Below are 56,748 nucleotides of genomic sequence, written 5' to 3'. Positions count from 1 at the left end.
TTCATCTTCGCAGATCCCGATTCTTGTGGAATGGCGGTTGCTATGAGCGGCTGGCCATCCGGAATTATGACGATCGGCCGCAGCATGTTCGTATCGAAATCGTATTGGCGGCCGATTTCGCCGACCTGTTCGAGGTCCGCGGGACTGTGAGAGCACGCAAAGGTCGCCATCTTACCCCCGTTGTGGAGCAGGCTTCGATCCTGCTTTCCTATATCGGGCTTGATGAGCGAAAGCGGTCGACCCGCGTTTGGTTTGATCCAAGGCCGAAGCACATTCGCAGCGATCATGTTGTTTATGACCTCCAACTTGAGCCGCATGAGACACGATCGCTCTTCGTCGAGATAGGCTGCGATCAAGTCGCTGACCACAGGCCGAGCCACCGTTCCTTTTTCCTTGCGCTCAGGGATGCACGCCGAGCACTGCGTTCGTCTTCCTCGCGCGCGGCATCGATCGTTACGTCCAACGAGATCTTCAATGAGGTGGTCCGCCGCAGCGTCTCCGATCTCTACATGCTGATGACCGACAAGCCGGAAGGACCTTATCCCTATGCCGGCATTCCCTGGTTCAGCACCGTCTTCGGCCGCGACGCCCTGATCACCGCGCTGGAAACGCTCTGGCTCGATCCGCAAATCGCCCGTGGGGTGCTCGGCCATCTGGCAGCCAACCAGGCGACGGAGATCGATCCCATCGCGGATGCGGAGCCGGGCAAGATTTTGCACGAGGTCCGCTATGGAGAGATGGCCGAACTCGGCGAGGTGCCTTTCCGCCGCTATTATGGCAGTATCGATTCCACGCTCCTCTTCGTGCTGCTGGCTGGCGAATATCTCAAACGTACGGCTGATTTTGCCACGATCCAGTCGCTGCTCCCTGCTATCGAGGCGGCCCTTGCCTGGATCGACGAACATGGCGATCGAGACGGCGACGGTTTCGTCGAATATGGACGACGGACAGAAGAAGGCCTGATCAATCAGGCCTGGAAAGACAGCCACGATTCCATCTTCCACATTGACGGCACGCTTGCGAGGGGACCGATCGCCATCGCCGAGGTTCAGGCCTATCTCTACGGCGCCTGGCAGGGGGCCGCCGAGATCTTTCGCCGGCTCGGCAAAGCGGAAAGGGCCACGAAATTCCTCGCGAGGTCGGAGGGCTTGCGCCGCGCTTTCGACACGAGCTTTTTCGATGAGGAACTCGGCACCTATGTACTTGCGTTGGACGGAGATAAACGCCCCTGCCGGGTTCGATCCTCCAACGCCGGACATGCCCTCTTCACCGGCATCGCCTATCCCGAAAGGGCACGCGTCATTGCCCGAACGCTGATGGGTGCTTCGTCCTTCTGCGGCTGGGGTATCCGCACCATTGCCTCGACCGAGGCGCGTTACAATCCCATGAGCTATCACAACGGCTCGATCTGGCCGCACGACAATGCCCTGATTGCCGCCGGCCTTGCCCGCTACGGCCATCGCGCCGAAGCTGCGCGGATTTTCGAAGGCCTGTTTGCGGCATCGACCTATATCGACCTGCGCCGGCTTCCAGAGCTCTTCTGCGGGCTGCCGCGCCAGCAGGCGCAAGGGCCGACCTTCTATCCGGTCGCCTGCTCCCCACAGGCATGGGCGGCCGCCGCGCCGCTCTTCCTGCTGCAGTCGTGCCTGGGCCTTGACTTTGATCCGAACGCGCAGCACGTCAGCTTCAACGAGCCACAGCTGCCTTCTTTCCTCGATGAGGTGCTCCTGCGACACCTGCGGATCGGCGACGGTTCGGCTGACATCGCCATCCGCCGATCCCGCCGCCAATTCGTGGTCGACGTCGTCGATCGTCAAGGCGATGTTCGGGTGATCACGACGACTTGATGAATGGCGATCCCTCGGCCCGCCGGCTTCGTCGGGCTGATCGTCCTCGCCGGCCGTCAGCAAATCACACCCCCTGTCTGCCGGCAGATGTCCACCTTCGCCTATCAACGCTTCATCATTGCCGGCTCACGCAAATTGCCTGGGCGAGCGCAGATCACGTCGCGCCGGCCGCGATAATCTCTGCCCAGCGCTTCACCGACAGGTCCAAGGACGACGACCACGCCGTCAAAAGTCATGGTCATGGCCAATTGCTCCTTCATTTTCCTCAACAGGAGCTTGGTGAGACCAATGAGAGATCAAATTTTCAAGCGGATGATTCACCTGTTCTTGAAACCGGCAAGCCCCGGAATTATATGAATATTGTTCGATTGCCCAATGGGAATCGACGAAGTCCAGGAGGCGCCATGTGCTCTTGGCGCCTCCTTGTATCCATGTTGCTTATAAGGAGGATATGGCTATGAGGACAAACCTCGATTTTTCTCCCCTGTTCCGGTCGAGCATCGGTTTCGACCGAATGTTGAATGCGCTCGAAGCTGCGAGCCGCGTCGATACGATCGACAACTGGCCGCCCTACGACATCGTCAAAACCGGTGAGGACGATTACCGCATTGCCATGGCAGTGGCGGGTTTCTCCGAGGACGAACTGACGATCACACAGGAACAAAACCTTCTCGTCGTTTCGGGCCAGAAGGCAAACGGCGAAGACGTCCACTATCTGCATCGCGGCATCGCAAACCGCGCGTTCCAGCGCCGGTTCGAGCTCGCCGATCATGTCAAGGTCGTGGGCGCCGGTCTCGTGAACGGTCTGCTGACCGTCGATCTCAAGCGCGAAATCCCCGAAGAGATGAAGCCGCGCCGGATCGAGATTTCGACGGATATGGCTCTACCGAAAGCCGAGACGAAGCAGATCGAGACTGAGAAGCACGCGGCTTAGGCCTTCCACCAGTTCGACACGCGCAAAGGCGCCGGGCGAGGCTCGGCGCCAGCGGGCAAACTTTGCCAACAGACCAACAGAAAGGAGAAATACGATGAGTGTTCGTGATCTCATTCCCTGGAGCCGCAACAACGGTAACCAGGTTCCAAGTCTCCTGCGCGATGACGACCGTGATCCTTTCCTGTCGCTGCATCGCGAGGTGAACCGCCTCTTCGACGATGTCTTCCGCGGCTTCGGCTCGGGCCTGCCGTCTTTCGGCAAGGGCTCCGCGTTCAACGCCGGTTGGCCAAGCGTTGAGATTTCCGATACCGACAAGGAGATCAAGGTGACGGCAGAGGTGCCCGGCCTTGAGGAGAAGGACATCGAGGTCCTGCTCAATGACGGCGTCCTGACGCTGAAGGGTGAAAAGCGTTCCGAGACCGAAGACAAGGATCGCCAGTTCTCCGAGCGCTATTACGGCCGGTTCGAGCGCCGCATACCGCTCGGTGTCGAGGTCAAGGAAGACCAGGTGGATGCCCGCTTCCGAAATGGCGTGCTGAGCGTGACCTTGCCGAAGAGCGAGAAGGCGCAATCGCAGGTCAAGCGCATCGCCATCAAGAACTGATCGTTCCAATCAGCCGGCGGCAGGCCCAATGGCGGCCGCCGGCTGCTTGCGCCAGCATCTCCCGGCGGTCACTGCTGCACGAACGATCTGCTGCCGCAGCAATCATCACTCCTTCACTGCACCAGTCATCGACGAAACATAATAATCGACGAAGAAAGAGTAGAGGATGACGACCGGCAATGAACCGAATAATGCGCCAGCCATGAGCGAACCCCACTCGAAGACATCACCACGAACCAATTCCGTCAGAACACCCACAGGGATCGTTTTGTTTTCCGACGATTGAATGAAGGTGAGCGCATAGATGAACTCGTTCCAGGACAGCGTAAAGGCGAAGATACCGGCCGATATCAGTCCGGGCACCGCCAGCGGCAGGATAATTTTGACAAGGATCTGCCAGCGGCTGGCGCCATCGACCAGCGCGCTTTCTTCCAGCTCGAAGGGTATCGATCTGAAATAACCCATCAGCAGCCATGTGCAGAATGGGATGAGGAAGGTGGGATAGGTGAAGATGAGCGCAAGTCTGGAATCGTAAATTCCAAGCTTGAAGACGATGAAAGCCAAGGGAATGAACAGGATCGAAGGCGGAACGAGATAGGCCAGAAAAATCAGCAGCCCGATCGAACGAGAGCCGGTAAAGCGCACGCGCTCGATTGCATAGGCACCAAAAATCGACGCCAGCAGCGACAGCGCGGTCGACCCCACCGCCACCAATATCGTGTTCCAGAGCCAGCCTGGATAGGAGGTCTCAAAGAACAGGTACTTGATGTGATCGAGCGTCGGTCCCACGACCCAGAAGGGGCTGTAATTATTGTAGTCGGTCAACTGTGCGTTCGGCTTGATGGCCGTTATGGCCATCCAGTAGAAGGGAAACAGAAGCACGAAGACAAAGACCGCCATCGGCAGATAGAGCATGACGATACGGCGAGGCAGGCGGTTCAGATAACCCATGCCTTGGATGTCGTCGGTCAGAACGGGATTGGCTGTCTCGGTTTTAATGGTCATGGCGTTCTCCCGATCTCAGTCCTGTCCGCCCTGCTGCCATTTGCGGCGCTGCAGACCGAAGAAGCTGAACATGATGGCACCGAGCAGGAACGGGATCATCGCCACCGCGATTGCCGCACCTTCGCCAAGCTGCCCTCCGGGGATACCGCGCTGAAAGGAAAGCGTCGCCATCAGATGCGTCGCATTGACCGGTCCGCCCTTGGTCAGCACATAGATCAACTGGAAATCCGTGAATGTGAACAGCACGGAGAACGTCATCACGACGGCGATGATCGGGGTCAACATCGGCAGCGTTACATAACGGAAACGCTGCCAGCTTGTGGCGCCATCAAGCGATGCCGCCTCCTGCAGCGAAGCAGGAATGGTCTGCAGGCCGGCGAGCAGCGAAATCGCCACGAAGGGAATGCCGCGCCAGACATTGGCGATGATGACCGAAATCCGCGCATTGGTCGGATCGCCGAGGAAATTGATCGGACCATGGATCAGGCCGATCTTCATCAGGGACCACGAGATGATGGAAAATTGGGAATCATAAATCCACCAGAATGCCAATCCCGAAAGCACCGTCGGAACGACCCAGGGCAGAAGCACGATCGCCCGAAAGAACGACTTGAACGGCAAATGCTGATTGAGAAGCAGTGCCAACCAAAGGCCGAGCACGAATTTCAGGACGGAGGCGATGAAGGTGTAGAGCAGCGTATTGAAGACCGATAGCCAGAACACGGAATCATTGGCCAGGAATTGATAATTCTCCAAACCGATAAAGCTGCCGGCACGCCCGATCCGCGTGTCCGTGAAACCGAGCCAGACCCCAAGTCCCAGCGGATAGGTGAGAAAGCAAACCAGAAAGATGGCCGCCGGCAACATGAAGAGGAAGCCGAGCATATTATTGTTCTGCATGAGCGATCGGATCGGACTGCGCGTCGTATCGCCGGATGTCACGGTCGACATGGCATTATCTCCTGATGGACAGTCGCAGCATGCCGGTGCCGGCATGCTGCAGATCTTCGCGGGGGATCAAACCTTGTAGTAGCGGTTTGCGCGGCGCTCAGCCTCTTTCATCGCATCCTCCGGCGTCATCTGGCCGGTCACGGCGGCGGCGAACATGTCGACGAGCACGTAATCGGCCATCACACCTGCCGAAGCATAGCCCAGCGGACCGGCATAGCCGTTCGGGCGCAGCGTTTCCGATGCGCGTGCATAGGGTGCATGGACGGGATCGGCGGTCCAGACAGGATTGTTGGCAAAGGCCTTCAAGGGTTGGCAGCAATAGGCGCTCGATCCTTGGATCCAGGCGTTCATCTGGTCGCCTTCCATCATGAACTTGATATAGGCCTTGGCTGCTTCCGGATATTTGGTATGGCTGAAGAGAACCAGCGAGCTCGTCTGGTGCAGTTCGACACTCTTGCCGACCGGACCGATCGGGAAGTTGGTGGTTCTGATATCGGCCGCGATTTCGGCAAGCTTCGGATCTTTTTTAGCTGCGTAATAGACGGAAACGCCGTTTGCGATCAGCGATACCTGTCCGGCAAGGAAGGCCCGGTTGTTGTTGATGTCCTGCCAGCTTTCCGTGCCGGGGATGAAGGTCGCATAAAGGGCTTGCGCATAGTGGATTGCCGCCAGCGTTTCAGGGCTGTTGATGGTCACCTTGCCGCTTTCGTCCACCATCTTGCCGCCATGACTCCAAAGCAGCCAATGAGCGTAATTATTGCCATCGCCAACAGCCTTGCCATGTGGAAAACCGGCGGGCGTGCCTTTGGCCTTCATGGCCTTGCAAAGCTCAAGGAATCCCGCGGTGTCCTTGGGGAATTCACTGAAACCGGCAGCCTTTACGTGACTGTCGCGATAAACGACGGCGTTCCCGATCGCGGTCAGCGGCATGGCGATGAACTTGTCGCCGCGGGTTGCATAACCGCGCACGCCGTCATACCAGCCGCCGTATTTGTTGCCGAGGTAGTTGCCAAGTTCGGTCAGGTCGACGAGTTTGTCCGGATACTGATGTGCATCGTCGAACCAGCACATCACCATGTCGGGGCCGGAACCGACATTGGCAGCGACGGCGGCCTTCGGTCGGATGTCTTCCCAGCTTTCCTTGTCGATACGAACTTCGACGCCCGTGGCCTCGGTGAATTTCTTGGTATTGGCAAGCCAGGCATCCTCATCTCCCTTGACGAAGGGTGTCCAGCGAAGAAGCCTGAGACTTGCGCCCTTTTCAGGCGTGTAGCCGGGTTCGGCCTGGGCGAATGATGGGCGTATACCGAGTGGCGCGAGGCCGGCAATGCCGGCCGCTGCCGCCGATGCGGCGAGAAAGTCACGTCTCTTGAATGCCATGATACTCCTCCTTTGAAAAACGGGAGCAAATTCCCCCGGCGCCCACCTTCCCGTTTGGTGAACGACGACTATCGCATCCGAACCGGTCGGATGCTTCCGCATCGATGGGTGAGCAGGGAGACTCCTCTTCTTCCGGCTCCCCACCGAAGCGACATCAGATCGTCAATCTCTGACCGCTTTCGGCGTCGAAGAGATGGACATGCGGCACATCGATGGAAATGCGCAGCGTATCGCCGGGTTTGGCATTGATCCTCTCCCGGAAGATGCAGTTGACATCGCTGCCGCCGAACCGAACCGTCATCTGCGTCTCATAGCCTGTCGGCTCGATCACGATGATTTCCGCGGGCAGCCCATTGGCATCGAGCATGATGTATTCCGGACGCAACCCATAGACGAGATTCCGACCCTTTGCGCCGGCGGGCGGATTTGCAACGGGCAAGACAGTTCCGTCCGACGCGATGAACCGGCTATCGCTCTGCGTATCGAGGTGGCCTTTGATCATGTTCATCGCCGGCGAACCGATGAAACCCGCGACGAAAAGATTGGCAGGCGTGTCGTAGAGATCCAGCGGCTTTCCCACCTGCTCCACGACGCCGTCATGCATGACGACGATCTTGTCGGCCATCGTCATGGCCTCGATCTGGTCATGCGTGACGTAAACGGTCGTGGTGCCAAGACGTTGGTGAAGCTCCTTGATTTCCGCGCGCATGGCGACCCGGAGCTTGGCATCAAGATTGGAAAGCGGTTCGTCGAAGAGGAAGACCTGGGGATCGCGCACGATCGCCCGGCCCATGGCGACACGCTGGCGCTGACCGCCGGAAAGCTGGCGGGGATAGCGATCGAGAAGTTTGGTCAGACCCAGGATTTCCGCCGCTTTCTTGACACGCTGATCCATGTCCGCTTTCGGCGCGCGTTTGAGCATCAGCGAGAAAGCCATGTTCTGGGCCACCGACATATGCGGATAAAGCGCATAATTCTGAAAGACCATGGCTATGTCGCGGTCGCCGGGGGCCACTCCATTGACGACCTGATTGCCGATACGGATCTCGCCGGCGGAAATGTTCTCCAGCCCGGCAAGCATTCGCAGAAGCGTGGATTTTCCGCATCCGGACGGCCCGACCAGGATCACGAATTCCCCGTCGGCGATCTCGATGTTCACACCTTTGATAACAGGGAACGCCCCGAATGATTTCCTGACATCGACAAACTCGACACCTGCCATAAAAGTCCCTCCCAGAACCTTTCACTTGCTTGACTTACGGTCGTCCCTCCTCCGAGGCACTAACCGCCAGAATGGATCGATTCGACTTCGACATTCTATCCCCGGCCGACGACCGGTATCCCTGTCTCCCTCACGTGCATCTCAGACAGATCTCCTCATACTGGTCAGATCAGACCGGATTGCCAATCGCCAGTTGAACCTTGGTCGTATCGTAAATACGTGTCAGATGATGCTCGAAGGCCGCAATGACGGCATCGCGATCATGGCGAGCGAGCGCTTCAAAGATCGCCAGATGATCGCTGTAGCTCGCCTCGATGGCGCCCGGCTTGGCCATGGCGTAGCGGCGGTAATTCATCATGTAGGTGTACAGATCGGTGACGAAGGCCGCGAGCAGCGGGTTTCCGCAGGCCCGATAGATGGCGACGTGGAATTCGCGGTCGCAGATCAGGAAACGCATCGCGTCATTGCCCCCGAGACGCTGCGCCTCCAGCAGGACCTGCAGCTTTGCCAGCGTGACGTCATCGATGCGCTCGGCGGCGTCGCCGACAACCTTGAGTTCGATATGAAGACGGGCAGCGTGGACGGATTCCAGATCGTAGCCGTCAATTGCATTGGAAGAGGCGATCGTCACGGTAATGTGGCTGAGATCGACTTCACAGACCCGACTTCGGCTGCCATGGGAAACCTCGATAATGCCCTGTGCGGCAAGCGCCTGAATAGCACCACGCACCGTTTCGCGACTGACATGAAGAACATTGGCCAATTCGCGCTCGCCCGGTAGCTCGTCGCCCGGCCGCAGCATGTTGGTGGCGATCAGGACCATCAGCTTCTCGGCGATGACGTCACGCGCCGTCCGGCGGGCGAGGCTCCGCGCGATATTCGGTACCTCGGTCAAGATCGGACTTCCGTCCATCGCGCCCCCCGGTCTACTGGTTGGTCCAGCAGATCAGTTAATTAAAGATCGTTGCGGAAATCCGTCAAGACAATTTCATTGTCACAACCAACTTGATACCAACCATAAAGGGAAGGAGGAACAGGCCTATGCCCTTCACGGCAGAAACGGCTGGCAGCCGTCGAGAGATCCCTGCCGCAATGATTTTTCGGCGTGCCCCTTACCGACGATAAAGCCCGGCGGCTAGGCCGGGCTTGGAATCGTTCGATTGCGGCGGAAGCTGCTGCACCCAACCTGGCTGCGTTCAACTTCAATAAACCCGCAAATCCGCGCGGGGTCAGCGATTACAATCGCGTTTCACTTCGGCGTCACATCAAAGCCGAACCACTTCTGGGACAGTTTGGCGATCGTGCCGTCCGCCTTGGCTGCGGCGATCGCATCGTTGAACATGGTTTTCAACTCCGTATCGTCCTTGCGCAGACCGACGGAACTGCCTCTTCCGAGCATGCCCCCCTGGAAACGCGGGCCGGCGACGATCATGTCCTCGTTGCCCGGCTTTGCCGCCGCGGTCGAAAGATAAGCCATGGATGCCATGACGAGGTCGACGCGGCCGGCCTTCAGATCGAGATCGTGCTGTTCGGTCGTCTTGTATTCACGGATATCGGCGACGCCCTTCAGGTATTTATCGAGGAAGGTCGCAGCGATCGATGCGGTCTGCACGCCGATCGTCTTGCCCTTGAGCAAGGGTTCAAGCTCTTTCACCGCCTTGGCGGCGCCGGCCTCATCCGTTGCCAGCGAAAAGACTTCGCCCTTCAAAGGCAGGTTGGCAAGCGGAGAGTCTTTCAATGCCGCAAAAGTCTGCCCCGTCGTGCCGTAGGAATCGCTGAAGGCAATGACTTCCTCGCGCTTGGCAGTCGCCGACATGCCGGAAATGATCGCATCGAACTTGCCGGCATTCAGCGCCGGGATCATGCCGTCAAATGGCTGGATCACGGTCGTGCATTCGACCTTCATATGGGCGCAGAAATATTTGATCAGCTCGATTTCGTAGCCGTCGAGGCTGCCATCGGCCTTGGTAAAGTTCCATGGACGAAACGCGCCTTCGGTCGCGATCGTCACATGTGTCCATTTCTTCTCGTCGGCGCGTACGGCGGTCGAAACGGCCAAGGTGGCGATCATCATGAACGCCGTCAGAATTGCAGTCAGGTATTTCATGCTCGAGTTCCCCTTCTTGATTGAGCGTGGTGCGTTATTGGCTGATGAACTGGCGGAAGCGCTCCGATCGCGAGTTCGAAAAGACGTCCTGGGGCTTGCCGTCTTCTTCGACGACGCCCTTGTGCAGGAAGATGACGCGGCTGGAGACATCGCGCGCAAAACCCATCTCATGTGTGACGACCAGCATCGTGCGCCCCTCCTCGGCAAGCGAGCGCATGACGCGCAGCACTTCGCCGACAAGCTCGGGGTCGAGCGCGGACGTCGGCTCGTCGAACAACATCACCTTCGGATGCATGGCGAGAGCGCGCGCAATGGCGGCACGCTGCTGCTGGCCTCCGGAAAGGTGGGCGGGATAGAAATTGCGCTTGTCGGCAATGCCGACCTTGGCGAGCAGCGCCTCGGCCTCCTCGATGCATTCGGCGCGCGAGCGGCGCTGAACATGGATCGGCGCCTCGATCAGGTTTTCGAGGATCGTCTTGTGAGACCAGAGATTGAAGCTCTGGAACACCATTCCGAGCTGCGAGCGGATTCGGTCGACCTGCTTTCCATCCGCCGCACGGTGCGCGCCGCGGGCATTGCGCTGCATACGGATCGTTTCGCCGGCAACTGTCACCTCACCGGAATCCGGCGTCTCCAGCAGATTGATGCAGCGCAGGAAGGTCGACTTTCCTGAACCGGACGAGCCGAGAATGGAAACGACATCGCCTTCCATTGCATCCAGGGAAATGCCCTTGAGAACCTCGACAGGCCCGAAGCTCTTGTGCATGTCGCGCACGCTGAGTGCGATGGGCGTGGCCGTCATTGTGGTTCTCCTGCAGGGGTCGCCGTTGCGGCACTCTCTTGGGTGACGGCAAGAGGAGCGCGCGAATGCGGGCTCAGCCTGTATTCGGCAAATTGAATGAGACGCGTCAGCACGAAATTGATGGCAAGATAGATCGCCCCGGACACCACGAAGACCTCGATTGCCCTATAGGTCTCCGAGATGATCTTGGCGGCAACGCCCGTCACCTCCATCAGCGTGATGATCGAGGCAAGCGACGTCGCCTTGACCATCGATATCATTTCGTTGCCATAGCCGGGCAAGGCCTGGCGGATCGCCAAGGGCAGCACGATGCGGCGAAACATCAGGAAGCGATGCATGCCGCAAGCGCGGGCAGCCTCGATCTGACCATACGGTACGGAGAGCAGGCCGCCGCGAATGATTTCGCTGGCATAGGCCGCGGTATTCAAGGTCAGCGCCAGAACCGCGCACCAGTAGGGATCACGCAGGAACGGCCAGAAAATGCTGTGCCGTATGGCCGGAAACTGGCCGAGGCCGTAATAGATGAGAAATATCTGCACCAACAACGGCGTGCCGCGGAAGATAAAGACATAAAGCCGCGCGAACCAATCCAGCACGGCGACGCCAGAGAGACGGGCAAGCGCCAGCAGCAGCGCCAGAATGGCGCCGAGGCAGATCGACGTCACGGCAAGTTCGATCGTCAGCGGGATTGCAGCGATCAGGCTCAGGAATGTTTCTGCGAGAAACTGCCAATCCATCAACGCCTCCTCACGCCGCGCGACAGGCGCCGCTCGGCCTGCCGGATGATGAGGCTCGAAAGGGTCGAGATCATCAGATAGATCGCGCCGGCGATCAGGTAGAAATCGAATGGAAGCCCGGTGGATCCAGCTCCGACCTGGGCCTGACGCAGGAGTTCGGCGACGCCGGTGATCGACACCAGCGCCGACTCCTTCAAGACGACCTGCCAGACATTGCCGAGACCGGGAAGCGCATGACGCAGGGTCAACGGCGCAATGATCCGCCGCAGGCGAAGCCAGCGCGGCATGCCGCAAGCAATGGCAGCCTCGATCTCGCCTGGGTGTACCGCCTTGAACCCGCCTCGCAGCACTTCCGTAAACTGGGCACCGGATGTGACGCCCACGGCCAGCGAACCGGCAAGAAAGCCCGGAAAGCCGAGGAAGCCTTCCGCGCCGAAAAGCTTGCCGATCGCCGTGACCGCGGCACTGCCACCGAAATAGAAGAGATAGATGACCAGCAGATCGGGAATGCCACGCAGCACCGTCGTATAGGCATCGGCCGTGGCGCGAGCGAAACCGTTGCCGGCGATCTTGGCCCATGCCCCGATCGTGCCGATGCAGGCCCCAACGGCATAACCGGCTATGGCAACCAGAATGGTCATCCACGCTCCGGCCAGAAGAGCATGCCCCCAGCCTTCCTGACCGAAGCCAGCAAGCTCAAATAAACTTGGCTGGTTCATGATACAGCCCCGGGAGAGCGGACTTTTGCGGCAAGTAACATTGTCTAGCCTCGACTAAGGGTGACGCGGACAAAGAGCGCTCAATTGGTGTCGAAGGTCGGCGTCAGGTCGATCTTGCTCCATTTCTCGGAGAGCTGTTTGATCGTGCCATCCTTGGCCGCCTGCTTGATGGCATCATCGAATTTAGCCTTCAGATCGATCTCGCCCTTGCGCATGCCGAGCGCGACTTCGGTTGCCAGCATCGCGCCCTTCACCAATGGGCCGGACATCATCAGGTCGTCATTGCCAGGCTTGCCGAGTACGGAGGTTTCGTAAACACCGCTGTCGAAACCGGCATCGATTCGCCCGGCCTTCAGATCGAGGTCACGTTCTCCGGAATTCTTGTAGGCGCGCACGCTGACATCGGATCCGAAATAAGCGTTGATCAATTGCTCCTGGCTGGTCGACTGGACCACACCGACGGTCTTTCCCTTGAGAGCCTTGCCGATTTCACCCATCACCGGGTCGGCCTTGGCCTTATCGTTCAGATTCAGCCGTTCGCCGGTCATCGGCAGGGAAGCGACCGGCCCATCCTTCACAAGCAGGAAGCTCGCAACGCCGCTTGCATAGGGCACGGTGAAATCGACCACCTGCTTGCGCTTCTCGTTGATGCCGAGCGTCATCACCAGATCGAACTTGCCGGCATTGAGGCTCGGGATCATCGCATTCCATTCGCCGGCAATCAGTTCGCAATCGACCTTGGCGCGCTTGCAGAGGTCATTGATGAGATCGACGTCGAAGCCGGCCAGCTTGCCGCTGGAATCCATGAGGTTCCAGGGCGGAAAAGCGCCTTCGATGCCGACCTTGACATGTGTCCAGTCCTTGGCGCCGGCGGCAGGCGGAGCCAGGAAGGCAATGGCGCCGAACACGGCAGCAAACAGGTTTCTATTCTTCATTTTCAGTTCCCTCTTTTCGGCCTCGAGGTGCCGTTTGTTTAGTTTGAGATATGACTGCGTCAGCCCTCCAGGCCCGCACGCAATGCTGCATTGGCTTGCCTCAACGCATGGGCGACGCGATTCCTCACCTGACGGGCATGGACGGCGTAGAAAGCTGTCTCCGGCGATGCCGCGGGTAGGGCTGCCAGCGCTCGCAGCCCCTCCAGCGACGGCCAGGCGGGGTGCGGTAGGGCGGAATCATGATGGAAGCGCTCGCCGCTCGTATAGTTGAGCGGCACGAGATGGCGGCTTGCGCGCATGAGCGCGGCATTGATGCGAGCTGCGTTGGCGGCGGACAGGTCCTTCGCCTCCAATATGGCTTTCGCGTTGGTGCGTAACTCGTCGATTGCGTTTGCAAGAACCGAAATATCGATGCGGCCGGCGAGCTCCGTCTGCAACTGGGCGACCTGCTTGCCAAGGGCATCCGCATAAACGGTATAGTCCAACGGCAGGATCGGCGAGGTCAGCAGGCGCCAAAGTATCTGAAGCACGATCTGTGTATCCCGCCGGAGATTGTCGGGATCGATATGTTCCGCCGTGTCATGCGGGGTGTGCCACCACCAGCCGAGCGCCGTCAGCATTTTGACGGGACCGGGCGGCTGATGGCTGAGGCTTCCGAACATCGAGGGGATGCCGATACCCCAAAAGGATTGATCCGCGGCTCTGCCGTGACGTCTGCCGGCATGCTTTTGCCCGGTCAGCCGCTCGATCACCTCCGCGGCCAGTGGCTTCAACTCATCGATGACACCGGAATTGGTGAGAACGGTCGCCCCCTCGCCGCCGGTGGAATCGACATTGACGTGCGCCGCGCACCGGCGATCGAGCTCATCGAAATATTCGTCGGCATACCAGGCAGAACCGGAGTAGCGTCCGTGCGAATGACCGGACCAAAAGCAGATGCGCAGGCCGCGTTGGCAATCACTTGCCTGAAGGGCAAGCAGGCGGGCCGCCTCCAGCATGGTCGCGTTGGCGCCGCCATTGTCCATGACACCGAAATGCCAGGTGTCGTGATGGCCTGAAAACAGCACGAATGGCTCGTCCTCACCCGCCGGCTGAAGCTCGGCAACAAGGAGCGGCGTCGTGCGCCATCCGGTGTCGACCTCTGCCATGAGCGTTGCCTGCACCTGCTCGCCGCGCGCAAGCCGTTCGCGCAGGCGCATGCCATCGTCCCTGGCAACAGTGCAGATGACAGTCTTCGGGAGTTGGGCCTGCGTATGTTGCGACGGGCTGCCCCAGACCGGCGACACGCACATTTCGTAAAGGTGTTCGTTTGGACTTAGATGAAGCTGGCCGAGCGCGCCGGCCGCACTTGCGAGCGCGGCGACTTCTTCGGTGGCAATTCCATCGACCAGAACGATCTTGCCGGCGACGTCCTTGCCGATGAAATCGGCTTCCGTCCCTTCGCCGACATAGGCGAGCTCACCGCTTATACCTCCTGCCCCGCTCGAAACCGACATCGAATGAGTGATGCAACGAAGACTTTCGCCGTCGATCTCGACCTTTGCCGTGCCGGGCAGACTGATGAAAGCATCGTGCGACAGCAGCCGTGTGCGATACCCGTAGCTGTCCATCTGCGCCTGAAGGTAATGGAAGCTCTCCAGTTCCTCCGGCGTTCCCGACAACTTCACCCGGCGGGCAAATTCGCGGATATGCGCCATCAGCTGTTCACGATCCGGCTGCAGGGCCACGTCAGGCATGGGCCTTCTCCGGCAGCGGCGGCTCGACATCATCGGGGATCGGGTTGACGAAAGGCGTTCCTGCAAGGCGTGCCTTGTGATCCGCCTTGGCGGCTTCGATCAACTGAGGATTACGGATGAGATCTGCGGCCGTGCTGGCCATTACCTTGGCGGCATGCTCGGTTCCCTTATGAGCAGCCGGCAGCTTGCCTTGGGCGACCAGTTGCCAGGAATGGCCGGGCGTGCCGATGGCATAGGTCGCGCCGCGCATCTGCACTGTTGGCACCACCCAGCTGACGGTTCCGACATCGGTGGAGCCAACCAGCGTGCCATCGCCGGCGTTCAGCGGGAAAATCTCCTCGCAAAGCGGCTGATCCCTCCTCGGTCTCAGCGCGAAACGGCCATAGGAGGCTGCGATATCCTCTGCATTGAAGGTCTGCTGGAACTTGCGGGCCATTTCCCGGTCCGCATCATCGAACCGTGGGGGCCCAAGCCGCTGCAGATGGGAGAACATGCATTCTTCGAGCGGCGTGTTGCCGACGAGATTGGCATCGCCGCTGATGATCTCGCTGCGCACGGTCGTCTCGGTCATCAGGGCTGCACCTTCGGCGACCTTCTTGACGCGGGCGACCAGGGACAGGAGTTCCGGCAAGGTTCTCGCGCGGACGAGATAGCGCACCGTGGCGCGCGCCTGCACGACGTTGGGCGCCGCACCACCCGCATCGGTGATGGCATAATGGATGCGCGCGGTCGAAGGCATGTGCTCGCGCATGTAGTTGACGCCGACATTCATCAACTCCACCGCATCGAGGGCGCTGCGGCCGAGATGAGGCGTGGCGGAGGCATGCGAGGCGCGGCCTGAAAAATGGAAGTTGATTTCGTTGCAGGCGAGCGAGATGGGATTGTTGACGCCGGCAAAAGCTGCCGGATGCCAGGAGATCGCGATATCGACATCGTCGAAAACGCCGGCCCGAACCATGAAGCCTTTCGAAGAACCGCCCTCCTCGGCGGGACATCCATAATAGCGCACCCGTCCCTTCAGGCCGTTCTCCGCAAGAAAATCCTTGACGGCAGCGGCAGCGAGCATCGATCCGGCACCGAGCATATTGTGACCGCAGCCATGACCATTGCCGCCGTCGACCAGCGGCCGCTCCTCGGCAATCCCCGCCTCCTGGCTAAGCCCCGGCAGGGCATCGAACTCGCCAAGGATCGCGATCACCGGACCGCCTTCGCCCGCTTCTCCCATGACCGCCGTCGGCAAGCCGGCAATGCCGCGCTCGACGCGAAAACCTTCAGTTTCCAGCAGGCGTGCCTGCTCTTCGGCGGATTGGTACTCCAGGTAGTTCGTCTCCGGAATGTCCCAGATCCGGTCGCTCAGCTCGAGGAAGGCCGCTCGTTTTTTTTCGACAATGTCCCAGATCGCATCGGAGTTTTGCATCGATTTACAAGCCGCCTCATATAATGGTATCAAAATTGGCGCCAATTTATGCGCCAATTGAAATGACTGCGCAAGAGATAAGCATGAATATTTTTTCAGCACCGATAATCGGGCTCGTTGTGAGCCAAGGGAGAGCTATGATACTCGTCGCCGAAAACGGAAGGCTGGGGAGAACTGCATGAATTCGCTGGAAGCCGGAGCGGCAGCGCAAGCACAAGAGCCGCAAACGCCCGATGTGACTGAACTCATTCTCCAGGATATTCTTGCCGGCCGCCTCCCGCCCGGAACCTGGCTGAAGCAGATCGACCTCGAACGGCGATACAGCTGTACGCGACCCGAGGTCCGCCGGGCGCTAGACCGGCTGGTGCAGAAGCGACTGGTGGAGCATATTCCCAATCGTGGCTATCACGTTCATGAGCAGGATGGACGCCGCGCTCAGGAGGTCAGCGACATTCGTGTCATTCTCGAAGTCGCCGTCAGCGACCGTATCGTTGCGAAGGCGAGCGCGGCAGATATCGCGAATTTGCGGGTTCTTGCTTCACGCTTCGACGATCTGGTGCTGAACGGTACCATGCTTGAACTTTACGAAGCCAATCTCGCCTTTCATCGCGATTTGCTTGCAATCGCCGGCAATCAGGAGCTCGTGGAGCTGATCACGGAAATTCGGCAGCGAACGTCGTCGGCCCCTGTGTCGCAATGGCGAACGCGCGCGCGCATCGAACAGTCCGGCCACGAACATCAGCAGATGGTTGATGCGATAGAGAAAGGTGATGTCGGTCATCTGATGGAACTGACGCGCAGGCACATTCTTCAGGCCTGATCGGCTGTCAACTAAGGCTGCAATTCGGTCTCAAGGCGGTGGACCGATGGAATCGCGTATAACCAATTGGCATTCCATCTTCAGGCGCACCGGCGACTTCTTCGGCTGCGCCACCTTTTCCAGGAGCTCAGTCACCGCCCATCGCCCCATGTCCATGTGCGGTAGCTTCAACGTCGTGAGCGGGGGCAGGATTTTTCGGGCAAGGCTTTCATCGTCGAATCCGACGACGGAAATATCGTCGGGGATTTTCAAGCCGCGCATCCTGATCGCGTCATAGGCACCCATTGCCACCCTGTCTGAAAAGCAGAACACCGCGGTCGGCGGCGACGGCAGGTCGAGCAATTGCAGCATCTTCTCCCGACCGAGATCGAGTGACCAGGCCTCCGAGAGGATCAACTCCGGATCGACGGCGATGTCGTAAGTCGTCAGTGCCTGGCGATAGCCGCTGAGGCGATCCCGCGCCGCTTCCAACCGCTGCCTGCCTGCATCGATCATGGCTATGCGGCGATGCCCGACCTTGATCAACGCCTCCGTGGCCGCGAAACCGCCGGCATGATCGCCCGGAATGATGGACGAGAATTCAGCTCGCTGCTGGTGACAGTTTAAAAGCACGGTCGGATAGTTGCCGAGCTTGGACGGCAGCACGGGGGCGAGCTGAGTAATCAACGTGGCATAGATCACGCCGACGATCTGGCGCCGCCCGAGATAGTCAAGAATGGATTCCGCGAATTCGACCTGTCCGCCGGTGACGACGGTGAGTGCCGCCAGACCCTGCTCCTCCGCTGCGACCCGCACGCCTTCTATCAGCGGCGCGGCATGCTGCGAGGCCATGAGATCGTCGATCAGTAGAACGATGATTCCGCCGATCGGGTCATTGGCCGGCACGGTCTTCTGGTAGCCAAGTTCCCCGGCAACCGCCAGCACACGCTCGCGTACCTTCTCCGACACCCGCCTGCCGGGCACCTCGTTCAGCACCAGCGAAACCGTCGCATGGGAAACGCCGACCCGCGAGGCGATATCGGACATGGTCGGTCGTTTCGTCGTTTGGTCGTTCACTCAGTTTCTTTCTCGGATTCAGGGCGGCTCCATGCACGTTAGAAAATCTGACGGGCGATGTGAAGCTGCGGCTCTTGCGGAAGTTAAGCATATAAGTTACGAAACTTTTATGTAACTTATTTTGTGACTTAATCCAACCGGAAAGCTCGCGGCTATGACCATCGCCTCCCGCCGTTTCGCCGACACACGTTCCGGGCCGCGTGCGCGCCTGTCTCTCGACGGAAGCTGGGACTTTCATCTGGAAGGGACAACGCCGACGACGATTGCCGTGCCCGCGCCCTGGCAGGCACATTTTCCGGATCTGCGAGCCGCGGCTGGCGTGGCACTCTATTCACGTGCGTTCACCGTGCCGAAGGAATGGCGCGATCGTCAGGTCATCGTGCATTTCGGCGCCGTGAACTATTTCGCCGAAGTCTCGGTCAACGGCCACACGCTCGGTTCTCACGAAGGCGGCTATCTGCCGTTCGAATTCGTCATTCCCGGCGATCTCCTTGACGACGAAATGCGCCTGGAGGTGAAGGTTACGTTGCCGAGTGCCGACGCCCAGGCTTTTCCCGACTTTCCGTTTGACGAGATCCCGCACGGCAAGCAGAGCTGGTACGGCATGCTGGGTGGAATTTGGCAGTCCGTCTGGCTCGAATGCCGCTGTAAGGCTCACATCACCCACCAGGCCATTCGCGCCGATCTCGCCACGGGCGACGTCACCATTGATGTCGAGCTGGCGGCAGGCTTTACCGGCGCCTTGACGATCACGCTTCTCGACCGCAATGGTGCGGTCGCATCAGCCACCGAGCGCGCACTTAACGGTGAGGCAAAAGCCTCCGCTACCCTCAAAGTCGCCAACGTGGAGGCATGGTCGCTCGACGATCCCGCGCTCTATCGCACCGTTGCGGAGCTGTCAGAGGGGAGCGTCGTAATCGACGCAGCCGAGGAGAATTTCGGCTTTCGCACCTTCGAAGCGAAGGATGGCAAGTTCTTCCTGAACGGACAGCCCTTCTACATGCGTGGCGCATTGGATCAGGACTATTATCCCGAGGGCATCTACACGCCGCCATCGATCGAGTTCCTGGAAGATCAGGCGCGCAAGGCGAAGGAACTCGGGCTTAACCTGCTGCGCTGCCACATCAAGGTGCCCGATCCACGATACTACGATGTGGCGGATCGGTTCGGCCTGCTGGTCTGGACGGAAATCCCGAACATTCAGACCTTCACCGAGAAGTCGGCGAAGCGCCTGCTCGATACGATGGAAGGAATTCTGCGCCGTGATGGCAATCATCCCTCCATCGTGATCTGGACCATCATCAACGAGGACTGGGGAACACGTCTCGTCGAAAGCGCCGATCAGCGATCCTGGTTGGAAAAGGCCTATCACTGGCTGAAAGAGAAGGACCCGACGCGGCTCGTCGTCGACAATTCCGCCTGCATTCCCAACTTTCATGTCGTTTCCGACATCGACGACTACCATTACTATGCCTCCGTCCCGGAAATGGCACGTGAATGGGCCGATTGGGTTTCAGCCTTCGCCGGAAGGCCGAGCTGGTCCTATTCGCCGAACGGCGATGCCAAACGGCGTGGCGACGAGCCGCTCGTCGTTTCCGAGTTCGGCGTCTGGGGCCTGCCCCATCCCGACAAGCTCAAGCAGGACGGCAAGGAGCCGTTCTGGTTCATCAACGGTCTGGAATGGGATAGCGACGGCGCGACCTATCCGCACGGCGTCGAGCAACGCTTCCGTACCTATCAGTTCGACAAGGTCTTTCCGACCTTCGGGTCCTTCATCGAGGACACGCAGTGGCATCAGTTCAATGCGCTCAAATTCGAGATCGAGGAAATGCGCCGCCATGCCTCGATCCAGGGTTACGTCATTACCGAGCTGACCGACTTGCATTGGGAAGCCAATGGCCTGATGGACATGCAGCGCAACAGGCGTGCCTATCACAACCGCTTCCACGAGATTAATACCGATATCGTCATCGTGGCGCGCATGCAGCATTACGCGGTTTGGGCGGGCGATGCGGTGAGCATCGAACTCGAAATCTCGACCGGCGGCAAGGCGCTCCCACCAACCGAACTGCGCTGGAGCGTCAATGGCGCGAATACCGGAAGAATCGCAATTCCGGCGCTGAACGCGACGTCGGTGCATCATTTGCCAGCCCTTTCCCTGCCCTTCACGACGGATATGGCCGGCAAACAGATCACTATCCAGTTCGCGCTTACGGCCGGCGACCGGGAGATCGCGCGCAACAGCCTCGAGGTCAGCGTCTATGGTCGCCGGTCAAAGCCTGCAATCTCCGTCTTCTCCGCGGAACCCGAGATCGCACAATATCTGCGCGCGCTTGGCTACGAGCTTGCCGATGCCGACAGGGCGGAGGTGCGGGTCGCATCCTCCCTCAGCCAAACCGATATCGATGCCATGGAGCACGGCGCCCATTATGTGTCGCTGGCCGATGCGGCACCCCTTCCTTTCGGCAATCTGCGCAATGACCAGCCAAACTGGAATTATCCGACCGGCGGCGATCGCGGGCAGTCCATGCCGCAGATGCGTGTCACCGAACGCAACGGCACCATCTGGAAAGGCAATTGGGTTACAGGTTTCAGCTGGGTGAAACGCTCGGGGCCTTTCGAGCGGCTGCCAGGCGGCCCGCTGACAGACCTTTCCTTCGTCGGCGTCAATCCCAACCGCGTCATCACTGGCTTCCGTCCGATCCATTTCGACGGATTGGTCCATGCCGGCACGATGGTGGGCTGGATTCACAAACCCTGTGCGACCATTGCCGAACGACATGTCGGTGCTGGCCGCGTTGTCGCCACCACCTTCGGTCTGATGCGCGAGTCCGCCGGCGCCGATCCCGTCGCAGCAACCTTGCTTGATTGCATCATCGAAACAGCGGCTGCCGGATAGCTCTGCGGCAGAAGCGGATCACCGCACGTCAACGAGAGGAGATGCAGGAGGTCATCGGCATCGACGTATCAGATGGACAGGTGGCGGCTGGCTGCATTTGCCGCCGGCGAAACGAAAGGGTGCCATTTGAACGATCATCACGCAGCTCATTGGCGGCGTTACAGGGCATAAGGCCACCCTTGAAGGGAGGCTTGGGAGGAAAATAGAACAGTCTGGAGGAGAGAAATGCGTAATCTGTTGAGAACATCGATCGCTGCGCTAGCCCTGGTTACCGCCTTTCCGGCATTCGCAGTCGAGAATGTCGTCTGGTGGGACTTCTTGTCCGGAGGCGACGGCGTGCGAATGAAGGCATTGATCCAGCGCTTCAACGATGAGCACAAGTACAAGATTCAGATCACGGGCACGACCCTCGAATGGGGTATTCCTTACTATACCAAACTGCAGACATCCGCTGCCGTCGGCCAAGGACCTGATATCGCGACCTATCACCTGTCGCGGCTGGCTGCCGCGGTTTCGGCCAAGACGGTCTCACCGATCGATCCGAAGGAGCTCGAGGCCGTCGGGCTGAAGGACAGCGACTATCCGCCGAACGCGATTGCCGCCTCGACGGTCGACAATGTCCGTTATGCCGTTCCTTTTGATGTCCATGGCGAGGTGCTCTATTACAACAAGAATGTGCTGAAGGACCTCGGAGCGCTCGGCAACGACGGCAAGCCCGCCGGCATCGACACGCTGGAGGGTTGGCGCGCGCTCTTGGCCAAGGCCAAGGAGGCAGGAAAAGATGGTGTCGTCATTGCCTCGTCAACCGGCGATTTGCGCGACATTTATACGCTGTTCGGCCAACTGGGAGGTACGCTGACAGACAATGGCAAGTTCCTGCAAGGCGACAATCTCGACAAGATGGAAAAGGCCTATAGCGAGGTTGCCGATTGGGTGAAGCAAGGTTGGGCTCAGCCCTATATCGACTCGGAAACCATCACGCCGACCTTCCTCGCCGGGCAATCCGCCTTTTTCCTGAACGGCAACTGGGAGCTGCCGACCATGGAAACCGAAGTCGCCAAGGGCAACGGTTTCGATTACGGCATGATCAACATTCCGGCCTGGATGGGCAAGCCGGCCAATTGGGCTGACTCGCACTCCTTCGTCATTCCCAACAATGTCGGTGTCACCATGACGCCGGAAAAGCGCGCCGCGGTTCTCGAAGTCATCCGGTGGATGAACGTGAACTCGCTGGAATGGGCCGCCGCCGGCCATATCCCGGCCTATCTGCCCGTCAGCACCTCCGCGGCCTACAAGGCGCTCAAACCGCAGTCGGATTATGCCGCCATGGCGTTGAATGCGTTCTACATGCCGAAGACGCCGCTCACCGGTGCCGCGTCCAAGTTCGATGACGACTGGCAGAACATGGTGTCCGGCCCGCTGAACGGCGAAGGCGACGTGAAGGAGACGCTTGAGAAGTTTCGTGACCACATGAATTCTCAATGAGGTTCTCCGTCAACGATCCCCAGGGGCCATACCCTCCCCTGGGGCTGGGCAACCAAGACAGGTGACAGATGGCGGCAGTCAGCAACAGGAAGCAGGACAATGTGATTGCGGCACTGCTGGTGGCGCCGGCCGTCATCACCTTTCTGCTCATCTTTGCCTATCCGACCTTTCGCATGGTGGCCATGAGCCTGACCAATGCGCCGCTGATCGGCCCCGGCGAATGGGTGGGCCTCGACAATTACATGCGCCAGCTTGCCTCACCCCAGTTGCAAAAGGCGCTTGTGAATACGCTGTACTTCATCGTTCTGACCGTCGTTCCCGGCACGTTTCTCGCACTGTTCATCGCCATGGGCATCAACCGCTTGAGCGGGCGCACACAGATGCTGGTCCTCGCGTGCTTTTTCCTGCCCTCCATTCTGCCGGTTTCCGTCGTGACCCAGATCTGGAGCTGGATTGCAAACATGCAATACGGCGTCATCCAGAACGTCATCGGCCTGTTTACCGGCGGCAGGCCGCTGCCGGTGCTGCGTTCGCCGACCTATTTCATGCCTTCCGTCGCCGTCGTCACGATCTGGTGGACGATCGGCTTCAATATTCTTCTGTTCCTGGCTGCCCTGCGCAGCATTTCGCCCGACGTCTACGAGGCAGCCGCACTCGACAATGCCAATCGCTGGCGCGTGTTTTCGAGGATAACCTGGCCGCTGATCTGGCCGGTCACGGCACTGGTGCTGACGCTGCAGCTGATCGCGCAGTTCAAGATTTTTGCGCAGCCCTACCTGCTGGGCTATTTCGCCCGCACGCCAGCTGACGCTCAATCCGTCGTCATGAGCGTCATCTACGATCTCGCCTTCAAGCAGAACAAGGGCGGTGAAGGTGCGGCCGTCGCCACTATTCTGTTCGTCATCATCCTGATTGCCTCAGTCCTGCAATACCAGTTCCTGCGTGCACGAGGCGAAAGATGAGCGGCCGGATAAGTGATCCGGGAGCAGGCCTTGCGCCGGCAAGCCACCATGTCGCTGCCGGACGCTGGAGCGGCCGCGCGCTAACCGTGTTGACCGCGCTCGGAGCGCTGATCTGGTTCTTTCCGCTTTACTGGGCCATCGCGACATCGCTGAAATCGGACACCGAGGTGGTGAGCAAAACGCCCGGGCTTTTCCCGAAAGCGCCGACGTTGGAGCCCTATCTCTATGTGATCGAACGCTCCAGCATCATCCAATGGTATGTCAACTCCGTCGCGACATCGGCGATTGTCGCGGTTCTGGTGCTTGCGATGAGCCTTTGCTGCGCCTATGCGCTCAGCCAAATCCAGTTTCCCGGCCGCCGCCTGATTTACGGCGCGCTGATCGCCTCGGTGATGGTCCCGACTGAAGCGCTCATCATCAACCATTTCGTGCTGATGAACTCGTTCGGATTGATCAACACCTGGGGCGGCATCGTTCTGCCGCAACTGGTCGTGCCGTCGGTCATCATCATCCTGAAGCAGTTCTTCGACCAGATCCCGAAGGAATTCCGCGAAGCGGCAATGCTCGACAATGCCGGTCACTTGAGAACGCTTTGGAAGATTTATGTGCCGATGAACTGGGGTGTCATTACCGCGCTTGGCATCACCACATTCATAGCGGCATGGAACAATTTCCTGTGGCCCTTCCTGGTCGCGACGTCGGATGCGACAATCACCATCCCCGTTGGTATCACGCAGGTGAAAGATGTCTTCGGCGTCCGTTTCGCCAAAGACATGGCCGCCGCGGTATTGGCGGGCCTCCCGGTCGCCATTCTCTACCTCCTCTTCCAACGGCAGATCACGCGCGCCATCATGCTTTCCGCCGGAATAAAGGGATAATCGCCGGGCGCGGGGTCTCCGATCAAGCTATCTGACCGTGCCTTCCAATCGTGATACTTCCTGCTGTCCGAAGCGATGCGCGTGAATCAACTCGGCCGAAAGCGCGTTCAGAGAATTTCGAAAACGTCATACTCGACGCCGCCGGGACAGCGCCCTCCCTGGGCAACCGCGACGATTTGGTTGAGCCACGCGTGCCGCGACGCGGCAGTCTCGAAATATGGCGTTGTGCGGAGATAATATTCGGAGGCGTCGACCTTCTCGCCACGAGCGAGACGCTCGTCAACGACAGGGCTGGAGCGCCTGACGCCGCGATAGGTCATCAGGATTAGGCCGCCATCGTCTGCGACGAGCAGAAGCCTTACATCCTGTTGAAACGTCCCATCCGCGCGTGCCAGCAGGAGATCGGAGCCGATAAGCGGTGAGACCTCCCCCTTCAGGCGCTCCCCCCGGAAATGCCCGCCCGAGACGGGAAACACCCGACGGCTACCCGCCGGCGTTTTGCCAAGTTCCAACGCGGGATGAAGCGTCATGAAAAGAGTGAATAAGTGCCGAGATTGCAGGGTCATGTCGGATCTCCTATTGTTGAACCGAACCCTAGCCGAAGGCATTTCACGCCCAAAACGCGCTTTGCTTGAGATCGTCACAAGAAAAGCTAGTCAAAGAGAAAAGAACATGCGGCCGCCGTTGGAATCCTTGCGGATATTGGAAGCCTGCGTTGCGGCCGGCAGCTTCGCCCGCGCTGCGGATCGGTTATGCCTCACCCCTGCGGCCGTTAGCCTTCGCATCCGCACATTGGAGACCGAACTTGGTCAGCCCCTCTTCGAGCGGTTCGGCCGGCGTGTCGTCCCAACAGCCGCGGCTGCCGTTCTGGCAAGCCGAATCCGCGAGGCATTGGATGGAATTGCGGGAGCCCTTGATGAATTTCAGGCGACCACGCCACCGTTGCGGTTGACGGCACCTCCGACATTCGCATCGCGCTGGCTCGCGCCGCGGCTGTCACGCTATCCCTCGGCGGGTACGCCGCCCATCGAAGTCGACGTTTCCGCCGATATCCGTGATCCCAGCGCGTTTGACGTTGCCATTCGCACAGGCCGCGGTGGCTGGGAAGGGCTCGATGAATACCGGCTTATGCCGGTTGAAGCGACGCCGATGCTGGCGCCTTCCCTCCTTCGAACGAGGCGCCTGAACGAGCCGAATGCATTGGCCGATTTCAAGCTTTTACCGCATCCGGATTGGGAAGCGTGGTTTTGGAACGCTCGATCTGAGCTGCCGCAAACTCTGCAGTTTGTCACGGTCGATTACCCCACGCACGATCTGGACGCCAACGCGGCGATCGCAGGTGTCGGTGTCGCTCTGCTATCGCCCTCCTTATATCGGCCGCTTCTGGAACAGGGACTTCTGATCGCACCATTCCCATATGTGCTCAGCGGCCCGGCCTGGCATTTTGCGCTGATGCGAACTGACGACTCCCGCCTCGCGCCCAGACAGCTTTGCGCTTGGCTTTGTGAGCAAGCGCAAGAGCTCGCCTAACACGCCCTCGGTGCCTTCACCGAAGCCGATGTCACGCCCAAAGGGCCTCCCCGCGGGGGAGGCCCTCGCTGCGATCAATCGAGGATTTTGACAACCTTGCGCGTCTTCGGCTGAACGATAACGCGCTCATGATTGACGACCGCATAGGCATAAGCCGGATTTTCAGGAACCGGCGTGACGACAACGGTCTCCGGAAGCGGCTGGCCTACGACAATTCGATCCTGCACGACGGCCTCGGAAGGAGGCATCGGCTGTTCCTGTACGTAGGTGATGACCTTCTGCGGCGGCGGATCGATTGCCGTGCCGACAATGGCACCCGTCACACCGCCGACGGCGGCGCCCACGGGGCCGCCGACAACAGCGCCGGTAACCGCGCCGCCCGCAGCCCCGGTAACCGTCGACGACTGCGCGAAGGCTGAACCAGCGAGAAGACCAAAGGCGGCGGCCGCTGTCACGATAAGTTTCGTACGCATAGCATTCTCCTTTGCTTATCGGCTCCGAAGAGCTGAAAGGGGAATACGATTGGACACCGGAATGTTCCGCTTTCAGGGCTGATTGCCGCCATCACAAGTTGGAACCGCATTGACAGAATTCGTGAGTGACGAGTGCGAGAAGCGCCCTGACTTGGCTTCCGCAACGGCGGTCCCCGGCTTTATCAAACCAGGTTCCAAGCCTGGCAATAGGCGATCCAATGCAGCTTGCTAAAGGACCGCTCTCAGTCGCTGCATGACATGATCGAAGGTCCCGATGGGTGTCGGGCCCGACGGCTGCGATCGATCGGGCGACCGCTGCCACGTCACAGTTGACAACGTGTTGCGGCATCGTTGGCCAAGACCGTCAGCGAGTCAGACAAATCCAATTTCCGATGAATCGAGTGTCGCGGGCCGATGATCTGAAACTGATGCGAAAATGATCCAGAAATGATGCGAAAATGAATTGGAAGCGTTGACATGTGAAATCTTCGAACTAGTTCCCGCTGAGACGCCGGGGCGTCCTTTGCTTACAGCGACCATATGGCTCTCCCGCGCTGTTCCGATCCGCAAGGATCGGTACGGCATGGTTTATTCGTGCGGATCGCGCCTCCAGTCACCTGATTGCGTAGCGGAAACTTGGATATCGTATGACCAGTATCACTGGACGCCTCGTCAAGGGAAGCATGTGGTTGAGCCTGTCTCGGACGATCGTGAACGGGCTTGCGACACTCAGCACTTTCGTCTTGGCGCGCTATCTGGCGCCCGCCGACTTCGGCGTGGTCGCCCTGGGCATGACGATACTGATGATCGTCACGACCGTTACCGAACTTTCCCTTTCCGAAGCGCTGATCCGGCATGCGGCGCCGGACGAATCCCATTTCAGCGCTGCCTGGACCCTCAACGCCGCGCGCGGACTGGCAATCTGCATCCTGTTTGCGATCTTTGCCTATCCGGCCGCCGCCCTCTTCAACGAGCCCAGACTGACGGGCGTCATGCTGGCACTTGGCATCAGCATGCTGATGGGCGGCCTCACAAATCCACGCCGTATCATGCTCCAGCGCGATCTGATCTTCTGGCAGGAGTTCGTGCTTGCGGTTTCGCAGAAATTCGCCGGTTTCGTCGCCTCCGTTGCGATTGCGGTGATCTATCAAAGCTATTGGGCGCTGGTCATCGGAACCCTCATAAGCCAGGCGACGAATGTCATCGTCTCCTATCTCGTGCTGCCGTTCCGGCCCAGGATCACCTTCAAGCATATGCGGGAGTTCTTTTCCTTTTCCGCCTGGCTTACAGCCGGACAGATCGTCAGCACGCTCAATTGGCGCTTCGATTATCTGCTTGTCGGTAAGATGCTCGGCGGGATTCAGCTCGGTTACTATTCCGTCGGCAGCAACCTCGCCATGATGCCGACGCGGGAAGCGACCGCACCCCTCACGCAGACGATCTATCCGGCTTTTGCCGGCATTCATAACGACCCCGGCAGGCTCGCCGCCGCGTATCAGCGCGTGCAGGCGCTGGTTGCCGCCGTAGCACTTCCCGCCGGCATCGGGGTGGCGGTGACCGCCGATCCGCTGGTCAGGCTCGCGCTGGGCGACAAATGGGCACCTGTCATCTTCATCATCCAGTCGCTTGCCTCGGTCTTTGCGCTGCAGACGCTCGGCTCGCTGGTGCAGCCGCTCGGCATGGCCAAGGGCGAGACCCGGGTGCTCTTCGTCCGCGATACCCAGATGTTCTGCCTGCGGGTGCCGATCATGATTGGCGGCCTGATGCTCTATGGCCTGTCGGGCGTCATTGCCGGCCGGGTCTTCACCGGCCTCTTCAGCACCGCCGTCAACATGATGCTCGTGCGGCGCTTCACCGGCATCACCGTTGCGAAACAATTGTCGGTGAACCTTCGGGCGCTCGCAAGCGTCGCCGTGATGGCGGCCGGCGTATCGCTGGCATCGAGCCATCTGGCGCCGACGGACGACAAGCTCTTGCTCGTGACGCATCTCGCCATGCTGATCGTGCTCGGCGGCTTGCTCTATTGCGGTTCGACTTTCCTCCTCTGGAGGTTGATGAAGCGTCCGACCGGTCCCGAAACAGAGGTCCAAACCATACTCGGCAAAGTGCTGCCGAAATTGCGCCTTGCCTGAGAACGTTCGGCCAGGCCGGCCGAGCTGCCTTGTCATCTAAAGGGGAATGGGGAAATGACATTGCAATCAAATCGAGTCCTGATCGCAAAATTGGACGACATGATCCACGATTGCCTGAAAGACTACATCAGCCATGATGAGCCTTTGGCGATCCTCGACTTTCCCGATATCCGCAATTGTGGCGACTCCGCCATCTGGCTCGGCGAAATGGCCTATCTCAAGCGGAGATACGGCAAGCGGCCGACCTATGTCTCGCGGATCGACGATTTTTCACCCGAGCAACTCGAGCGGACCATGCCGACCGGTCCGATCTTCATTCATGGCGGCGGCAATTTCGGCGATATATGGGATGCGCATCAGGATTTCCGCGAACGGGTCCTGGAGCGGTTTCCCGATCGCCAGGTGATTCAGTTCCCGCAATCCATCCACTACAAGTCCGAGGCCCGCCTCGCCGAAAGCGCCCGCGTCATCGGACGGCACAAAAACTTCGTCTTGCTGGTGCGCGACGAGGAGTCGAAGGAGTTCGCCCTCAAGCATTTCGATTGCGAAGTGCGTCTTTGCCCGGATATGGCCTTTTCCATCGGAGCAATCCAGCCGCAGGAGCCGGAATTTCCCGTCCTTGCCATGCTGAGATCCGACCTCGAAAAAGTCGGAGATGCCAATCTCTCGGCCTATCCCGATATTCCGAAAGAGGACTGGACCACCGAATCCGCCAGACGGGTGCGCATCTCCAAGGCGCTTGGTGCGGCGACGGCCTTGCTCGCTCTCAAGCCGGCCGAAATACGGCTGCGCAAGCTCGATGCGGCGGCCCACAACAGGCTGGGTCGCGGCATCAGGCAGATCTCCCGCGGTCGGGCGCTCGTCACTGACCGGCTTCACGTCCATATCTGCTCGATCCTGCTCGGCCGGCCGCATGCGGTGCTGGACAACAGCTACGGCAAGATACGCAGGTTCATGGCCGCATTTTCCGGCGGCACCGATCTGGCATACCGGGCGACATCGCTCGAGGACGGGATCGCCTGGGCGCGCCACCAGGCCGATCAGACGCTCGTACCGGCCGCTTGAAACGCGGCCATCGGTGAATGCTCAGCCTCGTGGTTCTCGATCGCATGGATTCATGTCACCGTCGGCTGCTGGTGGCCGCGATTTGATTTCGCGGCATTTGCGGGATAAAGGGCTCCAGCGGATTGGCCATCCACGCTGAGAGCGCGGCGCCAAACGGCATAGCTGAACAAGACGACACGGCAGGACAGACATGGGCGACCAGAACGACGATTACATATATGACGAGGTGAGCGGCGAATGGCGGCCTGCTTCGGAGATTGCGGCGGAGGCCGCAAAAGCCGCGGAGGTCCGCGACGCATCAGGCAATGTTCTGGCGGACGGAGACTCCGTTGTCCTGGTAAAGGACCTCAAGGTGAAGGGCGCCGGGCAAACGCTCAAGCAGGGAACCGTCATCAGGTCGATCCGGCTCACCGACAATCCCGAGGAGATCGACTGCCGGCATGACACGATCAAGGGGCTGGTGCTGCGCACCGAATTCGTCCGCAAGCGCTGAACGGCGGGATCGGGGTTCCGCCCCCCTCGCCTCACGCGCGAATGCGATTTGATCTCCACCCTTACCGATCCAAAGGCAGCCGCGCAGCGTCTCGGCGCGGCTGCGGCGCGCAGCCCTACGTCTGCTGATGTCACCAGCGCAGCGTCGCAGCCAAACAGTGAGCGCTGTTTTTTCCAGCACATTGACCCCGAGGAACATTGGCCCGTTTCGGACGCCGTGGGTATCCCATCTGCGTCAAGATGACTGATGTCGTATGCAGCAGTTTTGGGGTAGTGCTCCCTCACGATAGAGTGTCAAGTAATAGCCTGGAAATATCCGAAATGTGGGATTGGTTCCCTATAGTCTTCTTTCCGCTCAAGCTTCTCGTGTTAGGCACGGGCATGTTCTTCGCCGTCAAATGGCATCGCGATCAAGAGAAGAAGAAGTAACTAAACCAGCGGACCGTAAGCGTCCGCTGAAGTCGCAATCGCATTCTTCAGCTTGGCGACGCGATTCCGACAAAAGCGTCTTTATGATCTACCACAGCTCGTCCTCCTGTGAGGAGGATCGGCTCGGCCTACCCGGGCAACCCTCGCAAGACCGGTGTAGGGCGAGCAAACTCCGGCCACGAAGACGGACATTCGGTCTTGCGCCAAACATCGACGGCGCCTTTATGAAGATTATGCGAAAGATTTCCCTGGCTACGAGTTCGGAGCGGAACACCCGCGCGTGAGACCAGTTTCCTTATCTACAAGATGAGGAGATTTTCGAAATGACCTGGACTGGCACTTGGCGCAATCAATATGACTCTACGCTGACGATCATCGAGGATCGGGATGGGCTGATCAAAGGCACGTTCAAGACTGCTCTGCAGGATAGTGCTTTCTTTGGCCATGAACTGCAGGCAACGGGTGTTTGGTTCGATGATTGCATTAATTTCGCCTTTGGTGTGGCGGGAGACGGTCCGACGTCAATCTGCTCATTCACTGGAATGTTGCGAGAGGACAAGCTCCAAACAGTGTGGCACGTCGTAACCAGCGCGAAGGTCGGAAAGTCGGGTCAGGCTGAGAAGCTTGGGTGGGCTCATTCGGTGCAGACGAATGTCGATACATTCGAACGGCGCACCTGACGCCCCGGGGCGTCAAAAGATGCTGGTATGCGTGATCCCCTCAACCGACTATACCGGTTGACGCCTCTTGAGACAGAATCGAGGATCGACGCCATTCCGTCGTTCCGCCGGGGCACGCGTGCGCCTTCATGAGGAAAAAACGCTGATCCACGCCGTGCCAAGATTGCGGTACTTGGCACGGTCGTGGCGGGGATCAATTTGGCTGTCGATTGTGACGTCGCCTACTGCTGTGCGGGTGCGGGCTGCTGCCCAGGCTCGGATTTCTGAATCTTGTCCTGAACTCTCTTAACGAGCGCCGGATCCTTCTGTGCTGCCGTGAGAATCGCGTTGTACTCGTCTACCGACATGCCCGGAGAGGTCTGGACGGCCTGTACCATCTGTTTGCTTGCCTCGGTCTGCAGCTGCTGCTTCGCGGTCGCGTCCGACGTTGCTCCGATCTTGGCCGAGTATTCCTGCCTGATCTTGTCCACCTGCAGATACGCGACTGCAAAAGCCTCGATCTTTTGATCGCTGACGGTGGCAGCTGTCCCGCTGCTATTGGGTTGTGCTTGGGTGGGCTGGTTCTCTTGTGTCGCCTGCTGCGCAAATGCGGGATTGGTGACAAATAGCAAGCCCAAGACCGTGGCAGTTGCCGATGCGGCAGAGATATAACGAGTGATCATCTTGATTCCTCTTCGATAGTGCGGGGGAACACCTCTTTAAGTGGCGTAGAGCGAAAGGCGGCATATCGCAGTGATTTAGCCGCTGGTTAGGGTTGAGGACCGATCCGGCGACAATGTGGCCGCCAAACGTTTTCTATGGGGCAATAGTAGGGCGATCTGCCGACCCGGAACGGCGGCGTTGTGGCTTCGCGATTTGAGAATATCGGAGCACAGCGGATGCGCACAATTCTCAAAATACCGGTTTCGATGGTTTGATAGCGATAAAATCGCGGTCGATATATCCGAGCTTCATATAGATGTGAGCTTCGTATGCCGCCACGATAAAGGCATCCCGCGCGATCTCCGGATTGGAATTACCCTCGACAGAGGCGCGACAGATGATCAACGCGTCCTGATAGGCCTGATCCTCCTCGACGGGCCAATCCGCCAACAGACAGTCGAGTGCTTCCGAACTGCTGTTGATCGCCCGCAACTCGCCGACGCACTGCAGCAGGATATTTACAGGTCTCTGCCATATTCCATACATCACCATAATCGACCTCTGGTGCTGAAACGGAATCGATGGTGTCTTTGTTCCTGCGGGGAGAGATACGGCAGTCAGCGGCCACCTATCAGGCGAAACGAACTATCCACGCAATGAGGAGTGTGTCGGTTAGCAGTGCAATCACCAGAAGGAGGCCTATGAGCTTTCGTCGCTCTACCGTCTCCTTGGATTCAATTTTGAAAGCCGCTTTGTAAGCGTTTCGATGTCTCGGTCACTTACCGGTCTAACAGAGTTTCGAGGGCGCGTCATATCGACCAGGCCGCATGTGACGAAAATGAAAAATAATAGCAGATAAGGGGCCATCTCAAACGCAGCCTTTTGCGGTTCAGCCATTTGCAATTTCTCGTTAGATAAACAGCTTTGTCGGTCCATCGCAATTGAGAGCCGCTTGAGCCTCCGGCGGTTCCGAATTGCCAGGCAATTTTGCGCCAGTTACACCTCCGCCTGCTTTTCAGACCTTGTTAACCGTATGGATAAGCATGGCTCTTTCACTATATTGAACTTAAAAGCGCAAATACTTCCGTTAGTCATTTCTTCGAAATATTCATGATATGCTGAAGCGCCGACCTCGCGGTCGCGCAAGCTGGCGGTACCGCAGATCCAATAGATAGATTAAGGGTGAGTATGCCGAGGCTATTGTCGCGGACAGCACCGCCTCGCCTTTCCGCAATCGGTCCGAAGTGATCATGCCGAACAATTTAAAGGCTGTTTGACTGGCATCAAGCGCAAAATAGCTCTCCCAGGACTGGAGAAAGACAACCTGTCGCCTATTTCCCATCGAAAATCACAACAACCGGGAAGGAAACTTGCAATGGCAAAGAACACGATCTGCCTGTGGTACGACAAGGACGCCGAAGCCGCTGCCCGCTTCTATGTCGAAACCTTTCCAGATAGTGCGATGGGCGCCGTCATCCGAGCTCCCGGCGACTATCCGGAAGGCAAGCAAGGCGATGTGCTGGTCGTTGAGTTTACGGTAGCGGGCATTCCCTGCGTTGGGCTGAACGGTGGTCCCGTATTCAAACATAATGAAGCCTTCTCCTTTCAGATCGCCACCGAAGATCAGGAAGAGACGGATCGCTACTGGAACGCCATTGTTAACAATGGCGGCCAGGAAAGCGAGTGTGGCTGGTGCAAGGATAGATGGGGTGTTTCCTGGCAGATCACACCGCGCATCCTGATGGAAGCACTCGCAGTTGGCGGCGATGAGGCAAAACGCGCCTTCGATGCGATGATGACCATGCGCAAGATCGACGTCGCTGCGATCGAGGCTGCCAGACGCGGCTGAGCCCGTTCGACGGCACGCGAACACCGACCGGCGTTCGGACTCGGCCGCACGGGGCCGACGGCCCGGCAAACCAGCCGGATATACTGACGAGGGCTGCATCTGCCGCCCCAGCCAGTGGCGCAGCCGCGCAGGAGAAAGGCGCGGCCTTCCGTGCGCGATCCATATCTGCTGAGCGGCACCACATCACCTGGGACACGGGCGAAATCGGCATCGCCGGCAGCACCACTTGGATGAAGCGTCGGGCGTGGCCTGAAGCATATGTGTCGCGAGAGCCGGGAGGGGAGACAACTCTTCGGCCCGTGTCAGCCCCTAAGGATGCGTTTTCTTGGTAATTGCGCCGCACTGAAGCTCGATCGCCTCGCCATTTATCGCGCTATCGGAGCGGAACGCCCGCTCCTCAAAAACGCTTTCTACCGATGCCTTCCAATTATGTCGGTGTCATCCTTTCGAATGGCGACCGGTACGGCGTGTTCAGCCAGATCACCGGCCATCCCATTGCACAAGCCGGATCGTCGATGATGTTCGATGGCGAAGTTTGACAGGTTCAACGAGCAGATGCTGGGCCAAGCTTCACTTTCGCCTTGCCCAGCGACGTTCCGGATGCTGAGGCTTGCTCCCCACGCGATATTCCCCTCGCCGTCATTTTGCGCGATGTCTTCTCGGCTGGAGAGCCTCATAGAGGCATTAGGCGCCGCCGGAAACTCACGCCTGCTCGGCTGGGAGATAACAAGCTTGCTCATGAAAACCCTGACAGCTGTCAGGGTTTTCATCCATTGCATATCGGGCGAAAAGCCGAGGCGAAAGTTCACACCTGCCGTGAACCGTTCGGAGACGAGCCTCGTTCCTCCTATTGAAATATTGATCCTACAGCCAAAACCCTGACAGCTGTCAGGGTTTTGATGAAGGACATGAACGGTCAGCGGCGGCCGGAAAGACGTGGAGCGTCAGCGCTTGCCATTTCGCTTCTCGACGTGAATAGTCCAAGCCTATGTCGCTCACCTCATGCGGTTCGATACTCAAGCTTGCTCCATGCCAGCCATCGATCCGGCGAAAGTGAAGCGCCGTACAAAACCGCTGTGGTTGGACAGGCGAAAGGGGAGGCTGTTTGAAGCTCGATCCACATTTTATAGCCGAAACTGACGGATGGCTTGTCACTCATCGCGCAGATTCGGCTCTCCCCGGCTATCTTATTATCAGCTCTAAAAACTTTGCCACCGATTTATCGGAATTGTCCGCGGGCACCTTGCAGGAGCTCGGCCCCTTGCTGGCACGAGTACAGACCAACCTGAGACAGCGGCTGAGTGCGCGACGTGTCTATATAAGCCGCTATGGGCACATTCCCGACTATACGATCCACTTCCATGTGATCCCGATCTACGATTGGGTCGAGGAGCTCTTCTGGCAAGATCCCCGCTATCGGGTGCTGGAAAGTCTTACAGAAGGGCAGGGGAACTCGGAAACGGATGGCGCGGAGCTAACCCTCTATGTATGGCGTGAATTCTGCGAACGCGCCGACCCGCCGCCCGCCACAGGACGGACTGTCGCCGAGGCTATCCGGCTTCTGCGCAAGTCGATGAATTCCAGCCCTTCGTTGTGAACCCCGGCCGCCAATTTTGATCGACTGATCTCGAATAGATATCGCGCCCTCTGAATTTGAGAGTTCGAACGACGGTTGATGTTGAGACAGCAAAGCTCGGTGCAAGGGTTGGAGCATTGAGTCATGGGCGGATGGCCCCAGACTGCCGAGCCGGCCGAAGTCTCGACGCCGGACCTTTCCGTAACCGCCGTGGGCCGATATCAGCACGGCCCCTCCCGGTTCTCACGACAAAAGAACTAGAAACAAAGGTTTCAATACCGCGGATGCAACAGAAATGTCGAAAAGCCCTGTAGCTCACTCACTGATGGCTAAGATCTAGGCTGGCACTTCAGCAAGGTGCGGCGGAACGCACTTCGACCACCATATTTACTCACAATTTACCCATATGGTAGCGAATTTCGCATCCATATAACATAATGTTTTTGCTAGACATTTCTTTGTATATGGAACAGAAGAAAACACTTTCTTCCGTTAGCTATATACGCGTTCGGGACTAGAAGTGATATGGACTTTCTAAGCTGAAAAGTCGTCCTAGCATGATGTCAGCCTTGACGTGATCTGACCTGCTTCGACAAATATGCCTCCCAAAGGTATCTGCTTTTTTCCGCTATAAAAGGCATATTTGCGTTCTTGCACAAAGAACGTATCGGCTTGCCTGGGCAAACCAACTATTGGGGGCGCGACAAAGTGCACGTTCTTTCCGTCGCGCCTGGATGTGGCAGTTTCTTGTAGGGCTTTATCGCGATCGCCGCGGCCGGAACAACGCCGCCACGGCAATAACCGTCGCAATGACGCCGCCCGTCGCGCAGAGCCAGAACGCGAGACGAACACCGCTCGCCAGATCGCCGGACGATACCTCGCCATCTGCGAGACCGGCATGCGCATTGGCAAAACCAACGAGGACGGCAAGGCCAACGGCGTTTCCTATGTTCATCGTGGTTGACGCCATCCCTGATGCGACACCTTGTTCGCGATCCGGCACTCCGGAACCCGCAATAATCCACATTGCCGTCCACACGACGCCCTGACCAATTCCCGAAACGAGCAGACCGGGAACGATGGCTGTGTAGCTGCTCTCAGGCCATGCCCCGGCAATCATGATAGCCGTGCCCGCCGCCCCCACCAGCATTCCCGCGATCAATGTCGATCGCGCCGAAATGCGTGAGGCATAACGCTCGCCGATTTGAGTACCGGCGGCAATCGCAAGCGAGGGAACCAGAAAGGCAAGGCCCGTCTCCGAGGCTGTGAAATGGTGAATATCCTGAAACAGCACTGTCAGAAAATAAGGCAGGGCTCCAAACGTACCCATGTAGAGGAAGGTGATAGCCATGCTCGTCACAAGCATACGATTGCCAAACAGCCTGAGAGGCATCAATGGATCGCGACTTTGCGATTCGATGATCATGAATGCCAGCAGCAGAAGCGCCGAAAGAGCGAAAGTGCAGAGAATCGGTGCGGCATTCCACCCGAACACCGGTCCCTGCACGAGCGCAAATACCAGCAGCGTGGCGCCTCCGGTAACCGTCAGCGCTCCCGGCAAGTCGAAGGAGCGGCCATGAGACACGTGAGGATCTCGCGGGATAACGAAGAAGGCTGCGACGATTGCAATCAAGGCGAGGAAGACATTGACGAAAAACACCGACGGCCAGCCAAAAGCGCTCGTTAGAAAACCGCCGGCAAGCGATCCGATCGTAAGACCGCTGGCACCGGCCCCTCCCCAGACTGCCAGAGCCCGGTTGCGCGCCGCTCCCTCTGAAAACAGCCGGTTGACGAGGGAGAGCGTGGCAGGAAAGAGAAAAGCGCCGCCGATCCCCTGGACGGCTCGCGCTGCGATGATGACTGCAGGCTCCCAGGCCAATCCCCCCACCAACGAGGACGCCGCATAGAGCCCGAGGGCCGTGATGAACAATCGCCGTTGGCCGATAAGATCCGCCGCACGCCCGCCGAATAGCAGAAAGCCGCCGCAAAAGACCGTGTAGGCACTGACGACCCACTGCAGCGTCTGACCTGAGAAGCTGAGGCCCTCGCCGATTTTCGGCAGGGCCACGAAGACGATGTTGATATCGAGCGAGATGATCAACTGTGCGAATGCGAGGAGCGCGAGCGCAGCCGCCCGGTTGAAATTCGCCGCGCCGGTTCCGACTGATGGTCTTTCTGCAATGTGATCCATTTATCCTCTCCGTCAATTCTTTGTCGATCAACAAATAATGTGAGGCTTGCATAGCCGAGTCAAGATGATTATTTGTTGAACGACAAAGATTGAGGCTCGGTATGGCAGGAAGACCGCGGGAATTCGATCGTGATGAGGCGCTGGCCAAAGCCCGTGACCTCTTCTGGGAGCGAGGTTACGAAGGCGTCTCGATGTCCGACCTCGTCGATGCCATGGGCATCGCTTCGGCACGCATCTACGCTGCTTTCGAATCGAAAGAGGCCCTGTTCCAAGAAGCAGTTACGCTGTACGCCTCCGGGGAGGGTGGATTCGCCACGCGTGCCTTGGCCGAGGAGCCGAATGTCTTCGATGCCTTCAAGCGGCTTCTGCGCGATGCGGTCTCGCTCTACACCCGTCCAAATCAGCCGCATGGCTGCATGATCGTGATGGCGGCCACCAACTATACGATCCATAACCAGGCCGTTCGAAGACGGCTCGGCACATACCGCCGGGACCGCGCTGCATCCCTACATGAGCGTCTGAAGAAGGCGTCGGAGAACGGCGAGCTGAAACCCGACGCGGACCCGCGCGCCCTGGCGGAATTCTACGCCGCCTTTCTCCACGGCTTATCGGTGCAAGCGGCCGACGGGGTGCCAAGAGACGTCCTGCTGTCTACATTGTCTCACGCGCTGATGCCGTTGAAGAGCGCCATATCCGTGAAGGCTGACAATGTCTGAAACGATTGCCGCCGGCGTGCCACATTCTCGACAGTGAGAACTTCAATCAACGGGGAGCGAATTCATGTCAGCCTCGCTGCCCTTGCGGAACTGGCTCGGTGGAGCACCGATAATACGCTTGAAGGCACGGCTGAACGATGCCTCTGCGTCGTAGCCCAACCTCTGCGCGACCACGGACACACGCATTCCATTGCGCAGCCATTGAAGAGCTTGGTACATGCGCACCCTGGCCACGTAGCGCGCCGGCGTTTCACCCACGACTTTCAGGAAGCGCTCGGCGAAACCCGACCGAGAGATGCCCATCAGGTTCGCAAGTGCTGCCAAGCTCCAGTCACGATCCGGTTCGAGGTGAATCGCAGCCAGTACGCGGCCGATTTCGGGGTTGCGCACCGCGGCAATCCAGCCGGTTGTATCGCCGCAGCCATGTTCGACCCACGTCCTGATCAGCGTCGCGGTCAACACATCCGCGAGCCTGGCCAGTATCCCTCCCGCGCCGACCCGATCCATTTGCACTTCACGCGTCATGGCATCGAGCAAATGCGGGATCGCCGGCTCGTTCTTCGCCAGATCGCTGGTGAGCATCGTGTCAGGCATCAACCGCAGCAACGGATGAAGATTGTCGATATTGAAGCGCATCGCCGCGGTCAAAGCCACCGTTCCCCCACAGGCATCGGGGCACTGGAGATCGAAGACGTCCTGGCAGACTTCCTTGCGGTCAAATTGCTCGAAAGGCACCGGCGGAATGCCTGGTTCGCTTGCAATCACATGCGCATTGCCACGCGGCAGAAGTGCAGCATCGCCGGGTCCCAACTGGAGCCAATCGCCTGACGGCGCCTGAAGCCATGCGGAACCGGACGAAATGAAATGCAATCTCGCCGACAGCTGCGGCGCAAAATAGGTCGCCCATGGCTCCGAAAGCCGGCAGCGCCCATATTCAACGCCGTCGAGCCGCAAGCCTCTCAGCATCTCGCTCAGAGCATCATGAGTCTCGCCAATACTGTCTTTGGACGAATAGTCAAGCATCTCGGATTTCCTAGCATGGAAAGTACAGACTGTCACGACTACCTTTTGCCAGATGGCATCGACAGCACGCCAAGATATCTTAAAATAGGACTGCACCCCATGGCAGAGAGCGATTTCAAGCCCAAACCGTCCCTTCACAACCAGCCGACGGCAGAGACATCCCAAAGACCAAGATGGGATGCCGTCGTCGCCCTGGCGCTCGGCGTCTTCGGTCTCGTTACGGCGGAATTTCTGCCGGCCAGCCTGCTCACTCCAATATCTTCCGATCTAGGTCTCTCTGCCGGGGAGACCGGCCAAACGGTGACTGCAACGGCTGTCGTCGCCGCATTTGCAGGCCCGGGTATCGTCATAGCCACCCGAAGTTTCGACCGCCGCCGTGTGCTCTTTAGCCTTACTGCTCTTCTGATCCTTTCCTGCGTCCTGGCAGCAACCGCCAACAATTTGATTTTGCTTCTCCTATCGCGAGTTCTGCTTGGAGTCGGGCTTGGCGGCTTCTGGGCAATGGCCGGTGCGCTTGCAATGCGGCTGGTCCCAATCGAACATCTCCCCCGAGCAATGGCGATGATCTTTACCGGCGTCTCCCTCGCCACCGTCACGGCGGCACCGATCGGCTCCTATGTGGGATCAACCCTTGGATGGAGAGCGTCCTTCGTCCTCGCAGGAGCTGTCGGCGTGCTTGCATTGATTGCCCAGGCTATCACCGTGCCATCGTTACCACCGGCAGGTCACGCAGGCTTGTCGACGCTCGGCGCCGTTCTGACGCGGCCCAAGATCCGGGTGGGTCTGATCACGACACTTCTCGTCGTTGCAGGCCATTTTGCCGGCTTCACTTATATCCGCCCCTATCTGGAAGGTATCGCCCACCTCAACGTCGAGATGGTGTCGCTGGTGCTTCTCGCTTACGGCGTCAGTGGTTTCTTCGGCAATATTGTCGGTGGCATGATTGCGGAGCGCAGCTCTGCTATTGGCACCGTCTTCTCGTCGAGCCTGATCGCCGTTGCCGCCGCTATCTTCGTGACCGTGGGTGCGTCCGAGCTCGCCGCGATTGTCGGAGTCGCCATTTGGGGTTTCGCCTTCGGCGCATTTCCCGTCTCCATCCAGAGCTACATCACGCGTGCCGCGCCGGACGAAGCTGAAAGCGCAGGAGCATTGCTCCTAACTGCTTTCCAGGTCGCTATTTCCAGCGGCGCGGTCCTGGGCGGCATACTGATCGACTTGCAGGGACCGCTTGGTGTCATGTCGTTCCTTGGAGCCGCATGCCTTGCGGGAACTGTGTTGATGGCAGCGCGGGGCGGCAAGCAGACCTCCCTTGTTCAAAGCTGACGAGCGAGACCGCAGGTCTGCCTCGATAATCGATGGCGACTTTCGGGCCGCGGACAGGCAGCGATCGTAAACACCCTCGGTTGCCCAGCGGAAAATCAACTGGCAAGATCACGAAAGAGAAGGGGAGGGAACAATGTCATCCCTCTCGCAAAAGGCAGAGATATGCGATCTTCGCTCGTATCGACTCTCAATCCGGCGCTCCCTTCCCATGGGCATCACCGGAGCATTACAAATTTGTAAGCATGCTATTCATTTTCAGTTAAGGCGAATTGGGGCATCAAAGTCAGGCGTTATCGCGCAGCATCAACCCCCAATGCTTACGAGGACCGATATGAAAAACCTGCTTCTTGCTTCCGCCATAGCCCTGGCATCCGTCGTTGCCGTTAGTGCTCCGTCCCAGGCGGCTCCGTTCCACCGCCATCATCATCGTGACTGCTTCGTCAAGACCGTGAAGCACAAGGTTCATGGTCATTGGGTTATTCGCAAGGAACGCGTCTGCCGTTAAGTCCGCATTTGTGATCGAACATCTTCGATCGCATCCCTCGGCCACAGCTCAATACTCCGGCTGTGGCCCTATTGTTTGTGGGAAAGACAAGCGGTCAATCTGTCGTCGCGCCAACCCCGTCCTGGCCCGCAGCAAACAGAGCATATCCAGAAGCGATGAGTTCATGAGGCTTTTCCCGTCACATAGTCGCCATGGCCGTTTGCTCTGAGCAAAGCGATAATTGCCGGCCCGACAGAGAACTCGCCGCGCTTCGCCTTCATCGTGAGGTCCCGCAGGTAGGCACCGGCGGAATTGATGTGTCCCGACCGCTCAAGAATGCAGGCGACCGTTGTTGCGGCATTCTCAGCTCCCATCGTTTCGCAGGCTTCCTGATAGGCCGAAGGGCTGACGCCCAGCATCGATCGAACCACGACTGCGGCAGACATCAGCTCCCGCCAATTGCCGATGGCCCCATTCGGCCCGTAGGCAGTAATTTCCGGGCAAGCTTTCAGCACCAAACCCAATGGGAACGTTCGCATCGTCTCGCTGTGCAGCCGGCTTTTCCTCTCGGGCATCGCTCCCAGCTCTTTTCGAGAGCTTGGTTCAAGTTCATAAATGGATTCGGGATTCGAACTCTGTATGTGACGCTCAATATGAGCATCATTGGTGCTATTTTTTGTAGCTTTTTGCTGGTTTTCCAGAAGGTTGACGATCTCGTTTCGCAGAAGCTCCATCTCTTCGAGGATGCCGGCAACCTCTGACATCGTGGGAGAGCGCGGAATGTGCCCGACGAGGCGGGTATAAACATCTTCGATCATTGCCCAGTTGCCCGCGACACCTTCCTCGATCGCGGCCGTAATGAGCTTTCGCACATCGCGCCGGCAGATCGTCAGGCTTTCCTTGGCACGTCGGAATGCGAGGCGATCTGCTGCCACCTTCTGCGCCATGCCTGCAAGTTCCTCTGCCCGCAGCAGAAGCGGCGAGATGTCGAAGCCGAAAGCGTTCTCGATTTCACCCGTCCTGTCCTTCCTGGCATAGCGCTTGCCATTGGCGCTGTCCTTGCGAACGATCAGTCCAGCCTCGACGAGAAGCGCGAGATGCCTGCGAAGCGTAGCCCCGGCAATGCCGTGGGCGCGCAAGGTCAGCTGCGCATTGGAAGGGAAGACGATAAGCTGCGCATCCTGGCGCAGCTCGTTATCGGGATAAAAACTCAGCAATGCATCGAGCACCGCCAGGCTACGATCCTGCAATCCCAGCAGCTCTCTGGCCTCGGACGCATCCCGAAAGACCTTCCACTTGTCAGCCGTCTTGCCAGGCGCGATTTCAGCCGTAGCGACCTGCCGCAGCACCAGGGCAAGCGACATCGGCCGCCGCCCAAAGGGCGTCGTTACACTTCCATTCTGCATTTCCCTCACCCTCGTAAGGCAAAAGAAATCCGCTCACCAAAAAAACGGTGCCAAAAACTCTTGACTGGGATTCGTGGAAATGCGATTCTTCAGTTGCTACATTGAAGAGAAGGCTTCCACGACGGCAACGTTTGGGGGCCTTTTTTCTTTTGCTAGACTTCCTTTCCGATCTGAAAAAACCCTGACAGGTGTCAGGGGTTACGACTTTTTCCGGCGAGTGAAGCGCTCGACCAGGTCGGGCAACTCCTCCTCGATAAACTTTATGAATTCTGTTCCCAGCTTACCCTCGCCGGAGATCCGCATCTCACGCGGCGATATCACGCACGCTCCCAGCCTCGTTCCCGACGCATCGGAAATCGGCACCTGGGTGTTGCGAGAACCGGCGCGGGGCTTGATCGCATTCAACGCCAGCTGGAATCTTTCGTCCGAGGTTTCCTTTGTCTCATTTGCATCGGACAGGGCGGCGCGAACCACCTGCAGCGCATCCGGCTGTGCGGAAACGGCCTTGACCAGTTCCAGCCAACGTGGACGGCCGACTTTCGGCGCTCTGCCGATCGCTTCGATCACATCGGCCGGAATTGCCCGATAGACGCTGCGCATCCGCGCCAGCTCGGCATCCTCGATCGAGAGTGCCGCATAGATGTGCCGCGCCTTGATGCCGGCATCGTCCATGCGCGAGGCGAACAACGCGCGCTCGATCCATGTCAGATCCTGCCTGTTGGCATTCTCGATGCCCTGCGCGAGAACGAGATCGAGATCCGAAATCTCGACTTCTATGGCCCGGACGCTACGGCCGAGCTCTAGAGCAGCTCGCCATCTGCGATGACCATAGACCACCTGATATCGGTCGGCCGAAGACGGATGTCTCCGGACCTGGATCGGAACCTTCTGGCCTTCCTCCTCGATCGAGCGCTTGAATGTCTCGAAATCATGCGGATTGTCGTCCGGCAGACGATCCGGATAGGGGGATGGATCGATGATGTGAGGATCCAGATCCTGGATCCAGCCTTCACCGGATTCGACGATGGCCCGCAACCGGTCACGTTCCGCGCGAATGTCGCCAATGGCACGATGCGCGGCCCCGATGACGCCTGCGCCGACACGACCGGGCTGTGCTGCGGGGGCAGGGGCAGGCGAAGGCTGTTCAATAGCAGCGTCGCTACCTTCCAACTCGGCAGAAAGAAGACCGAAACTTGCGACGATCGATTTCCTTGGGCTCTTGCTCATCCACGCCCCCAACTTGCGTTGATGAGTTGAACGATCGCCTCGTTGACCGCATCCACGGCTTCCCGCGCGCGCTTCTGCGTATCGCGACCGATCTGGCCCATCTCGAGTTCGTAAACGGAGCGTTTGGCAAGACCGGCAGCCTCGACGGCAGTGCTTTCGATCGCCGTCGGCAACAGGACATCGGAACCGAACAGATGGCGCAGCATTGCAACCACCTGCGACTGCGGCGCGTCGTTTGGATCGTGGCGCGTGACCAGATAGCGAATGAAGTCCTGGTCGAGCTGGGCGCCGCTTTCATTGAGCACGTTGATCAGATCGCCCATCATCAGCAGGAATTGGCTCATCGACGCGACATCCAGCATGGCCGGATGCACGGTGATGATCATGCTTGTCGCCGCGTAGATCGCGCTCAGCGTCAGGAAGCCGAGCGAAGGAGGCGTATCCAGGATGACGATATCGTAATCTGCTTCGACTTCGGCAAGCGCAAGCTTGAGCCGCTCGAAAAAGATGGCGCCGGCACCCGATTTCTGCGCCAGAACACGAGGGGTCTCATGTTCATATTCCATGACCTCCAGATTGCCCGGAATGAGGTCGATGCCATCGAAATAGGTCTTGCGGATGATCTCGCGGATCGACCGTCTTTCGGACTGGTCATATCTCAAGGCTGCATAGATGGTTTCGTTTGCACCGACATCGACTTCCGGCTGCGCTCCGAACATGGCCGAAAGCGACGCTTGCGGATCGAGGTCGAGCGCAAGGACGCGATAGCCGTGAAGCGCAAGATAATGCGCGAGATGAACGCTGGTGGTCGTCTTGGCGCTGCCGCCCTTGAAATTGGCGATCGCCAACACTTGAAGATGTTCGCCCGGGCGGCGGCGCGGCAGGAACCGCAGGGCATCGGACGGCTTCTGCTTTGCAAACAATTCACGCAATTCATTGATCTGTGCGAGTGTGTAGACCCGATGGTTGTTCTCCAACCGGCTCGGCGAAGGCCCCCGTCCCTCGCTCGACATCAGTTTCAGGGTCGAATCCGGGATCGATGTCAGCTTGGACACTTCATTGGTCAGGAACTGCCGGAGTATTTTTTCGGACTTCGGCGGATACATCCGGGTTCTGAGCTGCTGCAACTGGCCCGACAGCAGGTTTGCATGGCGCGCAATTTTGCCGCCTGCATCTTCCTTGGAAGGAGCTATTGTCTCCATGCGCTCTGCTATCGCCATTTGTCCCTCTTGGCGGCTCAATGCCGGTTTGCCGACCTATGCCCGACAAAAGGTAGAACACGATTCTGTCAGACCGTCCAGAGATTAAGGCGTAATGGCTGATCAGCGTATGACGAAATCATGTCAGGCTGAAGATATTTAGCTATTTGATTCCATTATATTTATTTCGTCGCATCGTAACAGTTGCCCGATACGTTTACTCACACTTTTGGTAGCAAAACGCGAGATATAACTGAATTGGCAACGCTCTCGATATCGGTGCGGACGGCACGGCTGGAGCGAATCACTGCCCTCGGCGGGCAATGTCGTTCAGGCTGTAAGGCGCTTGGCGCCATGGGCAAGAGCCAGTGCCTCGAGCTCTTCATGAAGTGATTCCGCAAAACTGCGCAGCACCGTCAGCTCGAAATCATCCGCACCGGTGCGCGTGAGCTGGATGGAGATGTGACCAAAGAGCGTCATCGCCGTGCTTCCCACAGGAAAGGCTGATGGATGCAGATCGACCGCCGTGCCTTTGTTGAGCACTCGAGTGGCATTGAGGCCCGAGACGCGGATACGGATACGGCCATGGCTCTGGTCGCAGATGAAGGCGCGGCCCGCAAGCGCTCCGGTCAATGCCCGCAGGTGAATATCGGAAAGCCGATCATTGCCGGTGATGAACCATTGCCGGTACCCGGCCGGGCGCACGGAGCTTTCCTTGAGGCCGGCCGCCAGAAGATGCGCCTCGATCTCCTCTCTCGTCGTCGTGCCCATCACATGCAGGAGGTGCCTCTCGGGCAGGGCTTCCAGCCGGATGGTGTCGCCACCCACAGTGGCCTTGCCGGCCAGAACCGGTCTATATATGGGCAAATCAGGCATGGAGCTTCTCGTTCTGAGGGTCGACGAAGACGGGGCTGCAGATCACCGCGTTCGTGTATTCATCTCTAAGGCCGTTCCAGACGGTGATCTTCTCGCCGATGCGCTCCGGTCCGTTCTTGACCAGGGCCAACCCGATCGTATGACCGAGGGTCGGTGAAAAGGCGCTTGACGTGACATAGCCCTGGTCGTTTTCGAGCGCCGCCGCCGCGCCATCCGCAAGGATATGAGCGCCGGTGCGGAAACTCGTGGCCGCATCCAGCGGCTTGATGCCGACGAGGCGCGGACGATCGGCGGCCTGAAGCCCCTCGCGGGCAAGCATCGCCTTGCCGATGAAATCGGGCTTCGTCGTCGAGACCATTCGGGCAAAGCCGAGATCGCCTGGCGTCACCGTGCCGTTGATCTCGGCATGGGTGACATGGCCTTTCTCGATGCGCAGGACGCCGAGTGCTTCGGCGCCATAGGGGCAGATCTCATGTTTCTGGCCCGCCTGCATGATGGCATCGGCGACGGACTCGCCAAAGGCCGCCGGCACCCCAAGTTCGTAGGCAAGCTCGCCGGAAAAGGATATGCGGAAAAGCCGGCCCTCGAGCTTGCCCCCGAATAGCGAAACCGTGCGTGCGCTCATGAAGGGGAAGGCGGCATCGGAGATGTCCTCGTCGACGATCTCGGAAAGGATCGCCCGCGATTTCGGGCCTGCTACCGCCATCTGCGCCCATTGGTCGGTCGAGGAGGCAAAATAGACCTCGAGCTCGGGCCAGAGCGTCTGGGCGCAGAATTCCAGATGCGTCAGCACGCCAGCGGCAAGCGCCGTCGTCGTAGTCATGAAGAAATGATCGTCGCTCAATCGGCTGGTGGTGCCGTCGTCATAGATCATGCCGTCTTCGCGCAGCATGATGCCGTAGCGTGCCTTGCCGACGGGCAGCTTGGCAAAGCCGTTGCAGTAGATGCGGTCGAGGAAGGTCGCCGCGTCCCTGCCGAAGATCTCGATCTTGCCGAGCGTCGACACATCGCAGATGCCGGCATTCCTGCGGATGTTCAGCACTTCGCGATCCACACTTTCGCGCCAGGTTTTTTCACCCTCGCGCGGAAACCAGGAGGAGCGATACCAAAGGCCGGTCTCCACGAAGATCGCGCCATTCTTCTTTGCCCACTGGTGTAAAGGGGATTTGCGCGCGGGTTGGAAGTGCTTGCCGCGCGAGGCGCCCGTCAGCGCCCCGAAAGAGACCGGCGTATAGAAGGGACGAAACGTCGTGGTGCTGACTTCGGCCGGGGAGACACCGCGGGCCTCGGCGAGGATGCCAATGGCATTGATATTGGAGAGCTTGCCCTGATCGGTCGCCATGCCATTGGTCGTATAGCGCTTGGCAAGCTCGACATCGCCATAGCCTTCGCGAACGGCAAGGCCGAGATCCTTGAGGTGCACGTCGTTCTGATAGTCGACGAAAGCCTTGCCCTTGCCGCCGTTGACGAACCAGAGTGGCTTGGCAGCCGGCAATGTCTCCTCCGTTGACGCAAAGGCGGGGGCGATCTCTCCGAAGCCGATTGCCTCCAGTGCCTCGGCAGCTTTGATTGCTCCGTCGCCAAGGCAGCTATCGGTGGAGGCAAGGCCAGCCGCGGAGCCGGCAATCAGCAGGCCATCCTGTCTTTCCGGCGCGAGGAAGGCCGCATGCTTTTCCGACCAGACCGGCTTGGCACCGCGATGGCAGGCGAGATGGATGATCGGGCTCCAGCCGCCGGACATGGCGAGGGCATCGGCATCGATCTCCTGTATGCCCGAGCCGCTCGCAATCTTGACCCGGCGGACGCGCTTGGTGCCCACCGCATCGATGATGCAAGCGCCGGTCAGCACCCGCGCCCTGCCGTTCCAATGTTCGCCATCGGCGCGCGTATCGACGATGGCGGCCACGCCGACGCCTGCGGCCTCGAGGTCGGCGGCGGTGCGGTAGCCGGAACTGTTTGTCGTGAAGACCACGGTGCTTTTGCCGGGAGCGATGGCCTGCCGGTTCAGATAGCTGCGCATGGCGCCTGATATCATCACGCCTGGAATGTCATTGCCGCCGAAGACAAGCGGCCGCTCCTCGGCACCGGTCGCAAGGATCGCCTGCTTGGCGATGATACGCCAAAGGCGTTCGACCGGCTGGTGTGGATCGGGTGCCGCCACATGCTTCTGCACGCGTTCGACCGCGCCGAAGACATTGTCGTCATACCAGCCGATAACCGTCGTGCGCGGCAGGCATTGCACATTCGGCAGGCCGTCGAGTTCGTCCAACATATCCTTGAGGGACGAGCTGCGTTCTGAGAGCAAACTGCCGCCGAGAGCAAAGCCTTCGTCAGCGAGAATGACGCGCGCGCCGGCGCGCCCCGCCGTCAGCGCCGCAGCAAGGCCCGCAGGCCCGGCGCCGATCACGAGCAGATCGCAATGTGCCCAGCTTTTCTCATAGGAATCGGGATCGACCTCATAAGAGGCCTTGCCGAGACCGGCGGCCTTGCGGATCAGCGGTTCATAGACCTTCTCCCAGAAGGCGGCCGGCCACATGAAGGTCTTGTAGTAGAAGCCGGCGCTGAGGAAAGGTGACAGCAGGCGGTTGACAGCGCCGACATCGAAGGCGAGCGAGGGCCAGCGGTTCTGGCTGCGCGCGATCAGCCCGTCATGAAGCTCGATCATCGTGGCACGGGTGTTGGCTTCCGTGCGACCGCCGATACCGGTCGTGACAAGTGCATTGGGTTCGGCGGTACCCGCCGTCAGAATGCCACGCGGTCGGTGATATTTGAAGCTGCGGCCAACGAGCTGGATGCCGTTGGCGAGCAGGGCGGAGGCGAGCGTGTCGCCGGGATGACCCGTCAAATTCCGGCCGTCGAAACGGAAGGCAACGGTTTTGGAGCGGTCTATCAAGCCGCCGGAGGAGAGGCGATAGCTGCTCATGCGCCGCCTCCAAGCTTGGCAAGCGCCGCGTCGCTGACGCCATGAACCTTGTGGGTAACTGTGTCACGTTCGACGATCAGCCAGCGGCGGCAGCCGGAGGAATGGTGCCAATATTCATTGTGCCGCCCCTTGGGGTTGTCGCGCAGATAGACGTAGTCGTACCAGTCTTCCGCACCGGCATCTGGAGCAGGGCGGCGGAGGCTTGCATCGCCCTTGATGGTGAATTCTTCCTTGGGACGTGTGCCGCAGTGAGGGCAGGAAATCAGGCTTGCCATCGTGTCATGTCCTCAATGCAGGTTCGGTTGGGCGCCGACGCCCTTCTCATCGATCTGATAGCCGCGCCGAAAGCGATCGAGGCGCAGCTGCGTCGCCGTCTCATGCGGCTCGTTGCGGGCGATCAGATGGGCGTAGCAGTAGCCCGACGCCGGCGTGGCCTTGAAGCCGCCGTAACACCAGCCGGCGTTCAGATAGAGATTGTCGATATGGGTCCGGTCGATGATCGGGGAGCCGTCCATGCTCATGTCCATGACGCCACCCCATGTGCGCAGATAGCGCACGCGCGTCAGTGCCGGGATCATCGCAACGCCGGCTTCAGCGACATGTTCGACAGTCGCGAGGTTGCCACGCTGGGCGTAGGAATTGTAGCCGTCGATATCGCCGCCGAAGACGAGACCGCCTTTGTCGGATTGCGAGACATAGAAATGTCCGGCGCCGAAGGTGACGACGCAATCGATGAACGGCTTCAGGCCTTCGGAGACGAAAGCCTGCAGCACATGGCTTTCGATCGGCAGGCGCAGCCCCGCCATGTCGGCGACGACGGTAGAATTGCCGGCGGCCGCCAGCGCCAGCTTGCCGCAGCCGATGAAGCCCTTCGTGGTCTCGACGCCAAGGACCCGGCCACTGTCGGAACGAATACCGGTCACTTCGCAGCCGGTGATGATGTCGACGCCACGGCTGTCGGCGCCGCGGGCATAGCCCCAGGCGACTGCGTCATGGCGCACGGTGCCGCCGCGCTGCTGCAATAGGCCGCCCATGATCGGGAAGCGCGCGTTTTCGAAATCCAGGAAGGGCAGCTTTTTGCGAACGGCTTCGCGATCGAGCAGCTCGGCATCGACGCCGTGCAGGCGCATGGCATTGCCGCGCCGGGTATAGGCGTCGCGCTGTGCATCCGAATGAAAGAGATTGAGCACGCCACGCTGCGAGACCATGGCGTTGAAATTGAAATCCTGCTCAAGCCCCTCCCAGAGCTTCATCGAGAGCTCGTAAAAGGGATTGTTGCCGGGCAACAGGTAGTTCGAGCGGATGATCGTGGTGTTGCGGCCGATATTGCCCGAGCCGAGATAGCCCTTTTCCAGCACCGCGACGTTGGTGATGCCGAAGGTCTTGGCGAGATAATAGGCGGTTGCCAGCCCATGACCGCCGCCACCGACGATGATGACGTCATAATGCGGTTTCGGTTGCGGCTCGCGCCAGGCGGGCGCCCAGCCTGTGTTGCCGCGAAGACCGTTGAGGAAAACAGAGAAAGCCGAATAGCGCATAGTTCGATCCGCTTTAAATTGCATCCATGATGACAGAGTGAAAAATGCAGACTTGCCTGATTGGGACCTTTTTCAGTAGAAAAGGGACATGGCTCCAATCGATGCACGAAATAGCCAATCCATCGGCTTCATCCTGATTCCGGGATTCGCACTGATGTCCTATGCTTCGGCGAGCGAGCCGCTGCGGGCGGCCAATCTTCTGGCCGGGCGCGAAATCTATCGACTGTCGATCTTTTCGCCGGACGGCACCCCGGCGGTATCCTCTGGCGGTGTACCGGTGCCGGCCGAGCCTCTCCCGGGTCGCGGATCCGGCCTCGGCACGGTCTTCGTCTGCGCCGGCGGATCGCCGCGCGATTGGCACTATCCCACGGTTTTCGCCTGCCTTCGCCAGCTCGCACGCGAGGGCGTGCGCATCGGTGGCATCTCCGGCGGTCCCTATCTGCTTGCCGCCGCCGGGCTTCTGGCCGAGCGCGATTTCACCATTCATTGGGAGCATGCGCCCGCCTTGCTCGAAGCCTTTCCAACACTGTCGCCGCGCCAGGCGCGCTTCGTGATCGACGGCAATCGCATCACCTGCGGCGGCGGCATCGCGCCGCTCGACATGATGCATGTTTTGATATCAGAGCGCATGGGGGCCGATTTCGCCCGGCGTGTCAGCGACTGGTATCTGCACACCGAAGTCGGCGAGCCTGCGGCGCCGCAGCGCGGGTCGCTCGCCGAACGCTATGGCGTTCACCATCCAGGTTTGCTGAGCGTGCTCGAAAAAATGGAAGAGACGATCGAGATGCCGCTCGACCGCAAGGCCATGGCGCGGATTGCCGGTGTCACGCCGCGTCATCTCGACCGGCTGTTTGCCGCTCATCTCGGCTCGACATTCCTCGATCAATATCGGCGGATACGCCTGCAGCATGCCCGGCGGCTTCTGGAGCAAAGTCCGCTTTCGATTTCCGAAATCGCCATCGCCACCGGCTTTTCCAGCGGCGCACATTTCTCCAGAGCCTATCGCTCGCTTTATGGCATGGCTCCCGGCGAAACCCGCCACGGCTGATTTTCGTCGTAGTTGAGAAAATTTCACTGGGAGGATAGAGTTCTTCCCAGCAAGCCCTGCCGGCAAAAAGGATACGGAATGAAAACCAAGGCAGACAGTGTATCGGCCGACGACCAATCCCATGCTGGACGGTCGGCCTTCTCCCAAAATCCGCATGCGGTGCGCGAGCCGAAGGAAAACAATCTCGAAATGGCGATCGGCCACGAGGTTCGCGCCTATCGCAAGAAGCTCGGCATCACGGTGACGGATCTCGCCGCCGCGACGGGGATCTCGCTCGGCATGCTGTCGAAGATCGAGAACGGCAATATCTCGCCGTCGCTGACGACGCTGCAATCGCTGTCGCGCGCGCTCGGCGTACCCTTGACCGCATTCTTCCGTCGCTATGAAGAGCCGCGCAATGCCGTTTTCGTCAAGGCCGGCCAGGGCGTCGAGCTGGAGCGCCGTGGCACGCGCGCAGGCCATCAGTATAATCTCCTCGGCCATATCGACAACAATTCGAGCGGCGTTATCGTCGAGCCTTATCTCATCACCCTGACGGCGGATTCGGACGTCTTCCCGACGTTCCAGCACGAGGGCATGGAGTTCCTTTATATGCTCGAGGGTGAGGTCATGTACCGCCACGGCGATCAGCTCTACCCCATGCAGCCGGGCGACAGCCTCTTCTTCGATGCGGATGCGCCGCATGGCCCGGAGGTGCTGGTGAAACTGCCGGCCAAATACCTGTCGATCATCAGCTATCCACAAAGAGGCAAGACCGACTGACTTGCCTTAAAAGAAAAATTTATTCTTTTGAGTTGAAAAACCGCATTGGACCTGATAGCCATTTTTGCAGATGCGAAAACGGAGGGTTTGGGCATGTGCGGAATTGTCGGTCTTTTCTTGAAGGATAAGGCGCTGGAGCCGAAACTCGGCGCGCTTTTGTCTTCCATGCTGATCACGATGACCGATCGCGGACCCGATAGCGCGGGCATCGCGATCTACGGCAACGATAATGGCAACACTGCGAAGATAACCGTTCAGTCGGCCGATCCGGAAAAGGATTTCGACGGGCTGGAATATGAACTCCGGCGCGCGCTCGACGTCCCGGTATCCGTCGTGGTCAAGAGCACGCATGCGGTCATCACCCTTGCCAAGGACAAGCTTGACGAGGGTAGGGCGGCCCTAGCGGCATCACGTCCGAATATCCGCGTCATGAGCAGCGGCGATACCGTCGAGATCTATAAGGAGGTCGGCCTGCCGAAGGACGTGGTCTCCCGCTTTGGCGTCACCGCCATGTCCGGCACGCACGGCATCGGCCATACGCGCATGGCGACGGAATCGGCCGTGACCACGCTCGGCGCCCATCCCTTCTCCACCGGCTCGGACCAATGCCTGGTTCACAACGGTTCGCTCTCGAACCACAACAACCTGCGCCGCGAGCTGAAGCGCGAGGGCATGGTCTTCGAAACGGAAAACGATACAGAGGTGGCCGCTGCCTATCTGACGGCCGAGATGGCGAAAGGCAAGGATCTCGGGGCGGCGCTCGAAAGCGCTGTCGACGATCTTGACGGCTTCTTCACCTTCGTCGTCGGCACCAAGTCGGGTTTCGGCGTCGTTCGCGATCCCATCGCCTGTAAGCCGGCCGTCATGGCCGAGACTGACCAGTATGTCGCCTTCGGCTCAGAATATCGCGCGCTCGTCAATCTCCCGGGCATCGAGGATGCCCGGATCTGGGAGCCGGAGCCGGCGACCGTTTATTTCTGGGATCACGAAAAGGCTGCCTGATCAGAAGCGCCGCAATCGAGAGAGATCTTACATGCCAGTTTTCGACCTGTCCGTCACGCCGCTGCGCGAACTCAACAGTGCCCTTCATGGCCTTGCCCCGGGCGCCAACGATCTAGCCTTTGAAGTCGTCAACCCGCGCGGCCATCATGCAGTGGCCGCCGGCATAGACGCGCCCGTCACCGTCGATATCAAGGGCTCCGTCGGCTATTACTGCGCCGGCATGAACGATGGCGGCAATGTCACCATCCACGGTTCGGCTGGTCCGGGCGTTGCGGAAAACATGATGTCCGGCACCGTTGTCATCGAAGGCGATGCCAGCCAGTATGCCGGGGCGACCGGGCAGGGTGGCCTGCTTGTCATCAAGGGCAATGCCGCCTCGCGTTGCGGCATATCGATGAAGGGCATCGACATCGTCGTCTACGGCAATATCGGCCATATGTCCGCCTTCATGGGGCAGTCCGGCCATCTCGTCGTGCTCGGTGACGCCGGCGATGCGCTGGGCGACAGCCTCTATGAGGCCAAGCTCTTCGTCCGTGGTTCGGTGAAAAGCCTCGGCTCCGATTGCATCGAAAAGGAGATGCGCCCGGAACACCTGCAAAAGCTCTCCGAGCTTCTGGAAAAGGCCGGCGTGCGCGGCGTCAGGCCGGAGGAATTCAAGCGCTATGGATCGGCGCGCAAGCTCTATAATTTCAATATCGACAATGCCGACGCGTACTAAGGCGAAGGGGACCTCATGAGCTACCACAATCCGCACACGCCGCCGCGCAAGTCCGCGACTTTCGACGATCATACGCTGGCGGAAATCCGCCGTGCGGCGGCGACGGGCATTTACGACATTCGCGGCGCCGGCACGAAGCGCAAGGTGCCGCATTTCGACGACCTATTGTTTCTCGGCGCGTCGATATCGCGCTATCCGCTCGAAGGTTATCGCGAGAAGTGCGATACGACCGTCGTCCTCGGCAGTCGTTTCGCCAAAAAGCCGATCACGCTGAAGACCCCCATTACCATTGCCGGCATGAGCTTCGGCGCGCTTTCCGGCAACGCCAAGGAAGCCCTTGGCCGCGGTGCCACACTTGCCGGTACGTCGACGACGACCGGCGACGGCGGCATGACGGACGAGGAGCGCGGCCATTCGCAGACGCTGGTCTATCAGTATCTCCCCTCGCGCTACGGCATGAACCCTAGGGATCTTCGCCGCGCCGACGCAATCGAAGTCGTTGTGGGCCAAGGCGCCAAGCCCGGCGGCGGCGGCATGCTGCTCGGCCAGAAGATCTCCGATCGTGTCGCCAACATGCGCAATCTGCCGAAGGGCATCGATCAGCGTTCGGCCTGCCGCCATCCGGATTGGACCGGTCCGGACGATCTCGAAATCAAGATCATGGAATTGCGCGAGATTACCGATTGGGAAAAGCCGATCTATGTGAAGGTCGGCGGCGCACGCCCTTATTACGATACCGCTCTTGCCGTGAAGGCCGGTGCCGATGTCGTGGTGCTTGACGGCATGCAGGGCGGCACGGCCGCGACCCAGGACGTCTTCATCGAGAATGTCGGCATGCCGACGCTCGCCTGTATTCGCCCCGCCGTGCAGGCGTTGCAGGATCTCGGCATGCATCGCAAGGTGCAGCTGATCATCTCCGGCGGCATTCGCTCCGGAGCCGATGTGGCCAAGGCCTTGGCGCTGGGTGCGGATGCAGTTGCCATCGGTACGGCGGCGTTGGTCGCGATCGGCGACAACGATCCCAAATGGGAAGAAGAATATCAGAAGCTCGGTACGACGGCCGGCGCCTATGACGACTGGCACGAGGGCAAGGACCCGGCTGGTATCACGACGCAGGACCCGGAGCTCGCAAGCCGGCTCGATCCGATTGCTGCGGGCCGGCGCCTTGCCAACTATCTCAAGGTGATGACGCTGGAAGCGCAGACGATCGCGCGCGCCTGCGGCAAAAATCACCTGCACAATCTGGAGCCGGAGGATCTCTGTGCGCTGACGATGGAAGCCGCCGCCATGGCGCAGATTCCGCTCGCCGGCACCAACTGGTACCCGGGCAAGGGAGGCTTTTAAGATACCGGCCGGGCCTGAGAGGTCCGGCCGCCGCATGCATCATCGAAGTGTCTCGAAGAAATCCAAAGGGGAACGAGAATGACACTGGATCTTGCTGCCTTTGCAAAGGACAAAGGCATCAAATATTTCATGATCAGTTATACGGATCTTTTTTCCGGCCAGCGCGCCAAGCTGGTGCCGGCGCAGGCGATCGCCGGTATGCAGGAGGAGGGCGCCGGCTTTGCCGGTTTTGCCACCTGGCTCGACATGACGCCCGCCCATCCTGATCTTTTTGCCGTACCCGATGCCTCCTCCGTCATCCAACTCCCATGGAAGAAGGATGTTGCCTGGGTCGCGGCCGATTGCATGATGGAGGGCGAACTGGTCGCCCAGGCGCCACGCAACGTCTTGAAGAAGCTCGTGAAAGAAGCGGAAGCCGCGGGCAAGCGCGTCAAGACCGGCGTCGAGGCCGAATTCTTCCTGATCACGGCCGATGGCTCCAAGATTTCCGACGAATACGACACGGCGGAAAAGCCCTGCTATGACCAGCAGGCCGTCATGCGCCGCTATGACGTCATCTCCGAGATCTGCGACTATATGCTGGAGCTCGGCTGGGGCGCCTATCAGAACGACCACGAGGATGCCAACGGCCAGTTCGAGATGAACTGGGAATTCGACGATGCCCTGAAGACGGCGGACAAGCACTCCTTCTTCAAGTTCATGGTCAAGTCGATTGCCGAAAAGCATGGCCTCAGGGCGACATTCATGCCGAAGCCTTTCAAGGGGCTCACGGGCAACGGTTGCCATTGCCATATTTCCGTATGGAGCAATGATGGCAGGACCAATGTCTTTGCCGACAGGGAAGCCGAATTTGGCCTGTCGGCCGAGGGCAAGCATTTCCTTGGCGGCATCATGAAACATGCCTCGTCGCTGGCGGCGATCACCAATCCGACGGTCAATTCCTACAAGCGCATCAATGCGCCGCGCACGACATCGGGTGCCACCTGGTCTCCCAATACCGTGACATGGACCGGCAACAACCGCACCCATATGGTGCGCGTGCCCGGTCCCGGCCGCTTCGAGTTGCGCCTGCCCGATGGTGCCGTCAATCCCTACCTGCTGCAGGCGGTCATCATCGCCGCCGGCCTCGACGGCCTGCGCAGCAAGGCCGATCCCGGGCCGCATCACGATATCGACATGTATGCGGAGGGTCATCTCGTGAAGGATGCGCCGCGCCTGCCGCTCAATCTGCTCGATGCGCTGCGTGCCTATGACGAGGATGAGGGGCTGAAGCAGGCGATCGGTTCGGAATTCTCCGACGCCTATCTGAAACTCAAGCATCAGGAATGGAACGCCTACTGCTCGCATTTCACGCAGTGGGAACGCGACAGCACGCTCGATATCTGAGTGCAGAGTGAAAAGATGCCCTTAAGGGATCAGGTGCCGGGGTACGATCCCCCGGCACGACGGCGGAATTTTGGCCGCAGACGGCGGAGGAAGATCAGCATGACGAGCTATGTATTGACAGTGACGTGCCAATCGACGCGTGGGATCGTTGCGGCGATCTCGAACTATCTGGCCGAGCAGGGCTGCAACATCGTCGATTCCAGCCAGTTCGACGATCT

53 protein-coding genes (1 of these 53 only partly in view) are annotated in these 56,748 nt (G+C 59.3%); 25 read left to right on the top strand and 28 right to left on the bottom strand.

Translation table 11 applies throughout. From position 1 onward, the window contains the following. Window positions 1-1,847: the 3' portion of an amylo-alpha-1,6-glucosidase gene (locus DQ393_RS02540; protein WP_112340241.1), read on the top strand. 364 nt of this gene lie to the left of the window's left edge; 1,847 of the gene's 2,211 nt are visible here — the last part of the coding sequence; its start codon lies off the left edge, out of view; its stop codon occupies window positions 1,845-1,847. 104 nt (window positions 1,848-1,951) lie between these two features. Here the strand turns inward: DQ393_RS02540 and DQ393_RS33315 are convergent, their stop codons facing one another. Next, window positions 1,952-2,089, bottom strand: a complete 138-nt coding sequence (locus DQ393_RS33315; RefSeq protein ID WP_181592275.1) for a hypothetical protein — start codon at window positions 2,087-2,089, stop codon at window positions 1,952-1,954. A gap of 215 nt (window positions 2,090-2,304) precedes the next feature. Here DQ393_RS33315 and DQ393_RS02535 point away from each other — a divergent pair, with 215 nt between their 5' ends. Beyond that, window positions 2,305-2,781, top strand: coding sequence for an Hsp20 family protein (locus tag DQ393_RS02535; protein ID WP_112340240.1), 477 nt, complete (start codon window positions 2,305-2,307; stop codon window positions 2,779-2,781). 94 nt (window positions 2,782-2,875) lie between these two features. Further along, on the top strand, window positions 2,876-3,385 hold the full coding sequence (locus DQ393_RS02530; protein WP_112340239.1) for an Hsp20/alpha crystallin family protein: 510 nt from the start codon (window positions 2,876-2,878) through the stop codon (window positions 3,383-3,385). A 105-nt stretch (window positions 3,386-3,490) separates the two neighbouring features. On the opposite strand, the gene DQ393_RS02525 is transcribed toward DQ393_RS02530, so the two are convergent. From DQ393_RS02525 to DQ393_RS02470, 12 genes are all read right to left on the bottom strand, one after another. Next, a complete protein-coding gene (locus tag DQ393_RS02525) occupies window positions 3,491-4,390 on the bottom strand; it encodes a carbohydrate ABC transporter permease (RefSeq protein WP_069614176.1) in 900 nt (299 codons plus the stop codon). 15 nt (window positions 4,391-4,405) lie between these two features. Then, window positions 4,406-5,341 carry a carbohydrate ABC transporter permease gene (locus DQ393_RS02520; protein WP_112340238.1) on the bottom strand — a complete coding sequence of 312 codons (936 nt, stop codon included), beginning with the start codon at window positions 5,339-5,341 and terminating at the stop codon, window positions 4,406-4,408. A 66-nt stretch (window positions 5,342-5,407) separates the two neighbouring features. Further along, window positions 5,408-6,721 (bottom strand): ABC transporter substrate-binding protein, encoded by a 1,314-nt coding sequence (locus DQ393_RS02515; RefSeq protein ID WP_112340237.1) that lies wholly within the window; start codon window positions 6,719-6,721, stop codon window positions 5,408-5,410. Between the two features lie 154 nt (window positions 6,722-6,875). Then, a complete protein-coding gene (locus DQ393_RS02510; protein WP_112340236.1) occupies window positions 6,876-7,943 on the bottom strand; it encodes an ABC transporter ATP-binding protein in 1,068 nt (355 codons plus the stop codon). A 169-nt stretch (window positions 7,944-8,112) separates the two neighbouring features. Beyond that, window positions 8,113-8,856 (bottom strand): FadR/GntR family transcriptional regulator, encoded by a 744-nt coding sequence (locus DQ393_RS02505; protein WP_112340235.1) that lies wholly within the window; start codon window positions 8,854-8,856, stop codon window positions 8,113-8,115. A 336-nt stretch (window positions 8,857-9,192) separates the two neighbouring features. Then, a complete protein-coding gene (locus DQ393_RS02500) occupies window positions 9,193-10,017 on the bottom strand; it encodes a transporter substrate-binding domain-containing protein (RefSeq protein ID WP_432421975.1) in 825 nt (274 codons plus the stop codon). A 67-nt stretch (window positions 10,018-10,084) separates the two neighbouring features. Further along, entirely contained in the window at window positions 10,085-10,852 is a 768-nt protein-coding gene (locus DQ393_RS02495; protein ID WP_112340233.1) for an ABC transporter ATP-binding protein, read from the bottom strand. Continuing rightward, window positions 10,849-11,589, bottom strand: a complete 741-nt coding sequence (locus tag DQ393_RS02490; protein ID WP_112340232.1) for an ABC transporter permease — start codon at window positions 11,587-11,589, stop codon at window positions 10,849-10,851. The genes DQ393_RS02495 and DQ393_RS02490 overlap by 4 nt, the downstream gene beginning before the upstream one ends. Next, the gene (locus DQ393_RS02485; RefSeq protein WP_112340231.1) at window positions 11,589-12,308 is read right to left on the bottom strand and encodes an ABC transporter permease; all 720 of its coding nucleotides are present in this window, start codon (window positions 12,306-12,308) and stop codon (window positions 11,589-11,591) included. The genes DQ393_RS02490 and DQ393_RS02485 overlap by 1 nt, the downstream gene beginning before the upstream one ends. Before the next feature lie 80 nt (window positions 12,309-12,388). Next, window positions 12,389-13,243, bottom strand: coding sequence for a transporter substrate-binding domain-containing protein (locus DQ393_RS02480; RefSeq protein ID WP_112340230.1), 855 nt, complete (start codon window positions 13,241-13,243; stop codon window positions 12,389-12,391). A 59-nt stretch (window positions 13,244-13,302) separates the two neighbouring features. Next, the gene (locus DQ393_RS02475; protein WP_112340229.1) at window positions 13,303-14,979 is read right to left on the bottom strand and encodes a M28 family peptidase; all 1,677 of its coding nucleotides are present in this window, start codon (window positions 14,977-14,979) and stop codon (window positions 13,303-13,305) included. Beyond that, window positions 14,972-16,396, bottom strand: coding sequence for a M20 family metallopeptidase (locus DQ393_RS02470; protein WP_112340228.1), 1,425 nt, complete (start codon window positions 16,394-16,396; stop codon window positions 14,972-14,974). Before DQ393_RS02470 ends, DQ393_RS02475 begins: the two co-directional genes overlap by 8 nt. A gap of 178 nt (window positions 16,397-16,574) precedes the next feature. Between DQ393_RS02470 and DQ393_RS02465 the strand changes: the two genes are divergently transcribed. Then, the gene (locus tag DQ393_RS02465; RefSeq protein ID WP_112340227.1) at window positions 16,575-17,216 is read left to right on the top strand and encodes a GntR family transcriptional regulator; all 642 of its coding nucleotides are present in this window, start codon (window positions 16,575-16,577) and stop codon (window positions 17,214-17,216) included. A gap of 30 nt (window positions 17,217-17,246) precedes the next feature. Here the strand turns inward: DQ393_RS02465 and DQ393_RS02460 are convergent, their stop codons facing one another. Beyond that, on the bottom strand, window positions 17,247-18,272 hold the full coding sequence (locus DQ393_RS02460; protein ID WP_245430238.1) for a LacI family DNA-binding transcriptional regulator: 1,026 nt from the start codon (window positions 18,270-18,272) through the stop codon (window positions 17,247-17,249). A gap of 154 nt (window positions 18,273-18,426) precedes the next feature. Here DQ393_RS02460 and DQ393_RS02455 point away from each other — a divergent pair, with 154 nt between their 5' ends. The 4 genes from DQ393_RS02455 (at window position 18,427) to DQ393_RS02440 (ending at window position 24,496) form a co-directional block, all read left to right on the top strand. Continuing rightward, window positions 18,427-21,171 carry a glycoside hydrolase family 2 protein gene (locus DQ393_RS02455; RefSeq protein WP_112340225.1) on the top strand — a complete coding sequence of 915 codons (2,745 nt, stop codon included), beginning with the start codon at window positions 18,427-18,429 and terminating at the stop codon, window positions 21,169-21,171. A gap of 225 nt (window positions 21,172-21,396) precedes the next feature. Beyond that, a complete protein-coding gene (locus DQ393_RS02450; protein WP_112340224.1) occupies window positions 21,397-22,656 on the top strand; it encodes a hypothetical protein in 1,260 nt (419 codons plus the stop codon). Between the two features lie 68 nt (window positions 22,657-22,724). Then, on the top strand, window positions 22,725-23,618 hold the full coding sequence (locus tag DQ393_RS02445) for a carbohydrate ABC transporter permease (RefSeq protein ID WP_112340223.1): 894 nt from the start codon (window positions 22,725-22,727) through the stop codon (window positions 23,616-23,618). Continuing rightward, a complete protein-coding gene (locus DQ393_RS02440) occupies window positions 23,615-24,496 on the top strand; it encodes a carbohydrate ABC transporter permease (RefSeq protein ID WP_245430237.1) in 882 nt (293 codons plus the stop codon). Before DQ393_RS02445 ends, DQ393_RS02440 begins: the two co-directional genes overlap by 4 nt. 107 nt (window positions 24,497-24,603) lie before the next feature. Here the strand turns inward: DQ393_RS02440 and DQ393_RS02435 are convergent, their stop codons facing one another. Further along, a complete protein-coding gene (locus DQ393_RS02435; RefSeq protein WP_112340222.1) occupies window positions 24,604-25,062 on the bottom strand; it encodes a DUF3237 domain-containing protein in 459 nt (152 codons plus the stop codon). Between the two features lie 106 nt (window positions 25,063-25,168). Here DQ393_RS02435 and DQ393_RS02430 point away from each other — a divergent pair, with 106 nt between their 5' ends. After that, a complete protein-coding gene (locus tag DQ393_RS02430; RefSeq protein WP_112340221.1) occupies window positions 25,169-26,026 on the top strand; it encodes a LysR family transcriptional regulator in 858 nt (285 codons plus the stop codon). A gap of 74 nt (window positions 26,027-26,100) precedes the next feature. Here the strand turns inward: DQ393_RS02430 and DQ393_RS02425 are convergent, their stop codons facing one another. Continuing rightward, the gene (locus tag DQ393_RS02425; RefSeq protein ID WP_112340220.1) at window positions 26,101-26,499 is read right to left on the bottom strand and encodes a DUF1236 domain-containing protein; all 399 of its coding nucleotides are present in this window, start codon (window positions 26,497-26,499) and stop codon (window positions 26,101-26,103) included. 647 nt (window positions 26,500-27,146) lie between these two features. Between DQ393_RS02425 and DQ393_RS02420 the strand changes: the two genes are divergently transcribed. The 4 genes from DQ393_RS02420 to DQ393_RS02400 all read left to right on the top strand — a co-directional run bounded on the left by DQ393_RS02420 (window position 27,147) and on the right by DQ393_RS02400 (window position 31,297). Continuing rightward, window positions 27,147-28,631 (top strand): lipopolysaccharide biosynthesis protein, encoded by a 1,485-nt coding sequence (locus tag DQ393_RS02420; protein WP_112340219.1) that lies wholly within the window; start codon window positions 27,147-27,149, stop codon window positions 28,629-28,631. Window positions 28,632-28,685: 54 nt separating this feature from the next. After that, entirely contained in the window at window positions 28,686-29,696 is a 1,011-nt protein-coding gene (locus DQ393_RS02415; RefSeq protein ID WP_112340218.1) for a polysaccharide pyruvyl transferase family protein, read from the top strand. Window positions 29,697-29,886: 190 nt separating this feature from the next. Further along, window positions 29,887-30,189 (top strand): alkylphosphonate utilization protein, encoded by a 303-nt coding sequence (locus tag DQ393_RS02410; RefSeq protein WP_112340217.1) that lies wholly within the window; start codon window positions 29,887-29,889, stop codon window positions 30,187-30,189. Between the two features lie 751 nt (window positions 30,190-30,940). Further along, window positions 30,941-31,297, top strand: a complete 357-nt coding sequence (locus tag DQ393_RS02400) for an avidin/streptavidin family protein (RefSeq protein WP_112340215.1) — start codon at window positions 30,941-30,943, stop codon at window positions 31,295-31,297. A 221-nt stretch (window positions 31,298-31,518) separates the two neighbouring features. Here the strand turns inward: DQ393_RS02400 and DQ393_RS02395 are convergent, their stop codons facing one another. Together DQ393_RS02395 and DQ393_RS02390 are read right to left on the bottom strand one after the other, a co-directional pair. Continuing rightward, complete coding sequence (locus DQ393_RS02395; protein ID WP_112340214.1) at window positions 31,519-31,959, bottom strand: DUF4168 domain-containing protein; 441 nt, start codon at window positions 31,957-31,959, stop codon at window positions 31,519-31,521. A gap of 229 nt (window positions 31,960-32,188) precedes the next feature. Beyond that, entirely contained in the window at window positions 32,189-32,491 is a 303-nt protein-coding gene (locus tag DQ393_RS02390; protein ID WP_112340213.1) for a DUF982 domain-containing protein, read from the bottom strand. Between the two features lie 823 nt (window positions 32,492-33,314). Between DQ393_RS02390 and DQ393_RS02385 the strand changes: the two genes are divergently transcribed. The 3 genes from DQ393_RS02385 to DQ393_RS02375 all read left to right on the top strand — a co-directional run bounded on the left by DQ393_RS02385 (window position 33,315) and on the right by DQ393_RS02375 (window position 35,385). Beyond that, window positions 33,315-33,788 (top strand): VOC family protein, encoded by a 474-nt coding sequence (locus DQ393_RS02385; RefSeq protein ID WP_112340212.1) that lies wholly within the window; start codon window positions 33,315-33,317, stop codon window positions 33,786-33,788. Between the two features lie 416 nt (window positions 33,789-34,204). Further along, window positions 34,205-34,327 (top strand): hypothetical protein, encoded by a 123-nt coding sequence (locus DQ393_RS34075; protein WP_281023928.1) that lies wholly within the window; start codon window positions 34,205-34,207, stop codon window positions 34,325-34,327. Window positions 34,328-34,893: 566 nt separating this feature from the next. Beyond that, entirely contained in the window at window positions 34,894-35,385 is a 492-nt protein-coding gene (locus tag DQ393_RS02375; protein ID WP_112340210.1) for an HIT family protein, read from the top strand. 736 nt (window positions 35,386-36,121) lie between these two features. Here DQ393_RS02375 and DQ393_RS02370 read toward each other — a convergent pair. Continuing rightward, window positions 36,122-37,555, bottom strand: a complete 1,434-nt coding sequence (locus DQ393_RS02370) for an MFS transporter (protein ID WP_112340209.1) — start codon at window positions 37,553-37,555, stop codon at window positions 36,122-36,124. A 101-nt stretch (window positions 37,556-37,656) separates the two neighbouring features. Between DQ393_RS02370 and DQ393_RS02365 the strand changes: the two genes are divergently transcribed. After that, complete coding sequence (locus DQ393_RS02365) at window positions 37,657-38,271, top strand: TetR/AcrR family transcriptional regulator (RefSeq protein ID WP_112340208.1); 615 nt, start codon at window positions 37,657-37,659, stop codon at window positions 38,269-38,271. A 42-nt stretch (window positions 38,272-38,313) separates the two neighbouring features. Here the strand turns inward: DQ393_RS02365 and DQ393_RS02360 are convergent, their stop codons facing one another. Continuing rightward, entirely contained in the window at window positions 38,314-39,294 is a 981-nt protein-coding gene (locus tag DQ393_RS02360) for an AraC family transcriptional regulator (RefSeq protein ID WP_112340207.1), read from the bottom strand. A 99-nt stretch (window positions 39,295-39,393) separates the two neighbouring features. Here DQ393_RS02360 and DQ393_RS02355 point away from each other — a divergent pair, with 99 nt between their 5' ends. Further along, window positions 39,394-40,617, top strand: a complete 1,224-nt coding sequence (locus DQ393_RS02355) for an MFS transporter (RefSeq protein ID WP_181592274.1) — start codon at window positions 39,394-39,396, stop codon at window positions 40,615-40,617. 283 nt (window positions 40,618-40,900) lie between these two features. Here the strand turns inward: DQ393_RS02355 and DQ393_RS33310 are convergent, their stop codons facing one another. From DQ393_RS33310 to DQ393_RS02320, 8 genes are all read right to left on the bottom strand, one after another. Then, window positions 40,901-41,089 carry a hypothetical protein gene (locus tag DQ393_RS33310; protein WP_169646212.1) on the bottom strand — a complete coding sequence of 63 codons (189 nt, stop codon included), beginning with the start codon at window positions 41,087-41,089 and terminating at the stop codon, window positions 40,901-40,903. Between the two features lie 194 nt (window positions 41,090-41,283). After that, window positions 41,284-42,507: a plasmid replication protein RepC gene (gene repC, locus DQ393_RS02350; RefSeq protein WP_112340205.1), complete on the bottom strand. Its 1,224-nt coding sequence runs from the start codon at window positions 42,505-42,507 to the stop codon at window positions 41,284-41,286. 198 nt (window positions 42,508-42,705) lie between these two features. Next, on the bottom strand, window positions 42,706-43,734 hold the full coding sequence (repB, locus tag DQ393_RS02345; protein ID WP_112340204.1) for a plasmid partitioning protein RepB: 1,029 nt from the start codon (window positions 43,732-43,734) through the stop codon (window positions 42,706-42,708). Next, window positions 43,731-44,954, bottom strand: a complete 1,224-nt coding sequence (repA, locus tag DQ393_RS02340; RefSeq protein ID WP_112340203.1) for a plasmid partitioning protein RepA — start codon at window positions 44,952-44,954, stop codon at window positions 43,731-43,733. Before repA ends, repB begins: the two co-directional genes overlap by 4 nt. Window positions 44,955-45,263: 309 nt before the next feature. Continuing rightward, entirely contained in the window at window positions 45,264-45,809 is a 546-nt protein-coding gene (locus tag DQ393_RS02335) for a sarcosine oxidase subunit gamma family protein (protein WP_112340202.1), read from the bottom strand. Beyond that, a complete protein-coding gene (locus DQ393_RS02330) occupies window positions 45,802-48,732 on the bottom strand; it encodes a sarcosine oxidase subunit alpha family protein (RefSeq protein ID WP_112340201.1) in 2,931 nt (976 codons plus the stop codon). Before DQ393_RS02330 ends, DQ393_RS02335 begins: the two co-directional genes overlap by 8 nt. After that, a complete protein-coding gene (locus tag DQ393_RS02325) occupies window positions 48,729-49,007 on the bottom strand; it encodes a sarcosine oxidase subunit delta (RefSeq protein ID WP_112340200.1) in 279 nt (92 codons plus the stop codon). The genes DQ393_RS02330 and DQ393_RS02325 overlap by 4 nt, the downstream gene beginning before the upstream one ends. A gap of 12 nt (window positions 49,008-49,019) precedes the next feature. Continuing rightward, on the bottom strand, window positions 49,020-50,270 hold the full coding sequence (locus tag DQ393_RS02320) for a sarcosine oxidase subunit beta family protein (protein ID WP_112340199.1): 1,251 nt from the start codon (window positions 50,268-50,270) through the stop codon (window positions 49,020-49,022). Between the two features lie 88 nt (window positions 50,271-50,358). On the opposite strand from DQ393_RS02320, the gene DQ393_RS02315 reads away from it, so the two are divergent. The 7 genes from DQ393_RS02315 to DQ393_RS02285 form a co-directional block, all read left to right on the top strand. Then, entirely contained in the window at window positions 50,359-51,318 is a 960-nt protein-coding gene (locus DQ393_RS02315; protein WP_112340198.1) for a GlxA family transcriptional regulator, read from the top strand. 78 nt (window positions 51,319-51,396) lie between these two features. Beyond that, window positions 51,397-52,080, top strand: coding sequence for a helix-turn-helix domain-containing protein (locus DQ393_RS02310; RefSeq protein ID WP_112340197.1), 684 nt, complete (start codon window positions 51,397-51,399; stop codon window positions 52,078-52,080). 93 nt (window positions 52,081-52,173) lie between these two features. Next, the gene (locus DQ393_RS02305) at window positions 52,174-53,082 is read left to right on the top strand and encodes a class II glutamine amidotransferase (protein WP_112340246.1); all 909 of its coding nucleotides are present in this window, start codon (window positions 52,174-52,176) and stop codon (window positions 53,080-53,082) included. Window positions 53,083-53,113: 31 nt separating this feature from the next. Beyond that, window positions 53,114-53,800, top strand: a complete 687-nt coding sequence (locus DQ393_RS02300; protein WP_112340196.1) for a GXGXG domain-containing protein — start codon at window positions 53,114-53,116, stop codon at window positions 53,798-53,800. A 15-nt stretch (window positions 53,801-53,815) separates the two neighbouring features. Further along, complete coding sequence (locus DQ393_RS02295) at window positions 53,816-55,144, top strand: FMN-binding glutamate synthase family protein (protein WP_095438571.1); 1,329 nt, start codon at window positions 53,816-53,818, stop codon at window positions 55,142-55,144. 78 nt (window positions 55,145-55,222) lie between these two features. After that, window positions 55,223-56,530, top strand: a complete 1,308-nt coding sequence (gene glnT / locus DQ393_RS02290) for a type III glutamate--ammonia ligase (RefSeq protein ID WP_112340195.1) — start codon at window positions 55,223-55,225, stop codon at window positions 56,528-56,530. Between the two features lie 99 nt (window positions 56,531-56,629). After that, a partial coding sequence (locus tag DQ393_RS02285; RefSeq protein WP_281023929.1) for an ACT domain-containing protein occupies window positions 56,630-56,748 on the top strand: 119 nt, incomplete at its 3' end.

It is taken from the genome of Martinezella tropici (assembly GCF_003287875.1).
Taxonomy (GTDB): domain Bacteria; phylum Pseudomonadota; class Alphaproteobacteria; order Rhizobiales; family Rhizobiaceae; genus Rhizobium; species Rhizobium tropici_C.
The sequence above is the reverse complement of the archived record's forward strand: the minus strand, read 5'-3'. Positions and strand labels throughout refer to the sequence as shown.

Excerpts from the sequence above, each read along its gene's own strand:
- DQ393_RS02465 (WP_112340227.1), top strand. The coding sequence starts at position 16,575 with ATGAATTCGCTGGAAGCCGGAGCGGCAGCGCAAGCACAAGAGCCGCAA.
- DQ393_RS02300 (WP_112340196.1), top strand. The coding sequence starts at position 53,114 with ATGCCAGTTTTCGACCTGTCCGTCACGCCGCTGCGCGAACTCAACAGT.
- DQ393_RS02365 (WP_112340208.1), top strand. The coding sequence starts at position 37,657 with ATGGCAGGAAGACCGCGGGAATTCGATCGTGATGAGGCGCTGGCCAAA.
- DQ393_RS02500 (WP_432421975.1), bottom strand. The coding sequence starts at position 10,017 with ATGATGATCGCCACCTTGGCCGTTTCGACCGCCGTACGCGCCGACGAG.
- DQ393_RS33310 (WP_169646212.1), bottom strand. The coding sequence starts at position 41,089 with ATGACCATGAACCTTGTGCTTCACGGTCTTGACGAAGCAGTCACGATG.
- DQ393_RS02470 (WP_112340228.1), bottom strand. The coding sequence starts at position 16,396 with ATGCAAAACTCCGATGCGATCTGGGACATTGTCGAAAAAAAACGAGCG.
- DQ393_RS02525 (WP_069614176.1), bottom strand. The coding sequence starts at position 4,390 with ATGACCATTAAAACCGAGACAGCCAATCCCGTTCTGACCGACGACATC.
- DQ393_RS02295 (WP_095438571.1), top strand. The coding sequence starts at position 53,816 with ATGAGCTACCACAATCCGCACACGCCGCCGCGCAAGTCCGCGACTTTC.
- DQ393_RS02530 (WP_112340239.1), top strand. The coding sequence starts at position 2,876 with ATGAGTGTTCGTGATCTCATTCCCTGGAGCCGCAACAACGGTAACCAG.
- DQ393_RS02410 (WP_112340217.1), top strand. The coding sequence starts at position 29,887 with ATGGGCGACCAGAACGACGATTACATATATGACGAGGTGAGCGGCGAA.
- DQ393_RS02520 (WP_112340238.1), bottom strand. The coding sequence starts at position 5,341 with ATGTCGACCGTGACATCCGGCGATACGACGCGCAGTCCGATCCGATCG.
- DQ393_RS02390 (WP_112340213.1), bottom strand. The coding sequence starts at position 32,491 with ATGGTGATGTATGGAATATGGCAGAGACCTGTAAATATCCTGCTGCAG.
- DQ393_RS02400 (WP_112340215.1), top strand. The coding sequence starts at position 30,941 with ATGACCTGGACTGGCACTTGGCGCAATCAATATGACTCTACGCTGACG.
- DQ393_RS02435 (WP_112340222.1), bottom strand. The coding sequence starts at position 25,062 with ATGACCCTGCAATCTCGGCACTTATTCACTCTTTTCATGACGCTTCAT.
- DQ393_RS02415 (WP_112340218.1), top strand. The coding sequence starts at position 28,686 with ATGACATTGCAATCAAATCGAGTCCTGATCGCAAAATTGGACGACATG.
- DQ393_RS02490 (WP_112340232.1), bottom strand. The coding sequence starts at position 11,589 with ATGGATTGGCAGTTTCTCGCAGAAACATTCCTGAGCCTGATCGCTGCA.
- DQ393_RS02495 (WP_112340233.1), bottom strand. The coding sequence starts at position 10,852 with ATGACGGCCACGCCCATCGCACTCAGCGTGCGCGACATGCACAAGAGC.
- DQ393_RS02475 (WP_112340229.1), bottom strand. The coding sequence starts at position 14,979 with ATGCCTGACGTGGCCCTGCAGCCGGATCGTGAACAGCTGATGGCGCAT.
- repC (WP_112340205.1), bottom strand. The coding sequence starts at position 42,507 with ATGCAGAATGGAAGTGTAACGACGCCCTTTGGGCGGCGGCCGATGTCG.
- DQ393_RS02450 (WP_112340224.1), top strand. The coding sequence starts at position 21,397 with ATGCGTAATCTGTTGAGAACATCGATCGCTGCGCTAGCCCTGGTTACC.
- DQ393_RS02430 (WP_112340221.1), top strand. The coding sequence starts at position 25,169 with ATGCGGCCGCCGTTGGAATCCTTGCGGATATTGGAAGCCTGCGTTGCG.
- DQ393_RS02515 (WP_112340237.1), bottom strand. The coding sequence starts at position 6,721 with ATGGCATTCAAGAGACGTGACTTTCTCGCCGCATCGGCGGCAGCGGCC.
- DQ393_RS02485 (WP_112340231.1), bottom strand. The coding sequence starts at position 12,308 with ATGAACCAGCCAAGTTTATTTGAGCTTGCTGGCTTCGGTCAGGAAGGC.
- DQ393_RS02320 (WP_112340199.1), bottom strand. The coding sequence starts at position 50,270 with ATGCGCTATTCGGCTTTCTCTGTTTTCCTCAACGGTCTTCGCGGCAAC.
- DQ393_RS02505 (WP_112340235.1), bottom strand. The coding sequence starts at position 8,856 with ATGGACGGAAGTCCGATCTTGACCGAGGTACCGAATATCGCGCGGAGC.
- repA (WP_112340203.1), bottom strand. The coding sequence starts at position 44,954 with ATGGCGATAGCAGAGCGCATGGAGACAATAGCTCCTTCCAAGGAAGAT.
- DQ393_RS02395 (WP_112340214.1), bottom strand. The coding sequence starts at position 31,959 with ATGATCACTCGTTATATCTCTGCCGCATCGGCAACTGCCACGGTCTTG.
- DQ393_RS34075 (WP_281023928.1), top strand. The coding sequence starts at position 34,205 with ATGCCTTCCAATTATGTCGGTGTCATCCTTTCGAATGGCGACCGGTAC.
- DQ393_RS02335 (WP_112340202.1), bottom strand. The coding sequence starts at position 45,809 with ATGCCTGATTTGCCCATATATAGACCGGTTCTGGCCGGCAAGGCCACT.
- DQ393_RS33315 (WP_181592275.1), bottom strand. The coding sequence starts at position 2,089 with ATGACCATGACTTTTGACGGCGTGGTCGTCGTCCTTGGACCTGTCGGT.
- DQ393_RS02360 (WP_112340207.1), bottom strand. The coding sequence starts at position 39,294 with ATGCTTGACTATTCGTCCAAAGACAGTATTGGCGAGACTCATGATGCT.
- DQ393_RS02370 (WP_112340209.1), bottom strand. The coding sequence starts at position 37,555 with ATGGATCACATTGCAGAAAGACCATCAGTCGGAACCGGCGCGGCGAAT.
- DQ393_RS02535 (WP_112340240.1), top strand. The coding sequence starts at position 2,305 with ATGAGGACAAACCTCGATTTTTCTCCCCTGTTCCGGTCGAGCATCGGT.
- DQ393_RS02445 (WP_112340223.1), top strand. The coding sequence starts at position 22,725 with ATGGCGGCAGTCAGCAACAGGAAGCAGGACAATGTGATTGCGGCACTG.
- DQ393_RS02325 (WP_112340200.1), bottom strand. The coding sequence starts at position 49,007 with ATGGCAAGCCTGATTTCCTGCCCTCACTGCGGCACACGTCCCAAGGAA.
- DQ393_RS02385 (WP_112340212.1), top strand. The coding sequence starts at position 33,315 with ATGGCAAAGAACACGATCTGCCTGTGGTACGACAAGGACGCCGAAGCC.
- DQ393_RS02425 (WP_112340220.1), bottom strand. The coding sequence starts at position 26,499 with ATGCGTACGAAACTTATCGTGACAGCGGCCGCCGCCTTTGGTCTTCTC.
- glnT (WP_112340195.1), top strand. The coding sequence starts at position 55,223 with ATGACACTGGATCTTGCTGCCTTTGCAAAGGACAAAGGCATCAAATAT.
- DQ393_RS02305 (WP_112340246.1), top strand. The coding sequence starts at position 52,174 with ATGTGCGGAATTGTCGGTCTTTTCTTGAAGGATAAGGCGCTGGAGCCG.
- DQ393_RS02440 (WP_245430237.1), top strand. The coding sequence starts at position 23,615 with ATGAGCGGCCGGATAAGTGATCCGGGAGCAGGCCTTGCGCCGGCAAGC.
- DQ393_RS02455 (WP_112340225.1), top strand. The coding sequence starts at position 18,427 with ATGACCATCGCCTCCCGCCGTTTCGCCGACACACGTTCCGGGCCGCGT.
- repB (WP_112340204.1), bottom strand. The coding sequence starts at position 43,734 with ATGAGCAAGAGCCCAAGGAAATCGATCGTCGCAAGTTTCGGTCTTCTT.
- DQ393_RS02315 (WP_112340198.1), top strand. The coding sequence starts at position 50,359 with ATGGCTCCAATCGATGCACGAAATAGCCAATCCATCGGCTTCATCCTG.
- DQ393_RS02330 (WP_112340201.1), bottom strand. The coding sequence starts at position 48,732 with ATGAGCAGCTATCGCCTCTCCTCCGGCGGCTTGATAGACCGCTCCAAA.
- DQ393_RS02510 (WP_112340236.1), bottom strand. The coding sequence starts at position 7,943 with ATGGCAGGTGTCGAGTTTGTCGATGTCAGGAAATCATTCGGGGCGTTC.
- DQ393_RS02420 (WP_112340219.1), top strand. The coding sequence starts at position 27,147 with ATGACCAGTATCACTGGACGCCTCGTCAAGGGAAGCATGTGGTTGAGC.
- DQ393_RS02355 (WP_181592274.1), top strand. The coding sequence starts at position 39,394 with ATGGCAGAGAGCGATTTCAAGCCCAAACCGTCCCTTCACAACCAGCCG.
- DQ393_RS02310 (WP_112340197.1), top strand. The coding sequence starts at position 51,397 with ATGAAAACCAAGGCAGACAGTGTATCGGCCGACGACCAATCCCATGCT.
- DQ393_RS02480 (WP_112340230.1), bottom strand. The coding sequence starts at position 13,243 with ATGAAGAATAGAAACCTGTTTGCTGCCGTGTTCGGCGCCATTGCCTTC.